Source organism: Nocardia sp. NPDC058705, assembly GCF_042749305.1.
Classification (GTDB): domain Bacteria; phylum Actinomycetota; class Actinomycetes; order Mycobacteriales; family Mycobacteriaceae; genus Nocardia.
The window spans coordinates 1-42,146 of record NZ_JBHYRN010000042.1; the positions used below are offsets into that span (position 1 = coordinate 1).

42 protein-coding genes and 2 tRNA genes are annotated in these 42,146 nt (G+C 66.2%); 29 read left to right on the forward strand and 15 right to left on the reverse strand.

Going from position 1 to position 42,146, the window contains the following annotated elements:
* Nucleotides 1-196 precede the first annotated feature (196 nt).
* Nucleotides 197-748, reverse strand: a complete 552-nt coding sequence (locus tag ACFW6D_RS30080; RefSeq protein ID WP_379333707.1) for a hypothetical protein — start codon at nt 746-748, stop codon at nt 197-199.
* A gap of 96 nt (nt 749-844) precedes the next feature.
* Between ACFW6D_RS30080 and ACFW6D_RS30085 the strand changes: the two genes are divergently transcribed.
* Nucleotides 845-1,918: an enoyl-CoA hydratase/isomerase family protein gene (locus ACFW6D_RS30085; RefSeq protein WP_379333709.1), complete on the forward strand. Its 1,074-nt coding sequence runs from the start codon at nt 845-847 to the stop codon at nt 1,916-1,918.
* Between the two features lie 97 nt (nt 1,919-2,015).
* Nucleotides 2,016-2,810: an enoyl-CoA hydratase gene (locus ACFW6D_RS30090; protein WP_379333711.1), complete on the forward strand. Its 795-nt coding sequence runs from the start codon at nt 2,016-2,018 to the stop codon at nt 2,808-2,810.
* On the opposite strand, the gene ACFW6D_RS30095 is transcribed toward ACFW6D_RS30090, so the two are convergent.
* The 8 genes from ACFW6D_RS30095 to ACFW6D_RS30130 all read right to left on the reverse strand — a co-directional run bounded on the left by ACFW6D_RS30095 (nt 2,807) and on the right by ACFW6D_RS30130 (nt 10,503).
* Nucleotides 2,807-3,856: a hypothetical protein gene (locus ACFW6D_RS30095; protein WP_379333713.1), complete on the reverse strand. Its 1,050-nt coding sequence runs from the start codon at nt 3,854-3,856 to the stop codon at nt 2,807-2,809. The genes ACFW6D_RS30090 and ACFW6D_RS30095 overlap by 4 nt on opposite strands.
* 53 nt (nt 3,857-3,909) lie before the next feature.
* Nucleotides 3,910-4,470: a MarR family winged helix-turn-helix transcriptional regulator gene (locus ACFW6D_RS30100; protein ID WP_379333715.1), complete on the reverse strand. Its 561-nt coding sequence runs from the start codon at nt 4,468-4,470 to the stop codon at nt 3,910-3,912.
* A 38-nt stretch (nt 4,471-4,508) separates the two neighbouring features.
* Nucleotides 4,509-4,580, reverse strand: a tRNA-Cys gene (locus ACFW6D_RS30105).
* 66 nt (nt 4,581-4,646) lie between these two features.
* Nucleotides 4,647-5,705, reverse strand: coding sequence for an ABC transporter ATP-binding protein (locus tag ACFW6D_RS30110; protein WP_379333717.1), 1,059 nt, complete (start codon nt 5,703-5,705; stop codon nt 4,647-4,649).
* A 130-nt stretch (nt 5,706-5,835) separates the two neighbouring features.
* Nucleotides 5,836-7,341 carry an ABC transporter permease gene (locus ACFW6D_RS30115; RefSeq protein ID WP_379333719.1) on the reverse strand — a complete coding sequence of 502 codons (1,506 nt, stop codon included), beginning with the start codon at nt 7,339-7,341 and terminating at the stop codon, nt 5,836-5,838.
* Between the two features lie 45 nt (nt 7,342-7,386).
* Entirely contained in the window at nt 7,387-8,403 is a 1,017-nt protein-coding gene (locus tag ACFW6D_RS30120) for an iron ABC transporter substrate-binding protein (RefSeq protein ID WP_379333721.1), read from the reverse strand.
* Nucleotides 8,404-8,495: 92 nt separating this feature from the next.
* Nucleotides 8,496-9,770: a metallophosphoesterase gene (locus ACFW6D_RS30125; protein ID WP_379333723.1), complete on the reverse strand. Its 1,275-nt coding sequence runs from the start codon at nt 9,768-9,770 to the stop codon at nt 8,496-8,498.
* A 115-nt stretch (nt 9,771-9,885) separates the two neighbouring features.
* Entirely contained in the window at nt 9,886-10,503 is a 618-nt protein-coding gene (locus tag ACFW6D_RS30130) for a hypothetical protein (protein ID WP_379333725.1), read from the reverse strand.
* A 215-nt stretch (nt 10,504-10,718) separates the two neighbouring features.
* Here ACFW6D_RS30130 and ACFW6D_RS30135 point away from each other — a divergent pair, with 215 nt between their 5' ends.
* Entirely contained in the window at nt 10,719-11,111 is a 393-nt protein-coding gene (locus ACFW6D_RS30135; protein ID WP_379333727.1) for an antibiotic biosynthesis monooxygenase family protein, read from the forward strand.
* A 207-nt stretch (nt 11,112-11,318) separates the two neighbouring features.
* Nucleotides 11,319-11,690 (forward strand): VOC family protein, encoded by a 372-nt coding sequence (locus ACFW6D_RS30140; protein WP_379333729.1) that lies wholly within the window; start codon nt 11,319-11,321, stop codon nt 11,688-11,690.
* 38 nt (nt 11,691-11,728) lie between these two features.
* Here ACFW6D_RS30140 and ACFW6D_RS30145 read toward each other — a convergent pair whose 3' ends face one another.
* Together ACFW6D_RS30145 and ACFW6D_RS30150 are read right to left on the reverse strand one after the other, a co-directional pair.
* The gene (locus ACFW6D_RS30145) at nt 11,729-12,049 is read right to left on the reverse strand and encodes a VOC family protein (RefSeq protein ID WP_379333775.1); all 321 of its coding nucleotides are present in this window, start codon (nt 12,047-12,049) and stop codon (nt 11,729-11,731) included.
* Nucleotides 11,976-12,128: a VOC family protein gene (locus ACFW6D_RS30150; RefSeq protein WP_379333778.1), complete on the reverse strand. Its 153-nt coding sequence runs from the start codon at nt 12,126-12,128 to the stop codon at nt 11,976-11,978. Before ACFW6D_RS30150 ends, ACFW6D_RS30145 begins: the two co-directional genes overlap by 74 nt.
* Nucleotides 12,129-12,533: 405 nt before the next feature.
* Between ACFW6D_RS30150 and ACFW6D_RS30155 the strand changes: the two genes are divergently transcribed.
* On the forward strand, nt 12,534-13,097 hold the full coding sequence (locus ACFW6D_RS30155) for a hypothetical protein (RefSeq protein ID WP_379333731.1): 564 nt from the start codon (nt 12,534-12,536) through the stop codon (nt 13,095-13,097).
* A 179-nt stretch (nt 13,098-13,276) separates the two neighbouring features.
* Here the strand turns inward: ACFW6D_RS30155 and ACFW6D_RS30160 are convergent, their stop codons facing one another.
* Entirely contained in the window at nt 13,277-13,606 is a 330-nt protein-coding gene (locus ACFW6D_RS30160) for a hypothetical protein (RefSeq protein WP_379333733.1), read from the reverse strand.
* Nucleotides 13,607-14,087: 481 nt separating this feature from the next.
* Between ACFW6D_RS30160 and ACFW6D_RS30165 the strand changes: the two genes are divergently transcribed.
* Nucleotides 14,088-14,525: a hypothetical protein gene (locus ACFW6D_RS30165; RefSeq protein ID WP_379333735.1), complete on the forward strand. Its 438-nt coding sequence runs from the start codon at nt 14,088-14,090 to the stop codon at nt 14,523-14,525.
* A 1,340-nt stretch (nt 14,526-15,865) separates the two neighbouring features.
* Here the strand turns inward: ACFW6D_RS30165 and ACFW6D_RS30170 are convergent.
* From ACFW6D_RS30170 to ACFW6D_RS30180, 3 genes are all read right to left on the reverse strand, one after another.
* Nucleotides 15,866-15,938, reverse strand: a tRNA-Arg gene (locus ACFW6D_RS30170).
* Nucleotides 15,939-16,047: 109 nt separating this feature from the next.
* Entirely contained in the window at nt 16,048-16,758 is a 711-nt protein-coding gene (locus tag ACFW6D_RS30175) for a DUF305 domain-containing protein (protein WP_379333737.1), read from the reverse strand.
* Nucleotides 16,758-17,642, reverse strand: coding sequence for a DUF3105 domain-containing protein (locus ACFW6D_RS30180; protein WP_379333739.1), 885 nt, complete (start codon nt 17,640-17,642; stop codon nt 16,758-16,760). Before ACFW6D_RS30180 ends, ACFW6D_RS30175 begins: the two co-directional genes overlap by 1 nt.
* 89 nt (nt 17,643-17,731) lie before the next feature.
* On the opposite strand from ACFW6D_RS30180, the gene argS reads away from it, so the two are divergent.
* The 23 genes from argS (at nt 17,732) to murA (ending at nt 41,873) form a co-directional block, all read left to right on the forward strand.
* Nucleotides 17,732-19,393, forward strand: coding sequence for an arginine--tRNA ligase (gene argS / locus ACFW6D_RS30185; RefSeq protein WP_379333741.1), 1,662 nt, complete (start codon nt 17,732-17,734; stop codon nt 19,391-19,393).
* Nucleotides 19,394-19,427: 34 nt separating this feature from the next.
* Nucleotides 19,428-20,852, forward strand: coding sequence for a diaminopimelate decarboxylase (gene lysA / locus ACFW6D_RS30190; RefSeq protein ID WP_379333743.1), 1,425 nt, complete (start codon nt 19,428-19,430; stop codon nt 20,850-20,852).
* Complete coding sequence (locus ACFW6D_RS30195) at nt 20,849-22,180, forward strand: homoserine dehydrogenase (RefSeq protein WP_379239348.1); 1,332 nt, start codon at nt 20,849-20,851, stop codon at nt 22,178-22,180. The genes lysA and ACFW6D_RS30195 overlap by 4 nt, the downstream gene beginning before the upstream one ends.
* On the forward strand, nt 22,177-23,271 hold the full coding sequence (thrC, locus tag ACFW6D_RS30200; RefSeq protein ID WP_379239349.1) for a threonine synthase: 1,095 nt from the start codon (nt 22,177-22,179) through the stop codon (nt 23,269-23,271). The genes ACFW6D_RS30195 and thrC overlap by 4 nt, the downstream gene beginning before the upstream one ends.
* 22 nt (nt 23,272-23,293) lie before the next feature.
* Complete coding sequence (thrB, locus tag ACFW6D_RS30205) at nt 23,294-24,220, forward strand: homoserine kinase (RefSeq protein ID WP_379333745.1); 927 nt, start codon at nt 23,294-23,296, stop codon at nt 24,218-24,220.
* A 360-nt stretch (nt 24,221-24,580) separates the two neighbouring features.
* Complete coding sequence (gene rho, locus ACFW6D_RS30210; RefSeq protein ID WP_379333747.1) at nt 24,581-26,683, forward strand: transcription termination factor Rho; 2,103 nt, start codon at nt 24,581-24,583, stop codon at nt 26,681-26,683.
* A 212-nt stretch (nt 26,684-26,895) separates the two neighbouring features.
* Nucleotides 26,896-27,132 carry a 50S ribosomal protein L31 gene (gene rpmE / locus ACFW6D_RS30215; RefSeq protein ID WP_379239352.1) on the forward strand — a complete coding sequence of 79 codons (237 nt, stop codon included), beginning with the start codon at nt 26,896-26,898 and terminating at the stop codon, nt 27,130-27,132.
* Nucleotides 27,133-27,227: 95 nt separating this feature from the next.
* On the forward strand, nt 27,228-28,298 hold the full coding sequence (prfA, locus tag ACFW6D_RS30220) for a peptide chain release factor 1 (protein ID WP_379239353.1): 1,071 nt from the start codon (nt 27,228-27,230) through the stop codon (nt 28,296-28,298).
* A 155-nt stretch (nt 28,299-28,453) separates the two neighbouring features.
* Nucleotides 28,454-29,329: a peptide chain release factor N(5)-glutamine methyltransferase gene (gene prmC, locus ACFW6D_RS30225; RefSeq protein WP_379333749.1), complete on the forward strand. Its 876-nt coding sequence runs from the start codon at nt 28,454-28,456 to the stop codon at nt 29,327-29,329.
* Nucleotides 29,330-29,514: 185 nt separating this feature from the next.
* Nucleotides 29,515-30,180, forward strand: a complete 666-nt coding sequence (locus tag ACFW6D_RS30230; protein WP_379333751.1) for an L-threonylcarbamoyladenylate synthase — start codon at nt 29,515-29,517, stop codon at nt 30,178-30,180.
* A gap of 13 nt (nt 30,181-30,193) precedes the next feature.
* A complete protein-coding gene (locus tag ACFW6D_RS30235) occupies nt 30,194-31,324 on the forward strand; it encodes an MraY family glycosyltransferase (protein WP_379239356.1) in 1,131 nt (376 codons plus the stop codon).
* A 28-nt stretch (nt 31,325-31,352) separates the two neighbouring features.
* Complete coding sequence (locus ACFW6D_RS30240; RefSeq protein ID WP_379333753.1) at nt 31,353-31,811, forward strand: hypothetical protein; 459 nt, start codon at nt 31,353-31,355, stop codon at nt 31,809-31,811.
* A gap of 383 nt (nt 31,812-32,194) precedes the next feature.
* On the forward strand, nt 32,195-32,920 hold the full coding sequence (atpB, locus tag ACFW6D_RS30245) for a F0F1 ATP synthase subunit A (protein WP_379333776.1): 726 nt from the start codon (nt 32,195-32,197) through the stop codon (nt 32,918-32,920).
* Nucleotides 32,921-32,998: 78 nt separating this feature from the next.
* Nucleotides 32,999-33,247, forward strand: coding sequence for an ATP synthase F0 subunit C (locus ACFW6D_RS30250; RefSeq protein ID WP_379333755.1), 249 nt, complete (start codon nt 32,999-33,001; stop codon nt 33,245-33,247).
* Between the two features lie 5 nt (nt 33,248-33,252).
* A complete protein-coding gene (locus ACFW6D_RS30255) occupies nt 33,253-33,810 on the forward strand; it encodes a F0F1 ATP synthase subunit B (protein WP_379333757.1) in 558 nt (185 codons plus the stop codon).
* Nucleotides 33,811-33,829: 19 nt separating this feature from the next.
* The gene (locus ACFW6D_RS30260) at nt 33,830-34,642 is read left to right on the forward strand and encodes a F0F1 ATP synthase subunit delta (protein WP_379333759.1); all 813 of its coding nucleotides are present in this window, start codon (nt 33,830-33,832) and stop codon (nt 34,640-34,642) included.
* A gap of 67 nt (nt 34,643-34,709) precedes the next feature.
* Entirely contained in the window at nt 34,710-36,350 is a 1,641-nt protein-coding gene (gene atpA / locus ACFW6D_RS30265) for a F0F1 ATP synthase subunit alpha (RefSeq protein WP_379333761.1), read from the forward strand.
* Nucleotides 36,351-36,409: 59 nt separating this feature from the next.
* Nucleotides 36,410-37,381: a F0F1 ATP synthase subunit gamma gene (locus ACFW6D_RS30270; protein ID WP_379333763.1), complete on the forward strand. Its 972-nt coding sequence runs from the start codon at nt 36,410-36,412 to the stop codon at nt 37,379-37,381.
* Between the two features lie 25 nt (nt 37,382-37,406).
* Complete coding sequence (gene atpD, locus ACFW6D_RS30275; RefSeq protein ID WP_379333765.1) at nt 37,407-38,855, forward strand: F0F1 ATP synthase subunit beta; 1,449 nt, start codon at nt 37,407-37,409, stop codon at nt 38,853-38,855.
* Between the two features lie 6 nt (nt 38,856-38,861).
* A complete protein-coding gene (locus tag ACFW6D_RS30280; RefSeq protein ID WP_379333767.1) occupies nt 38,862-39,239 on the forward strand; it encodes a F0F1 ATP synthase subunit epsilon in 378 nt (125 codons plus the stop codon).
* 184 nt (nt 39,240-39,423) lie between these two features.
* Complete coding sequence (locus tag ACFW6D_RS30285; protein WP_379333769.1) at nt 39,424-39,852, forward strand: DUF2550 domain-containing protein; 429 nt, start codon at nt 39,424-39,426, stop codon at nt 39,850-39,852.
* Nucleotides 39,853-39,922: 70 nt separating this feature from the next.
* Nucleotides 39,923-40,501 (forward strand): cob(I)yrinic acid a,c-diamide adenosyltransferase, encoded by a 579-nt coding sequence (locus ACFW6D_RS30290; RefSeq protein WP_379333771.1) that lies wholly within the window; start codon nt 39,923-39,925, stop codon nt 40,499-40,501.
* A gap of 91 nt (nt 40,502-40,592) precedes the next feature.
* On the forward strand, nt 40,593-41,873 hold the full coding sequence (murA, locus tag ACFW6D_RS30295) for a UDP-N-acetylglucosamine 1-carboxyvinyltransferase (protein WP_379333773.1): 1,281 nt from the start codon (nt 40,593-40,595) through the stop codon (nt 41,871-41,873).
* Nucleotides 41,874-42,146 lie beyond the last annotated feature (273 nt).

A 42,146-nucleotide genomic window follows, 5' to 3' on the forward strand; every position in this document is an offset into this window, starting at 1 on the left:
CGCGGTGGGGGGGGGCGGCGCCGCTTCCCACCGGGTTCAACCCGGCGACCCGGCCGCGACCGGCCACTTCGTGGCCGCTGCTCCCTAGGGGTCGCAGGTGGTGGCTGGTAGTGCGGTCATGGCGGATCAGGGGTGTGCGGTGTGGTTGGGGGTGCGGTCATGGCGGGACGGGGGTGTGCGGTGTGGTTGGGGCGGATCAGCGGATCAGGGTGGTTTCCTGGGCGCGGATGGTGCGGAAGAAGCGGGGGCCTACGTCGGCGCCGTCGTGGTTGTAGCTGTCGATGATGTCGGCTAGTTCGTCGGCGAGTCGGCGTAGGTCCTCGGTGGCTGTGATGCGGTCGAATTCGTCGGGTTCCCAGCCCCAGGATGGGGGGATGTCGGTGATCGTTACGACGATCTGGTCGGCGAAGGGGGTGGTGACTGCGACGGTGAGCTCGGGCGGGGCGGCGGCGAGGGGGCTGTGGATGGTGACCTCGCCGGGGGCGCCCTTGGCGACGAAAGTGCGGGCGAAGGCGATGTCCTCGCGGACGAATTCGACGATCGAGGCTGTGGTCGCGTGCCTGCCCGCACGGTGGTGGCGCGAGCCGTAGACGCGGTCGGCGGCGGCGTGGGAAGGGTTGTGGTCCACTGTCTTTCGCAGTAGTCGTTCGAGCATTCGCTCCGCGGTGGCGCGCTCGCCCGCACCGGTGTTCTCGTGTTCGATCAGCGCGCGCAGCCGGGTGATGCGCACGAAGTGGTCGCTGCCCATGTCTTGATTGTGCCGTACATCGGGCGCGGTGGAATGCGTCACATTCGGCGTGCCACGGTTTCAGATACTCGGACATCCAACTTTATCGTGGCGAGCATGAGTGAAGCTGAAGTGCTGTTCGAGGTACGCGACGGGCTCGGTCTGATCACGTTGAACCGGCCGCGTGCGATCAACGCGCTCAACCACTCGATGAGCCTGGCGATCACCGAGAAACTGCGTGCGTGGGCTGTCGATCCGGCGATCCGCACTGTCGCGATCGTCGGCGCCGGCGAACGTGGCCTGTGCGCGGGCGGCGACATCGTGGCCATCCACCGCGACGCGAAGGCGATCAACGACGGCGGCCCCGACGCGCCCGCACCGCTCGACACCGCCGCTGCCGCCTTCTGGCGCGACGAATACCTGCTCAACGACCTGATCGGCAGCTACCCGAAGCCGTACGTGGCGGTGATGGACGGCATCGTGATGGGTGGTGGGGTCGGCGTCTCGGCGCACGGCAGCCACCGCATCGTCACCGAGCGCTCGCAGATCGGCATGCCCGAATGCGGCATCGGCTTCGTACCCGACGTCGGCGGCACCTACCTGCTCTCACACACCCCCGGCGAGCTGGGCACCCACGTCGCCCTCACCACCGCGCGGATGGGCGCAGGCGATGCGATCGTCGCCGGTTTCGCCGACACGTTCGTCCCGTCGGCGGACCTGCCCGCCCTCCTCGACGCGCTACGCACCACCCCCGCCGACGAGGCGATCGCCCAATTCGCCACGCCCGCACCGGAATCCGAGCTCAACGCCCAACGCGACTGGATCGACACCTGCTACGCGGGCGACACCGTCGAGCAGATCGTCGAGGCCATGCGCGCGGCGGACTCACCCGAAGCGACCAAGGCCGCCGAGGACCTGCTGGCCAAATCGCCGATCGCGCTGAAAGCGACCCTGCGCGCACTGCGCAACGCCCGCGACCTGACCCTCGCCGGGGCCCTCAACACCGAATTCCGGATCACCGTAGCCGCACTGAGCACCCACGACCTGGCCGAAGGCATCCGAGCCCAGGTGATCGACAAGGACCGCACCCCGCACTGGTCGCCCGCGGCCCTCGCCGACGTCACCGATGCCCAGGTCGACGCCTACTTCGCGCCCCTCGGCGAGCACGAGTTGGGATTGCCCGTCTCCTGACCCGGGTCGGGCACCCGGCGGTAGGCATCACCGACCGGCGGCGCGGCTCGGTATCGTCACCACCAATCCGTAACCGATGATCGACAAAAGGGTGGCCGTGACCGAATTCGAGACGATTCTGCTGGAACGCAAGGGCGGCGCCGACGGTAAAGGTGGGGTCGGCTGGATCACCCTGAACCGGCCAAAGGCCCTCAACGCCCTCAATGCCCAGGTCCTCGACGACGTCATCGCCGCGCTCGACGAACTCGACCGCGACGACTCCATCGGCGCCGTCGTGATCACCGGCTCCGCGAAGGCCTTCGCGGCCGGCGCCGACATCAAGGAGATGGCGCCCAAGTCGTACATGGACATGTTCCTGGCCGATTTCTTCGCCCGCTGGGACCGCCTGGCCAGCTTCCGCAAGCCCACCATCGCCGCTGTCGCGGGCTACGCGCTCGGTGGTGGCTGTGAGCTGGCGATGCTGTGCGACATCCTGATCGCCGCCGACAATGCCAAATTCGGCCAGCCCGAGATCACCCTCGGCGTGATCCCCGGCATCGGCGGCTCACAGCGCCTCACCCGCGCGATCGGCAAGGCCAAGGCCATGGATCTGATCCTGACCGGCCGCATGATGGGTGCCGAGGAAGCCGAGCGGTCCGGGCTGGTCTCGCGGGTCGTGCCCGCCGACGAGCTCCTCGACGTCGCCCTGGAGGCCGCGCAGACCATCGCGTCGATGTCGTTGCCGGTCGCGATGATCGCCAAGGAGGCGGTGAACCGCTCGTTCGAGACCACCCTCACCGAGGGCCTACTGTTCGAACGTCGGGTGTTCCATTCGCTGTTCGCGACCGAGGATCAGAAGGAAGGCATGGCCGCGTTCGTCGAGAAGCGCAAGCCGAACTTCACCAACCGCTAACGCGGCTTCCAACTCGGCGCGCCGTCGATGAAGTGCGCGGTACTCGGCGCGGTGCCCTGTTCGGGGGACCGCGCCGAGTTGTCGTTGCTGAGCAGCCCGGCGACCGTGCCACCGAGGGTGGCCGTCACCGCTACCGCGGCGAGAAGTTTTCGACGGCCAGAGGAGGGCTCGACACCGATCACGCCCGCGCCACGCTTCGCCATGCGCAACCGCGCCGAGGGACGACGGGCGCACAGCAGCACCGCGCCGCGCGCCGAAACATATTCCGGCTCAGGGTCGTACACGATCGGCAGGCCGATCAGCTGGGCCAGATCGGCGCGCAGACTCGGGTTGCGGGTGCAGCCGCCGAGCAGTGCGAGTGCTCCCGGTTGCACGCCCGTCTCCTCGATCAGCAGGCGCACGAACGAGGCCGAATGATGCAGTCCCGCTTCGCATAACGTCGCCAGATCGCTGCGCGTGAGTACCGCGCGACCACCGGTGTCGGCATCAGTCGCGGTGACAACTCTGGTGCGGCTCAACGATTCCCGGTGTTCGCGGCTGGCGTGCGTGTCGGTGGAGACACCACTGCGCGCGAGTTGCCAGCGCAGGAGCGCGTCGTAGCCGTTGCCGCTGAGGACGGTGCTGCGTTTGCCCGCGAGGATCGTTTCGGTGCGGCAATCGGCGTGGGTGATGGTCAGGCCGGAACTGCCGAGGTCGTAGAGCATCACCGAATCGGTGGCGGGCAGCAGGCCGGAGAAACGTAGATAGCGCAGCTGGGCCAGTGGTTCGTCGACGATGGCGAAATCGGCCTGACCCGCGGCCGCTCTGATCGCGTCGGCCTGGAGTTCGCTGCGGCAGGTGACGGCGGTGCCGGAGATGTACTCGTCGCGGTCGGCCGCCGCCGCGCGCATGTGATGGATCGCGGTGAGGACCGACTCCTCGATCGAGCCGCCCGCCCGGCGCGGTACGTGGATCCGGTCGATGGGCGGCATGTGCGGCTGATCGGAATGGGTCAGCAACGCACGGGCCCCACCCGCGCCCGCCGATACCCCGAGGATCAGCACCATGGGCTACATCGTGGACCTTTTCGCGCTACCTGCCAAGGGAATCGGCCGAAGATTCATCTCCCCGGTTGCCAGGTCGCGTGGAATGCGAGGTTTTCCGGGTCGTCGGCCTCGAAATCGCCCGCGTCGTGGCGGAACTGTGCCAGCAGTCGTAGCAGGTCGCGGCCATGGTCGGGGGGTAGGCCGGGCTCGGCGAACACCTCGGCGTTCAGCGCGGCCGTGGCTTCGGCGACGGATTTCCTTCCCGCATCGGTGATTTCGATGAGGGTTGCCCGGCGGTCACTGGGGTGCGGGACGCGAACCACCAGCCCGGCCGCTTCGAGTCGATCGACAGTATTGGTCACGCTCGTCGGATGCACCTGCAGCCGCGCACTCGCCTTGGCCATCGGCAGCGCACCGGTCCGGCTGAAACTGAGCAGCTGCAACAGTTCGTACCGGGAGAACGTGAGCCCCGACGGTTTGAGCGCCTCGTCGACCCGCGCCATCACGATCTGCTGGGCCCGCACCAGCGAGGTCACCAGCGCCATCCCATCGGCCACCGACTCCCAGCCGTGCGCCACCCACTGTCGGTAGGCCTCGGCGATGGGATCCTCGGAAAGCGGTCTGGGCCGTGACATGAAAACGATCATTCCACGACCCAGCCGCTTTCCCACAGAGCGAGCGGCGGGAATTGAACCCGCGTAACCGGCTTTGCAGACCGGTGCCTCCACCACTCAGCCACGCCCGCCTCGCCATTGATAATGCCGTGCACGCGGGCTCGCGGCGAGGGTTGGGATCAGCGTGATCGCAATGGTCAGTAGGCGACGGCGGGGCCGTGGACGGTGAGGTGGACGTGGTCGCCGGTGGTGGGGGCGGCGATGCCGGTGCGGCGGACTCGGACGGTGCCCGCGCCTTCGGTGAGGTCGATGGTGAGGATGACGTCGGGGCCGCGGAAGTCGACGGCGGTGACGCGGCCGGAGTGGGGCTGGTCGGCGGTGATCACCTGGGCTGCCAGTTGTTCGGGGCGGATCATCAGGGTGACCTGGCCGGTCGGAGCCCCGGGTTGGACGGGGACGGGGCCGAGGGCGGACTTGGCGATGTCGGCTTCGCAGCGGGCGTCGAGCAGGACGCAGTCGCCGAGGAAGCGGGCGGTGAACAGGTCGGCGGGCTGGTGGTAGACCTGCTGGGGTGGGCCGACCTGGGTGAATCGGCCCTCGCGCATGACGGCGACCTGTTCGGCAAAGCTGAGGGCTTCCTCCTGGTCGTGGGTGACCAGGATGCTGGTCATGCCCGCGGCGCGCAGGGTGTCGGCGACGGCCTGGCGGGTGGTGGCGCGCAGGCCGGTGTCGAGGGCGCTGAAGGGTTCGTCGAGGAGCATGAGGTCGGGTTTGCGGGCGAGGGCGCGGGCCAGGGCGACGCGTTGTTGCTGGCCGCCGGAGAGTTGGTGGGGTGAGCGGTCGGCGTAGGCGGGGGTGAGGGAGACCATGTCCAGGAGTTCGTTGATCCGGGCGCGGTCGCGGGCGGGGCGTAGGCGGTCGACGGCGCCGCGCAGGCCGGTGTGTAGGCCGTAGGCGATATTGTCGGCGACACTCAGATGGGGGAACAGGGCGCCGTCCTGGGCCACATAGCCGATGCGCCTGCGCTGTGGTGGGATGCAAAGACCTTCGCGGACAACGGTTTCCGATCCGAGCCGCACCGAACCTGTGTTGGGTCCCTCGAACCCGGCGATGACTCGCAGCAGGGTGGTTTTGCCGCAGCCGGAAGCGCCGACCACCGCCGCGGCCGTCCCGTCTGGTACGTCGAGGTCGATGTGATCGAGCACGGTGTTCGAGCCGAAACTCTTCGAAACCCCTTCGACGACAAGCCTGCTCATGGCGCGTCCTTTCCGAATGCGCGAAATCCAGTACGCGCGACGGCATTTGGGCGTCGACCGTTGTGTCGACCAGCCCGAGGGCGGCGCGTCACTGTGTTCGAGTGATTGATCCGGCCTTCTGCCCGGCGCCTCATACCCCGGCCGCCTTTCGTGACTGAGTGAACAGCAGATACGTCACCGGGATGGCGGCGATGATCATGATCAGGGCATATGGTGCGGCGGCCGCGTAATCGAGTTCGCCCGACTTCGTCCAGAACTGCATGGCCAGCGTGCGTGTGCCGGTGGGGGCGAGCAGCAGGGTCGCGGTGAGTTCGGTTGATACCGCGACGAATACGAGTGCGGCAGCCGAGGCGGCGGCGGGCGCGGTCATGCGCAGGGTCACCCGGAAGAAGGTGGCCGAGCCGGATTCGCCCAGCGAGCGCGATGCCTCTTCGAGGCCGACCGGAACCTGCGCGAGGCCTGCGCGCACGCTCACCAGTGCGCGCGGCAGGAACATCAACACGTACGCGATCACGACCAGGGACACCGTCTGATAGAGCGGCGGTGTCCAGCGGATGGTGACCGTGACCAGGGCCAGGGCGATCACGATGCCGGGCAGTGAGCTGGTGATGTAATTGGCGCCCTCGATCAGCCGGGCGAAAGAACTGGTCGAGCGCACCGCGATCCAGGCGACGGGGAACGCGCACAGGGTGGTGACCAAGGCGGCCGCAGCGGCCAGGCCGATCGTTTGGCCCAGCGCCGCACCGATTTCCACGGTGTCCCAGACCTCGGAACCACCAAGCCACAGCCATCGCCCGATCGTCCACAGCGGCACACCGAGCGCGCCGACGATCACCGCCACGAGCACTCCGAGCATCGGCATCCGCAGTCCACCCAGCGCGATCGGTTGCCTCGCGCGCGCCGCACCGCCACCCACTCGGGCGTACCGCGCATCGCCGCGCAGCAGTGCCTCGCCACCCAGCAATGCCAAGCAGCACAGCACCAGCACGCCCGCGAGCATGCTGCCGGCCGGACCGGCGAAACTGCTCTGGTACTGCTCGAAGATCGCGGTGGTGAAGGTGTCGTACCGCAGCATCACGAACGCGCCGTACTCGGCGAGCAGATGCAAGCTGATCAACAGACCGCCGCCGAGCACCGCTAATCGCAACTGTGGCAGAACAATTCGCCAGAACACTTCGAACGGACCAGAACCGAGCGCACGCGCTGACTCCTCGATCGCCGGATCGAGCCTGCGCAGCGTGGCCGCTACCGGCAGATACACCAGCGGAAAATACGACATGGTCGCGACGATCACAGCGGCCGAAAGCCCGTGCATCGACGGGAAAACGCTCACCCACCCATAACTGTTCACGAACGCGGGCACCGCCAGCGGAGCGACCAGCACCGGCCCCCACCACGCCCGCCCCGGCACATCGGTGCGCTCCACCAGCCACGCCAGCCCGATCCCGAGCACCACACACACCGGCACCGTCCACACCACCAGCAGCGCGGTGTTCTTCAGCAGCTCACCCACGCGCGGCCGGAACACCAGCGCGGCAGCCTCACGCAATCCGGTGTCGAACAGCACCGAGACGATGTAACCCAGCGGCACGAACGTCGCCGCCGTCAGCACCAGCGCGACGACCGTGACGAACACCCCGGGCCGACCGACCCGGGGTGTTCTCGTCGCGAGGGTGCGCACTTACAGCAGCCCGGCCTCGGTCATCAGCTGGGTGACCTTCTTCGCGTCGAGCTTGCTCGGATCGATCGCGGGCGCCTGCAGGTCGGCCAGCGGCGGCAGCGCGGGGTTCGCGGCCACGTCACTGGCGACGGGGTACTCCATCGAATCGCCGTCGCGCAGCACTTCCTGGCCCTTCTTGCCGGTGATGAACGCCAGGAACTTCTGCGCCGATTCCTGCTTCTTACTCGACTTCAGCACGCCGCCGCCCGACACGCTCACGAAGGCGCCGGGGTCCTGGTTCTTGAAGTAGTGCAGCGCGGTGTTGGCGCTGCCCTCTTTGGTCTTGGCCTGGTCGCGGTACCAGTAGTAGTGGTAGATCACGCCGCCGTCGGGGTTGCCCGCGTTGACCGCCTTCATGGTCGCGACATTGTTCTGCAGGGTGGTCGCGTTGGCTTTCATGCCCTGTAGCCAGGAGCGGGTGACGTCTTCACCCTTCAGTGCGAGCAAACCTGCCACGATCGCCTGGAAATCGGCGCCCGACGTGCCAGCGGCCCAGCGGCCCTGCCACTGCGGCTGTGCGAGATCCAGCAGCGAAGCGGGCAGCCCCGCCGTCTGGAGCTTGTCTTTGTTGTAGACGAAAACCGTTGCGCGAGCGGCGACTCCGGTCCATTTGCCGGTGGACGGGCGGTACTGCGCGGGCACCTGGTCGAGCGTGGCCTTGTCGACATCGGCGAACAGGCCCGCGTTCTCCACCAGTGCCATGGCGGGGGAGTTCTCGGTGAGGAAGGCGTCGGCGGGGGAGTTGGCGCCCTCGGCGACGAGCTGGTTGCCCAGCGCGGTGTCACCACCCTGACGCAGGGTGACCTTGATGCCGGTCTCCTTCGTGAACGCCGCCACCCACTCCTTGGTGAGCGATTCGTGCTGGGCGTTGTAGACGGTGATCTCGTCGGCGCTGCCCGAGGACGAAGAGCAGGCGCTGAGACCGAGAGTCGCCACCGCGACGGCCATCAGCCCGGCCAGAGGTTTCCAACTGCGCATCGGCGTCCTTTCACCAAGAGTCCCCATCTATGATGAGGCTTACCTAAGCAAGATACTCCGCGTGACGTGCGGAGATGTGGACGACCGGCTGATCAGAGGCCGGAGAAATCCCGGGCGACGGCATGGTTGCGGTCGTCGAGGGAGCCGAGTTGATAGTCCGGTGCGGCGCCGAAATACTGGCCGCGGGTCAGACTGCTCCAGCGGCGGGCTTCGTCGGTTCGGGTCTTGTGGAAGTTGATCCGGTACCCGCCCTCGTAGATCCGCAGTAGGCAGTAGCCGCCCGGATATTCCTTCACCGCACCGACTTCCAGGAATTCCACGTCGCACGGCAGGTCCGGTCCGGTGCGTTTGGTTCGGTGGGTGTGGCCGCTGTGGTGCAGGAAAACGCCGGGTGATTTCTGGTAGAGCGTCTGCAGTTCGAGGGCGGTCGGTCGGTCGAGGATGAAGCCGGGGCCGCCGATATTGGTGAGGCCGGATTCGGTGGTGATCGGGTGGTGGCCGAAGACGAGGGTGGGGCGGTCCGGGTCGGCGCGCAGGGTTTCGGCGAGGGCGTCGAGTTGGGGACGGTCGATGATGCCTCCTGCGGCTTCCGGGGCGCTGGTGTCGAGGCCGAGGATGCGCAGCTCGCCGAGGTGGTGTTCGGTCAGGTGCTGGCGGGGGAGGAAGTGCTCGCCCCAGGAGTCGGTGCCGTGGTGGGGGCGGTCGTGGTTGCCGCGCGCTACCAGGTAGTCGGTGCCTCGGGAGTCGAGATGCGCTCGGACGGAGCGTGATTCGTCGGCGGTGGCCTCGTTGGTCAGGTCACCTGCCAGCAGCAGGAGTGAGGCGTCGCGGGTGTCGTCGAGGAGGGCGTCGAGCATGAACTGCGGATACGGCGGGTCGCTGTGGTAGCCGGGCGGGAAACCGGCGATCACGATGCCGCTCACCGTTTCGCCGTAGTGCACGTCGTTGGCCAGGGCGATGGTGTGCAGTAGGCGGCCGGGAGGCGGCGGGAGAGTGGTGAATTCGCCCCGTGCCTCGGGTGCTCCCGGCGACGCGGTGGTCAGGGTGGGAGCGGGCAGGGCGCGAATGCCGTTGGACAGGGCGAGGAATCGGTACGGGCGGCCGGGTTCGAGGTCGTTGATCTCGGCGTAGTGGTAGGGGGTCTGGGTGTCGTCGAGGTACACGGTGACCGGCTCGCGTGCCGAATCCGCAGGGGCCAGGCGCACTTCGGAGTTCGCGGGAACCGGGACCGGACGACCTGCGGCATCGAGACCGAACGTGGTCCAGGTCAGTACCACGCCACGTTCGGTCACGGTGACGATTTCCAGATCCAGTGCTATCAGCGGATTCGGCTGTGCTGCACCATAAACCGGGAGCGCCGCAGCCAACGCCGCTCCCGCAGCGGCAGCGAGTACTGTCCGGCGCGACGCTCCGCAGCAGCTCATATCGGTCGAGGCTAGTGGCGGTTCGAGGCGAAAGCGGGCGGCGTCACCAGGTGTTCGGTCAGTGTTTGTTGGCCGGTGCCGAGCAGATCTTCCAGGTGCCGTCTTCCTTGGTGAGATGCTCCTCGGTCTCGGACTCGGTATTGGGCTCCTCGCCCTCCACCGACAGCGTCAACTTCCCGGTCACCTTCGCCTTGGCGTCGTCACCGTCGATGACGATGTCCTTGACCTCGTCGATGCTCACCTGCACTGTCGCCTTGTCGAACTGTTCGCGCTGCTCGGTGGTGAGATTGTCGATCTCGGTCCGGTCGGCCTGGCACGCCAGCTGCGCGGCGGCGATGAACCCGTCGGCATCGAGGGTGTCGTAGAAATCGCGTACGGCCACATCGATCTGCTTCTCGTCCGACGACAACGGCGTGCGCCCCTGCAACGTCAGCGCAACCCCCGCGATCAGCACCCCGACCACCACCAGCGCCACCACCCCGAGCCCCACGAACAACCCGGTCCGCTTCTTCTTCGGCGGCTGCGGAGCGAAACCCTCGGCCCCACCCGGATGCCCCGCCGGTGGATAACCCGCCGGTGGCCCGTGCGGCGGAACACCCTGTGGAGGCGCCCCCTGCGGCGGAACCGGCGGCTGCTGACCGAAGGGAGGTTGCTGTCCCTCTGGTGGATTCGTCATGGCAACGCTCCTGATGTCATCGGGGGCATCAACCCCCAAAACCTGTGGAACCGTGCGAGATCAAACCTGATAATCGGAAAAAGCACTGCCCCGACCGGGCGGACTGCGACAGTCCCGGCCCGTACCAGCAAATTGTGCGCGTGCTCTCGGCGTACCGTAACCTGCCGATTCGGCCCGACCAAATCCGGGGTTGTCCCGGTGGAGAGGCAACCGTGATGCCGTCTGGGGAGGGCCTGCCGTTCGTCTGCGGAACCGCTCCGCCGTACTACGCCGCCATCTTGACCACGGCTTTGTCGACCGATGCTGCCGACTTGGCCGGCTACGTCGAGGCGGCGGCGAAAATGGCCGATCTCGCGGCGCGGATCGACGGCTACCTGGGTATGGAGTTCGCACGAGATGCGGGCTGTGGCATCACCGTGTCGTATTGGCGTGATCTGGACGCCCTGCGGAGCTGGCGTGAAAACATCGAACACGTCGCAGCCCAACACCTGGGCCGCGAACAGTTCTACCTCGGGTACCGGGCGCGGATATGTCGCGTGGAACGTGAGTACGAATGGACGCGGCCAGCAGAATGGGATTCGCCCGCACGCAACGACCGCGAGCAATGAGGAGCTGATATGTCCCAACTCTGGAAATTGTGTAGGCCAGCCGACAGGCGAGCTGAAATGCACGACGACCCCGCCGCGTCGGCAGGGTCGAAGGCTAATCGGAGTCCGTAGGACGTCCTGCAGTCAACGTATCAAATTTCGTGATGACAGATATATCGTTGGCGCGTTCCCAGGTTTGGCTGCTGTCACTGCGTTCGAGGAGCTGAGATGTCGACCCCGCCGATGGAGCTTGTCGCGATCTCCCTCGATTGTGCCGATCCGGAGGAGCTAGCCGAGTTCTACCATCGGGCAACCGGTTTCGAGCTGCATCCTGAGTCCGACAGTGAGTTCGCTGGGCTGAACCGTGCCGACGGGCTGTTTCTCGGATTCCAGCGCGTAGAGAACTATCATGCGCCGCAGTGGCCCGATCAAGCTGTGCCCCAACAGATCCACCTCGACTTCAAGGTCGAAGATCTCGATCTCGCAGAGGTCATGTTGCTGCAGTTGGGTGCGACCAAGCCTGAACATCAGCCGGTCGGCGACAAAGGGTGCGTGCTCATCGACCCCGCTGGGCACCCGTTCTGTATAACCCTCGTCTGAGGCGCGAGAAGGACCCTGACCAGTGTTCGTTCAACAGTTCACGCGAAGGGCGGGCCCAGCAAATCCCACTTGTTGCCTGCGATGTCGATGAACACAGCGACACGCCCGTATGCCTCAGTTCGTGGCTCGGTCATGAACTCGACCCCCGTCGCTGTCATTCGGTGGTATGCGGCCTCGAAGTCATCGACGCGGAGAAAGAACCCAACGCGCCCCGCTACCTGATTACCGATCGCTGGAAGTTGCTGATCACCATCTGCCTGGGCGAGCAGAATCCCCGTGGACGCGTCAGGCGGGCGAACAACAACCCAAGCGCTTCGGTCGACCGTCGTTGGTCGATGCGGGCGAATCCTCCAATAGATCGAAGCCGAGGACTTTGACGAAGAAGTCGATGGCGGGGTCGTACTTCTCGACCACGATCGTGACCAGTTCCAAGTGCATCCCGCGAGCGTAGGGAACGCAAGTCCGAAGTCCAGCGATACAGCGAAGTTCGGCAACGTCTGCGGTTGTGCCAACCTCGCACAGGCGACAACGACTGAGATCGGGAACGAGAAACGGCCCCGACCAGTTGGTCGAGGCCTTTCTCGTGTGTGCCTTCGGCAGAACTCGAACCTGCCGCCTTCTGCTCCGGAGGCAGCCTCAGCCCGTTCGGGCCGGTACTCGTCAATCTTCCGGCGTACCGTCACCTGCCGATTCTGTCCGGCCACATCCGGGGTTGTTCGGGGTACTTGTGACAACGTGGTGACACTCGGAGCGGCCGTCGACGGCTTCGTCGTAGAAGATCGGCTCATGCCGAATGCAGCCGTAGGTGTTTCGTTGCCGGTTCGGCGGGTTAGGGTTCGCCCTGTGTCACAGATCTTGCATGTGTACTTTCTTGATTTGGCCGAACTTCAGGCCGTTACCGGGTCCAAAGACGAGCAGCTCCAGGACCGGATCCTCGGAAGGGGACATGACTGCTTCTCGAGGAACTCGCCCTCCGCGGATCGCGATGGCCACGTCGTGCGGAACAGGGAAGCACTTCGGGCGATCTTCGCTGGCGGACCTTTCGAGTCGCAGCTCGCCGAGCACTACATCGACGCACTCGAATTGATCTGTGACGAGTTGAGTTCGGATGGCGGCGCCGTGGAATTCCGGTTCGGAGACAGATACCTGCCCACGGCTATCGAAGACCTGGCCACCAGCATGATGGGCGAGGATCCATTTCCCGGCATCGTGGGCCTGGCGTCGAGCATCAACGTCGCCGAGAGGAATGGGTGGGGGTACATGAGCACGGAGGATTGTGCTGCGGAGCTCGAGGAGTGGGAAGACTACGTTCCTGAAGAACCTGATGACCTCGGCAGTTTCGTCGTTGACTGGCTCCGCGAAGCGATCGCCGCCGACAAGGGCATCATCGGCTTCTGGGGCGGATAGCGTTCTTCGTTGTCTGCTTGGGAAGCAGGCGAACATGCGGGAATATCGCTCTGAACTGGGCTCGCGGTAGTGCGCGGGGTACCCCGGTTTACCCTCGTTGACCCTGGCTCGGGGCGCGAACGGGGCACGACACCGAGGTGATATCGAGCCCGTCCGTGCGGCCCAGTACTCCGAGGCGACTACGGCAGTAACGAAAAGACGGTGATTACAGTCAGACCCGCAATGAACGTGGCTCCGAAGGCGGTGGCGCTCCGAAGTGCGGCTTGGATCTTCGTGCTACCGCTCAGGCTGTGCCCGATCGCCATCACTAGCGAAGCGATCACCGCGATTGCCACCACCAGGCACAGCGACAAGGCGAACGCTGCTGTGTTATCGGTGAGCTTCGCGAGTACTTCCGGCGAGTCGGACATGGCGCAGGCATTGCGCAGGTAGGTTGGCGACGGTGAAAAACCGGCGGGTGTCTCGCCTACCAGATTGATCCAGTTGGAGCTACGGGTTATGGTCGCCATTGGCGGTTCCTCTCATGTTGCTTCTGAACAGGGCGCCACGGCGGTCCGCCGAGGATCGTGCTCCCCCCTGGGCAAGAGGGGGGAGCGCATCCCGGGCAAGGGGACACGATCGCACGAGGTGCGCACTCCGCTCGGCGGAACGCTGTGACTTGGTTGAGACTTTAACCCCGGCTCACCCAGCAATCACGAATCGGTAACGCGCAGAAAATCATTGGATGAATCGGCTCTGGGCGAATTCCTAGCAAAACTCGCTGGTCAGGAGATCGTTCACGTGGTGGCGCCCGGTAAACCTCGATGGACGCCAAGTATTCGTGTGGCAACAATCACATACGGTTGGTGGCCTGACTCACATCTTTTGCACACCTTTACGCCGATCCGACGTAGATTATCGGGCGTTATTTGGCCAAATGGGTTGGCATGGTCAACTCGGTATGTACTGAGAAACTTGACATCGGTCGCGACGTACTGGTTTTCTTGACGGGTGAGTGATGAATCGGATGATCTTCAGAGACCTGTGATCCCTGATGTGGACGAATCCAAGGTAGCTGGGGCCGTGGCCCAGTTAACTCTGTACATCCACCGCAAATGTGACGAGCTCGCTGGCCAGCTTCTGAATGACGCCGCAGAGAAGCAGGGCCTGCAGAAGCCGGTGGGCGTCGAACCTCTAGCTGGTGAACTGTGGATCGAGTTCGAATTGGTGAAGCTGCGGATCCGACACCAGGCGAAGGTGGAGCTTGAGCTCGCGGTGAAGTCGGCACGAAGCGCTGGCGCTACGTGGGAACAGATCGGCTCGGCCTGCGGGATTACAAGACAGGCGGCCCACGACCGGTGGGGGAAGCTCATGAGAAAGCCTCTCAAGCAGGTGGCCGCACAGCCAGATGTGTTGGACCAGTTCGATCCCGGTGGAAGTGCCGGATGACGTTGTCAACGTGTGCCATCGACGGTACCTAGCTGCACGGCGGATATGGCCATGCTCGGTGGTGGTCTGCGCATAGGTGGGGCTGGCTACCCGCCTGCCCGATAGGGCCTGCCCTTCTCGCGTAGAGGCTCTGGGGTCAAGGGTGGCGATAGCCATCACGGAGTGGCGCGGAGCGCCCTTGACGCTGGAGGGGCGCGGGATCACAATGCAGGCCACCCCAGAACAGGGCCACGCGGCCACCGGTCGCGATACCACCAACCTCACCGCGGATTCCGTTCAGCAATTCACTCGCACCTGGTGACCGGCCAAGGTGATCGGGAACTATGCCGGCCTTTCGGCTGGGACCGGTGACGGTTCGGTGACCACCTGCGCGGGTTCGGCAGGTCGGTCCTATGAGGCAAGCGACGAAGTCGTGCGGCAGTACGTATGCGACTTGGTGTGCTGGTGGCCGTCGATCGGGCAGGATGTCGGCCGATTCGAGCTCGGGAATTCCGTTCAGCAATTCTGACGGGCTGCTCCTGGCCCTCGTCAACGCTTGGGTGGATGCGGTCTGAGCTGTCAGGAGTCCCGGCGTCTGCCGATAGCGCGTGCTCGTCGCCGACTCGCCGCCGCGCCGGGCGGTGAGGTACGAGCAAGACCGTTGCGCGGCGTCTGCGCGGCGGCGGCGCGCACGCGCCGCCGCAGGCGCCCTTGACTCTATATAGCGAAATTCAGCAACCACCCCGTCGGAGTGACGGGCGCTCATCTACTCGGGGACGTTGACCGACTGCGCTACAGCGCGATCGAAGTGACGTTCGGCTGGGAGTCGTCGGCTCAGTGCTGATCGGGCTGGGTGGTGATTGTGCGGGAGCTGCGGATACCGACCCTGTGCCTGGTCGCGGTAGTTCGAAGATTCGTTCGCCCGCCGAGAACAAAGGTCGGGTACCGGAAGTGTTTGGGGTGCAAACGGTTCCGGTCGGTGTTGCCTCGAGTAAGCTGAGATCACCTCCACCTCAGGGGCGGTACGGGACCTGGTCACCGTGCCGTGCCGAGAAGGGAGGTGATGAGATTGGCTAAACACCGCCGGAGCAAGAAAGAAGCCCCGGTCGATTACGGTGTGCTGCTTGCGACAGCTTCCGTGATCGCCGGGGCTCTGTTCCTGGTCAGCCGAGTTCGACGGGCTAGCTAGTTTCATCGGGGTGGGCGTCGGGCCAACGGCGTCCACCCGCTCGGCATCACTCGCGTGATGGTCTCGATGGTACTTGACACAGCGGACTTCGGGAACGGTCTGGCTGACTGATTCTTGTAAACGACGAAGGCCTCCGACCGCTGAAATGCTGGTCGGAGGCCTTCTCGTTCTGTGCCCTCGGCAGGAATCGAACCTGCGGCCTTCTGCTCCGGAGGCAGACGCTCTATCCCCTGAGCTACGAGGGCGGGGTAGATGCCGGTCGCGGTGAGGCGATCGGGCGTCGACAGCGTATCGCATGTAGTGCGGTGTGCCAAAAACCGTGCCGGAGCGGGGATGCCCGGTCCGGCACGTGGGTCAGCTGAGGGGGAGGGGGGTGGCGCCTCGGGTGGCGAGCATGGTGGTCATCAGCTGGGATTCGCTGGCTTGGGTTTTGGACATGGTGGTGGCCAGGGTGCGGACGGGGGTGGTGGCGGCGTGTTCGGCGGCGTAGTCGAGCATCGGGACGCCGCCCTGGTGGTGGCGCAGCATCAGTTGCAGGAACATCGTGTCCAGGGCGGGGCCGGTGGACTGGCGCAGGGCGGTCATTTCCTCCTGGCTCGCCATGCCGGGCATCTGCTGCATCGGTCCCGACATCGCGGGCTCGCCGGTGGCGCTGCCGTGGTGGCCCGCGCTGCCGTGGTCGTCGGTCATCCAGCCCATGTAACCGTCGATGTTCTGGTTGGACTCGCCCCACAGCTGCAACCAGGCCTGCATGCGGCCGATCTGGTTCTGCTGGGTGGTGAGGATGTCGTAGGCGAGGCGGCGCACGTCGTTGTCGGTGGAGGCGATCAGCGCCACCCCGGCCATATCGACGGCCTGCGCGTGGTGCGCGGTCATGTCCTGGCTGAAGCCGATGTCGACAGCGCTCGGCTCCGGTTCGGACGCCTTCTCCAGCGGCATCCGCAACAGCACGCCCGCTACCGCGCCGAGCAGCAGCAGACCGATCGCGCCGAGCACGAGCACCGCCCCGGCCGGGCGTCGCGCGCTCGACTCGGGTGCGGTGTCGTCGATTTCTTCCGTGCTCACTACTGGCCCGAGGGCAGGCCGCCCGGCACCGGGATGCTCGGCAGGCCGGGGATGCCCGAACCGCCGGCGCCGCCGAGTTCGGACGCGTCCGGGGTCAGGCCCTTACCGTCCATCGGCACCGCTTCGGGGCCGTAGGGCGAGGAGTCGAACGGCGGCGGGTTGTTCGCGTCGAAGATCGGGTTCGAGCAGCTCGCGCCGACCTCGGGGTAGGCGTAGGGGTTCTCGCGCAGGGCGGAGATGAACTGCTTGATTCGCGCGTCGTCGGCGGAGTCCAGCTTGAGCTGGTGGCCCCACGACTGCAGCGAGATCGCCGAGTCCAGACCCGGGTACGGCGACATCAGCGAGAACTGACGGCCCTTGACGAAGTTCGACAGCTTCTCGACACCGGCCGCGTCGACCTTGTCCGGGTTGTAGGCGATCCAGACCGCGCCGTGCTCGAGCGAGTGCACCGCGTTCTCCATGCGGATCGGCTTGGCGTACACGGTGCCCGTGCAGTTGGCCCACGCGCCGTCGTGCGGGCCACCGAAGGCCGGGGCCTTGTCGTAGGCGACGCGCTGCTCGGGGGTCACGTGCAGACCGGCCGGGTACTCGGTCTTCACGACGCCGTCGATCTTCGTCGACGGGTCCTGGTTCTCCTTCGAAGGCACCCATTCCTTGAGATCGGTCTGGGCTTCCCGGATGGCGGCCTGGTCCATGTACTTGGGCACCAGGCTGTAGGCCAACAGGCCGATCAGCGCGACGATGGCAATGCCCGCGCCGAGGAGGGCCCATGGGGTTTCCCGCTTCTTGCCCGGAAGGTTGCCCTTACCGGTCTTGCGGGACGGAGACGACTTCCCCGCGGCCTTGACGGCCTTGGCTGATGTGGCGCTAGTCCTGCTCGGCATCGCTGCTGGTGCTCTTTCGACGTGTGGATCGGTCAGTTCGTGGCGGGCGGTCGTGGTTGCAAGGGGCCCAGCCAATAGGATAGAGACTCGTGACTCCAGCTGACCTTGCAGATCTCCTTCGTACCACTGCGGCGAAGGTGCTTGTCGAACGCGGACTGGACTCGTCGGTCCTGCCGGAGCAGGTCACAGTGGAGCGTCCGCGTAACCCCGAACACGGCGACTATGCCACGAATGTGGCGATGCAGGTGGCCAAGCGGGTCGGAACGAACCCGCGCGAGCTGGCCGGTTGGCTGGCCGAGGCGCTGTCGGCGGCCGAGGGAATCGATGTGGCCGAGATCGCCGGGCCCGGCTTCCTGAACATCCGTCTCGCCGCTTCGGCGCAGGGCGCGATCGTGAGCCAGATCCTGGCCGCGGGCGAGATCTACGGCACCGGGTTCACGCTTGCCGGTACCAAGATCAACCTCGAATTCGTTTCGGCGAACCCCACCGGTCCGGTGCACCTCGGTGGCACCCGCTGGGCCGCTGTCGGTGACGCGCTGGGTCGCATCCTGGCAGCTCAGGGCGCCGACGTGACCCGCGAGTACTACTTCAACGACCACGGCGCGCAGATCGACCGCTTCGCGAAGTCGCTGGTCGCGTCCGCGCTGGGCGAGCCGACCCCCGAGGACGGATACGCGGGCGAGTACATCGCCGAGATCAGCGCGAGCATCGTCGCCGCGCATCCCGACGTGCTCACCCTGCCCGCCGACGAGCGCCACGAGGTGTTCCGCAGCGAGGGCGTGCAGCAGATGTTCGCCCAGATCCGCGCGGACCTGCACGAGTTCGGCACCGACTTCGACGTGTACTTCAACGAGAGCGAACTGTTCGCCTCCGGCGCGGTCGAACGCGCCGTCGAAGAGCTCAAGAACTCCGGCAACCTGTACGAGAAGGACGGCGCCTGGTGGATCGCCAGCACCGAGTACGGCGACGACAAGGACCGCGTGGTCCTCAAGAGTGACGGCAATGCCGCTTACATCGCCGGTGACATCGCCTACTTCCAGAACAAGCGTGGCCGCGGCTTCGACCTGGCCATCTACATGCTCGGCGCCGACCACCACGGCTACATCGGCCGGTTGAAGGCCGCCGCGGCCGCGTTCGGCGACAACCCCGACACCGTCGAGGTGCTGATCGGGCAGATGGTGAACCTGGTCAAAGACGGCGTCGCGGTGAAGATGAGCAAGCGTGCCGGAACTGTCGTGACGCTCAACGACCTTGTCGAGGAGATCGGCGTCGACGCCGCGCGCTACTCGCTGGTGCGTTCGTCGGTGAACTCGAGCATCGACATCGATCTCGACCTGTGGACCAAAGCGGCCAGCGAGAACCCGGTCTACTACGTCCAGTACGCGCACGCACGGACCAACAACATCATCGGCAATGCCGCGAAGTTCACCGAATTCGCTTCGGTCGCACCGGATTTCGCGCTGATGACCTCCGCGCGCGAAGGTGATCTGATCCGCACCCTCGGCGATTTCCCGCGCGTGGTCGCCACCGCCGCCGACACCCGCGAACCGCACCGCATCGCCCGCTACCTCGAAGATCTGGCCGGGGTCTACCACCCGTTCCAGTCCGACGACGACATGCGCGTGCTCCCCAAGGGCGACGACGCCGTCACCCCGCTCAACGCCGCCCGCCTCGAACTGGTCAAGGCGACCCGACAGGTGCTGGCCAACGGCCTCGCCCTGCTCGGCGTGAGTGCACCGGAGCGCATGTGAGCTCCCACAGACTTTTCAGGAAGGACGCACAACGATGAGTGGTGCACACCCGGCCGGTCCCCGGCACGCAGAGATCCCGCACGCACCGAGTCTGGCCGAGCGCCCGACCGACCCGCGCGAGATGATCGACCTCCCGGCCAACGTGTGGCCGCGCAACGCCGCGCGCGGTGACGACGGTGTGGTCCGGCTCGCGGGCGTGCCCGTCACCGAGCTGGCCGAGCAGTACGGCACTCCGCTGTTCGTGATCGACGAGGACGACTTCCGCTCGCGCTGCCGCGACATGGTCGCCGCGTTCGGGGCGAATGCCCGCGTGCACTACGCGTCGAAGGCGTTCCTGTGCGGCGAGATCGCGCGCTGGATCCGCGACGAGGGCCTTTCGCTCGACGTGTGCTCCGGCGGTGAGCTGGCTGTCGCGTTGAACGCCGGTTTCCCGGCCGAGCGAATCGCGTTGCACGGCAACAACAAATCGGTGCCCGAGCTCGAAGCGGCCGTCACCGCCGGTGTCGGGCACGTGGTCGTCGACTCGCTCTACGAGATCGAGCGACTGGAAGCGGTCGCCGGTGCGGCGGGCGTGGTGCAGGACGTGCTGGTCCGCGTGACCGTCGGCGTCGAAGCCCACACCCACGAGTACATCTCCACCGCGCACGAGGATCAGAAGTTCGGCTTCTCGATCGCCGGTGGCGACGCCATGGAAGCCCTCGCTCGCGTTTTCGAGGCCGACAACCTGCGTCTGGTCGGTCTGCACAGCCACATCGGCTCGCAGATCTTCGAACTCGACGGCTTCGAGATCGCCGCGCGTCGCATGCTCGGCCTGCTGCGCGAGGCCATCGACAAGTTCGGCATCGACCGCACCGCGCAGATCTCGACCCTTGATCTCGGTGGCGGCCTCGGCATTTCGTACCTGCCGAGCGACAACCCGCCGCCGCTGGGCGAATTCGCCACCAACCTGCGCGCCCTGGTCGCCGCCGAAGCCGCCCGCGCCGGGCTGCCCGAGCCGACCATCGCCGTCGAGCCGGGTCGCGCCATCGCGGGCCCCGGCACCGTCACCCTCTACGAGGTCGGCACCATCAAGGATGTCGAACTCGACGGTGGCGCGCGCCGTCGCTACGTCAGCGTGGACGGTGGGATGAGCGACAATATCCGCCCCGCGCTGTACCAGGCCGACTACGATTGCCGTCTGGTCTCGCGCTCGTCGGACGCTCACGCGGTCGTCGCTCGCGTGGTCGGAAAGCATTGCGAGAGTGGCGATATCGTCATTCGCGACACCTGGATGCCCGCCGACGCGGCCCCCGGTGACCTGGTGGCCGTCGCGGCGACCGGTGCGTACTGCTATTCGATGTCGAGCCGCTACAACCTGCTCACCCGGCCCGCCGTGGTCGCGGTGCGTGACGGTGCGTCTCGACTGATTCTGCGCCGGGAAACGGTGGCGGACCTGCTCAGCCTGGAGGTGGAAGAATGAACGGCACCAATGACGCGGGACGCCCGCTGGGTGTAGCCGTACTCGGGATGGGCACTGTCGGTACCGAAGTGGTTCGTGTCCTGCGCGATCACGCCGATGACCTGCGTTCGCGCGTGGGAGCGCCGCTCGTGCTGCGCGGTGTCGCGGTGCGCGACATCAGCAAGGACCGCGGTGTGCCCGCCGAGTTGCTCACCACCGACGCCGAGGCGCTGTTGGCTCGCGACGATGTCGACCTGGTGGTCGAGGTCATGGGCGGCATCGACCCGGCCCGCAAGCTGATCGGCGACGCACTGGCCGCGGGCAAGTCCGTGGTCACCGCCAACAAGGCGCTGCTCGCCGACTACACCGGCGAACTCGCCGCCGCCGCCGAGGGCAGCCGCGCCGACCTGTACTTCGAGGCCGCCGTCGCCGGTGCGATCCCGGTGGTCCGCCCGCTCATCCAGTCGCTCTCGGGTGACCGGGTGAACAAGGTCGTCGGCATCGTCAACGGCACCACCAACTTCATCCTGTCGGCGATGGACGAGACCGGCGCCGCCTACGACGACGTGCTCGCCGAGGCCACCGCGCTCGGCTACGCCGAAGCCGACCCCACCGCCGACGTCGAGGGCTACGACGCCGCCGCCAAGGCCGCCATCCTGGCCTCGCTGGCCTTCCACACCCGCGTGACCGCGGCCGATGTCTATCGCGAGGGCATCTCCAAGATCACCGCCGAGGACCTCGAGACCGCCGACGCGGTGGGCTGCACGGTGAAGCTGCTCGCCATCTGTGAGCGCGTCCCCGGTGAGCCGAGCGCGGCCGAGGGCGGCAAGGATCGCGTCTCGGTGCGTGTGTACCCGGCGCTGATCCCGCGCAAGCACCCCCTTGCCTCGGTCAACGGCGCGTTCAACGCTGTGGTCGTCGAAGCCGACAATGCCGGTCGCCTGATGTTCTACGGGCAGGGTGCCGGTGGCGCTCCGACGGCGTCGGCCGTGCTCGGTGACCTGGTGATGGCCGCGCGCAACAAGTTCTACGGCGGTCGCGCACCCGGCGAATCGGTCTATGCTGAGCTGCCGATCGCGCCGATCGGCGACACCCCCACCCGCTACCACGTGAACCTGCAGGTGGAGGACCGTCCCGGCGTGCTCGCCGCGGTCGCCGACACCTTCGCCCAGCACGGGGTGAGCATCTCGACCGTGCGTCAGCAGGGCCACGGCGACGGCGCCCGGCTGGTCGTCGTCACCCACCATGCGGTGGAATCGTCGCTGGCAGATACTGTCGCAGTACTGGCGGACATGGAATCCGTGACCGCTGTGACCAGCGTTCTAAGACTGGAAGGCACCGAAGAATGAGCTCCACCGGCATCGCCCCCCAGACCGGCGTGCACTCGCGCTGGCCCGGTCTGATCGCTGCCTACCGCGACCGCCTGGCCGGTGCGGCCGACTGGGAGCCGGTGACCCTGTTCGAGGGCGGCACTCCGCTGGTTCCCGCGCCGTACCTGTCCGAGCTCACCGGGTGCGAGGTGTACCTCAAGGTCGAGGGCGCCAACCCGACGGGTTCGTTCAAGGACCGTGGCATGACCATGGCGATGACCGACGCCAAGTACCGCGGTCAGAAGGCCGTGCTGTGCGCGTCGACCGGCAACACCTCGGCCTCGGCCGCGGCGTACGCCACCCGCGCGGGCATGGAATGCGCGGTGCTGATCCCGCAGGGCAAGATCGCGATGGGCAAGCTGGCCCAGGCCGTGATGCTCGGCGCCAAGATCATCCAGGTCGAGGGCAACTTCGACGACTGCCTCGAGCTGGCGCGCAAGGTGACCGCGGAGTTCCCGCAGGTCGGCCTCGTGAACTCGGTGAACCCGGCCCGCATCGAAGGCCAGAAGACCGCCTCGTTCGAGATCTGTGACGTGCTCGGCAAGGCGCCCGATGTGCACGTGCTGCCGGTCGGCAACGCGGGCAACATCACCGCCTACTGGCGCGGATACCGCGAATACCACGCCGACGGCATCACCAAGGTGCTGCCGCGCATGCTCGGTGTGCAGGCCGCCGGTGCCGCGCCGCTGGTCAACGGCGCGCCGGTGAAGGACCCGGAGACCATCGCCACCGCCATCCGGATCGGCGCCCCGGCGTCGTGGAACGGTGCGATGGAGGCCAAGGAGCAGTCCGGTGGTGCCTTCCGCGCGGCCACCGACGACGAGATCCTGGCCGCCTACCGCCTCGTCGCCGCGCACGAAGGCGTCTTCGTCGAGCCCGCCTCGGCCGCGAGCGTCGCCGGTCTGCTGGCCGCGCGCAAGGAAGGCTGGCTGGATTCGGGCTTGACCGTCGTGTGCACCGTGACCGGCAACGGTCTCAAGGACCCCGACAACGCGCTGGCCGGAATGCCGGAGGTCAAGCCGATCGCCGTCGACCCGATCGCTATCGCGCGCGAACTCGAGCTGGCCTGAGTTGAGCCGCGAGCCCGCCCTGATGACAGCGACGCTGCCCGCCGGTCTCGAAGTGACCGTGCGCGTTCCCGCCTCCACGGCCAACCTCGGACCCGGATTCGATTGTCTGGGAATGGCATTGGGCATCTACGACGAAATCGTGGTGCGCACTACCGAATCCGGACTCGAGATCCGGGTCGAGGGTGAAGGCGCCGACGACGTGCCATGGGGCCCAACACATCTGGTGGTCCGCGCGATCGAGCGCGGACTGGAATCGCTGGGTGTGTGGGCCGACGGCCTCGACGTGGTGTGTCGCAACGTGATTCCGCACTCGCGCGGACTGGGTTCCAGCGCGTCAGCCGTGGTCGGTGGCCTGGCCGCCGGTGCGGGGCTGGCCGCGAAGTTCGATCCCGCGCTGCGCATGGACGACGACCGGCTCGTGCAGCTGGCCTCGGAATTCGAAGGCCACCCCGACAACGCCGCGGCCAGCGTGCTCGGCGCGATCGTCGTCTCGTGGACCGAAACCGATTCCACGCAGGCTCGCGCCTACCGGGCCGTGCGGCTCGACCCGGCGGCCGCGCTGCGCCCGGTGGTGCTCATCCCGCAGGAGCGCTCCTCCACCGCGCACACCCGCGGGCTGCTGCCCGAGCAGGTGCCCCACGGTGACGCGGCGTTCAACGTGAGCAGGGCGGCGCTGGCCGTCGTCGCGCTCACCGAACGCCCCGATCTGCTCATGGCGGCCACCGCCGACCGGCTGCACCAGACCCAGCGTGCCCCCGCGCTACCGCTCACCACGAAGTGGATCGAGCTTCTTCGCGCGGCGGGAATCGCGGCGACGGTCTCGGGCGCCGGTCCGACAATTCTTGCCTTGACTACCGAAGAATTCCCCGATGACCTGCGCAAACAGGCCGAATCGGACGGTCTGCGCGTGGTCGAGCCGGGGATTGCCGACGGGGTATCGATCGCTTGACGGCGTGCCTGCCTTGCCGTTGTTCGCAATAGGCAGCTATTCTGGGCAAGTCCGTACATCGTGCGCATCCGACGCCGGTGCTTCATCAGGGCAATCGCTCCCCTCACCACTGTCTTCTGGTGGCGAAGCCTCCGGTCCTCGCGCGACGGGTAGTACGGCACAGGCGTCGAACATGGACGCATAATCCGAGCTCGGCATATGTTGCCGGGTCTACGGAACGGAACCCTCGAATCAGCACACGGCATTCGAGGGAAGGAAAGGACTTCCGTGACAGAAACGGACCTGCTCGCGACACCCGGGGTGGATTCCAACCCTACGAACTCGGGCAGCCGCGAAAGTGAATCCGGACAGATTTCGAAAATGAGCGAACAAACCGACGTCGCACGATCGGGGCTGACTGGAATGCTGTTGCCGCAGTTGCGCGCACTGGCGGGGGAGCTCGGTATCCGAGGTACCTCCGGAATGCGTAAGGGCGATCTCATCGCCGCTATCAAGGAAAATCAATCCGGGGCGCCCGCCAAGAACGACGCGCCTGCCAAGGGCGACAAGCCCGCTGCAGCGCCGGTCGTGAACGCGCCGGTCGTGAACAAGGCGCCCGTCGAGAACGACGCGCCTGCCAAGAACGACGCTCCCGCCAAGAACGACGCTCCCGCCAAGAACGAAGCGCCCGTCAAGAACGACGCGCCCGCGAAGGTGGACCGGTCCGCCAAGGCCGAGAAGCAGGCCGCGCCCGCCGAGAAGCAGGCGCCCGCCGAGGTCAAGGCCCCCGAGGCCAAGACCGCGCAGGCTCCGACCGAGCAGGTCAAGACCGACACCCCCGCCGACGCAGGCGAGGACACCGGTCGCGAGAGCGGCCAGCGTGGTCGTGGCAGGCAGCGCCGTGGTCGTGACCAGGCCCGCTCCGGTGGCGGCGACAACGCCCCCGCCGAGAACCGTGCCCCCGCCGAGGAGCCCAAGCAGGCCGACAAGGCCGAGGGCGGCGACTCCGGCGATCGTCGACGCGAGCGCAACGACCGCAACGGTGCCGACCGTGGCGAGCGCAACGAGCGCAACAACAACGACCGCAACGGCAACGACCGTGGCGAGCGTGTCGGCGGCGAGCGTAATCAGAACGAGCGCAACCAGAATCAGAGCCAGAACGGCAACAGCGGCGGCAATCGCGGTCCCCGCGACGACCGCGGTGGGGACGACGAGGAAGGCGGCCGCGGTCGCCGGGGTCGTCGATTCCGTGAGCGTCGTCGTGGTCGTGACCGCGACGGTGGTCCCGTCGGCGGCGGTGGTCAGTCCGAGGCGCGCGATTACGACATCCGCGAAGACGACGTCCTGCAGCCGGTCGCGGGCATCCTCGATGTCCTCGACAACTACGCGTTCGTGCGGACCTCCGGCTACCTCGCCGGCCCCAACGACGTGTACGTGTCGATGAACCTGGTCCGCAAGAACGGCCTGCGCCGCGGTGACGCGATCACCGGTGCGGTGCGCGCCCCGCGCGACGGCGAGCAGAACAACCAGCGCCAGAAGTTCGACCCGCTGGTTCGCCTGGACACGGTGAACGGTGGCGAGCTGGAAGCGGCGCGTCGTCGCCCGGACTTCCAGAAGCTCACCCCGCTGTACCCGAACGAGCGACTGCGTCTGGAAACCACCCAGAACAAGCTCACCACGCGTGTGATCGACCTGATCATGCCGATCGGTAAGGGCCAGCGTGCGCTGATCGTGTCCCCGCCCAAGGCGGGTAAGACCACGATCATGCAGGACATCGCCAACGCGATCGCGATCAACAACCCCGAGTGCTACCTCATGGTTGTCCTGGTCGACGAACGTCCCGAAGAGGTCACCGACATGCAGCGTTCGGTGAAGGGTGAGGTCATCGCCTCCACCTTCGACCGCCCGCCGGGTGACCACACCTCCGTCGCCGAGCTCGCCATCGAGCGCGCCAAGCGTCTGGTGGAGATGGGCAAAGACGTTGTGGTGCTGCTCGATTCGATCACCCGATTGGGTCGTGCGTACAACAACTCCTCGCCTGCCTCGGGCCGCATCCTGTCCGGTGGCGTCGACTCGACCGCGCTGTACCCGCCGAAGCGTTTCCTCGGCGCGGCACGCAACATCGAGAACGGCGGCTCGCTCACCATCATCGCCACGGCGATGGTGGAGACCGGTTCCACCGGCGACACGGTGATCTTCGAGGAGTTCAAGGGCACCGGCAACGCCGAGCTCAAGCTCGATCGCAAGATCGCCGAGCGGCGCGTGTTCCCCGCGGTGGACATCAACCCGTCGAGCACCCGCCACGACGAGCTGCTGCTCTCGCCCGACGAGATGGCCGTGGTGCACAAGCTGCGTCGCGTGCTGTCGGGTCTGGACTCGCACCAGGCGATCGATCTGCTGATGGATCGCCTGCGCAAGTCGAAGAACAACCTCGAGTTCTTGATGACGGTCTCCAAGACCGCACCGAGCGCTCTCGACGAGTGATCGTCTAGATACGCGACAAGGGCCTCGCTTCGGCGGGGCCCTTGCTGTTTTCCCAGGGAACAAAGGGCGGGCAGCGGGTGTTCAAGAGGGGTCTGGCATACTGGACAACTGTGTGTCTGCGAGATCTCGCGGACATCCCGCCTAGTCGGTTCCGGTTCACGTACTCCACTCCATGGGGATACGACCCGGCGACCATTATCGAGAGGACGCCCATGAAGGCAGGAATCCACCCCACGTATGTCGAGACCACCGTTGTGTGTGGTTGCGGCAACTCGTTCCAGACTCGCTCCACCAAGGAGTCCGGCCAGATCTCCGTCGAGGTCTGCTCGCAGTGCCACCCGTTCTACACGGGCAAGCAGAAGATCCTCGACACCGGCGGCCGCGTGGCCCGCTTCGAGGCTCGCTACGGCAAGCGTCCCGGTGCCAAGAAGACCGAAGACGCCTCCTAGTTGTCTCCCCCGACGCCCGGTACTGCTTTCGCAGGCCGGGCGTCGGTGGTTTCTGTACCCGAGGTCATCGCTTTCGCACACATAAGGAACTTCACGTGACGCAGCCGTCCGCAATCGACGACATCCTGGCCGAGTACGCGGGCCTCGAGATGCAGCTCGCCGATCCGTCGTTGCACAACGACGCGGGTGCGGCGCGACGGGTGGGGAAGCGGTTCGCCGAATTGGCGCCGGTGATGAGCACCTATCGCAAGCTCGAGGCTGTGCGCGATGATCTCGAGGCCGCCCGTGAGCTGGCCTCCGATGACGCGTCGTTCGCGGCGGAGGTGCCCGGGCTGGAATCGCAGCTGGTGGAGTTGGAGCAGGCCCTCGCGGATCTGCTCGCCCCCCGCGACCCGCACGACGGCGACGATGTGGTGCTCGAGGTGAAGTCCGGCGAAGGCGGCGAGGAATCGGCGCTGTTCGCGGCCGATCTGGCGCGCATGTACATCCGCTACGCCGAGCGGCACGGCTGGAAGGTGGAGACGCTCGACGTCACCTATTCCGACCTGGGCGGATACAAGGACGCGACGCTGTCGATCAAGAGCAAGGACGCCGCGCGCGACGGCGTGTGGTCGCGATTCAAGTTCGAGGGCGGGGTGCACCGGGTGCAGCGCGTGCCGGTGACCGAATCGCAGGGCCGCATCCATACCTCCGCCGCCGGCGTGCTGATCTACCCGGAGCCCGACGAGGTCGAGCAGGTGCAGATCGACGAGACCGACCTGCGCATCGACGTCTACCGGTCCTCCGGCAAGGGCGGCCAGGGCGTCAACACCACCGACTCCGCCGTCCGCATCACCCACCTGCCGTCGGGCATCGTGGTGACCTGCCAGAACGAACGCTCCCAGCTCCAGAACAAGGCCCGCGCCATGCAGGTCCTGGCAGCCCGGCTGCAGGCACTGGCCGAGGAACAGGCCGACCAGGAAGCCGCCGCCGGTCGCGCGAGCCAGATCCGCACGGTCGACCGCTCCGAACGCATTCGCACCTACAACTTCCCGGAGAACCGGATCGCCGACCACCGCATCGGCTTCAAATCCCACAACCTCGACGCCGTCCTCGACGGCGACCTCGACCCCCTCCTCGACGCCCTCGGCAAGGCCGACCGCGACGCCCGCATGGCAGCGGAGTAGCCGCCAGCCACTGGTCAGTTGATCACCATGCACTGGTGCATTTCCCTTCTCGGGCGATGCTTGCCTCAGTGCATGGTGATCAACTGACCAGGACGGCCACGACGCTGCGGGCGGGTGCTCGCCGCGAGACGTTCGACGATGATGAGGAGGGTTACGTGACCGAGCGCATTCGGCTCCGTCCGTTGATCATCGAGGCCGCTGAGGTGTTGGCCGAGGCCGGAGTGGGTTCGCCGATGCCCGATGCGGAGAACCTGGCCGCCTACGTGCTCGGCACCGAGCGCATGCGGTTGGCGCTGATCCCGATGGTCGAGCCCGAGATCGCCGACCGGTACCGGGCGCTGATCGAACAGCGGGCCGCGCGAATTCCCTTGCAGCACTTGACCGGAACGGCCGCGATGGGCGAGATCGACCTCGCCGTCGGCCCCGGCGTTTTCGTCCCGCGTCCGGAGACGGAACTGTTGTTCGCGTGGGCGCTGGCCTACCTCGAGACCCTCCTGCACGACCACGCCCCGGTCGTCGTCGACCTGTGCACCGGCTCGGGCGCACTGGCACTGGCCATCGCCCACGCCCGCCCCGACGCCGAGGTCCACGCCGTCGAACTCGACCCCGACGCCCTCACCTGGGCCCGCCGCAATGCCGACACTCGCATCGCCGACGGCGACACCCCCATCACCCTGCACGCCGACGACGTCACCGACCCGACCCTGCTCACCCCCCTGAACGGCCGCGTCGACCTCGTCGTCTCCAACCCGCCCTACATCCCCGAAGCCGCGACCCTCGACCCCGAGGTAGCCGACCACGACCCCCACCGCGCCCTCTTCAGCGGTCCGGACGGCCTCGACGTCATCCGTGGCATGGTCCCGACCATCGTCCGCCTGCTCCGCCCGGCCGGCGCCACCGCCATCGAACACGACGACACCAACGGCGGGGGAGTAGCGGCCCTGCTCGCGGCAGCCGATTTCACCGACATCGTCGAACACGTCGACCTCGCCGACAAACCCCGCTTCGTCGTCGCACGCCGACCCGGCTAACTCCGACCAACCATCGAATCGCAGGGTCGATGCCCACGCTCGCCCCGCACGCGGTCACCCAGCACACTTTGAGCACCGAATAGTCGGGAACACCCAAAAGTCCCCCGACACTCCGCCCTCATCCTGGGAGTTAGACTCTTGCGCGCACCAACGACCGGAATATTTCGCGGAGAGGCGGAGACGCTGTGAGTACCGTCTATGACTGTGCCGAGGCCGACTCGCGTGCCGCTGGGATCACGGCGGCGACGAGCGCGTTGAAATCCGGTCGTCTGGTCGTCATGCCGACCGACACGCTCTACGGCATCGCTGCCGACGCGTTCGATTCCAGCGCGGTGAGCGATCTGCTGGCCGCCAAGCGGCGCGGACGCGATATGCCCGTCCCGGTGCTCGTCGGTTCGTGGCACACCATCGATGGCCTGGTGTTCTCGGTGCGGCCGCAGGCGCGGGATCTGATTCGCGCGTTCTGGCCCGGTGCGCTGAGTCTTGTTGTGCAGGCGGCACCTTCGCTGGCGTGGGATCTCGGCGATACCCGCGGCACGGTGATGTTGCGGATGCCGTTGCATCCGGTGGCGCTGGAACTGTTGCGTGAGGTCGGGCCGCTGGCGGTGTCGAGTGCCAATGTGTCGGGGCAGCCGCCCGCGACCACGGCGGCCGAGGCGCGCGAGCAATTGGGATCGCTGGCGAGTGTGTATCTCGACGGCGGGCCCGCCGAACACGCGGTGGCCTCGACGATCGTCGATCTCACCGCGGATCAGCCGCGGGTGTTGCGGGAGGGTGCTGTGCCGGTGGCCGATATCGCGGAGGTGCTCGGGATGGTGCCGGAAGCCCTGATCAGCTCCGCGCAGCGGTGATCGCACGCCACTGATGAGCTCAGTCGTCCCCCTGCGCGAGCTACTGCTCGTGCTGCTCGTCTCGGCCACGGTGACCTTTCTGGCCACCGGTGGTGTGCGGGTGCTCGCCATCGCGTTCGGCGCGGTGGCGGTGCCTCGTGAGCGCGATGTGCACGTGAAGCCGGTACCGCGCATGGGCGGTGTCGGCATGTATGTCGGCGTCGTCGCCGCGGTGTTGTTCGCACATCAATTGCCCGCGCTGCGAAGAGGTTTCGACTACGCCCCGGATATTCCGGCGGTGTTGGTCGCTGCGACGATCATCGTGCTGGTCGGCATCGTCGACGACCGCTGGGGTCTGGACGCGCTCACCAAATTCGTCGGCCAGATCACCGCGGCGGGCGTGATGGCCGTGATGGGCCTGAGCTGGTACGTGATCTACAACCCGTTCAACGACACCACTGTCGTGCTCGACGCGCTGCAGGGCGGGCTGGTCACCGTCGCGATCACCGTCACCCTGGTGAATGCGATGAACTTCGTCGACGGTTTGGACGGCCTTGCCGCGGGCCTCGGTTTGATCTGCGCGGGCGCGGTTTTCGTGTTCTCCATCGGTTTGCTCTACGACCAGGGCGGCTCGGTGGACACCTATCCGCCCGCGTTGCTGGCCGCCGCGCTGGCGGGCGCCTGCCTCGGATTTCTGCCGCACAATTTCTCGCCCGCGAGAATATTCATGGGCGATACCGGCTCGATGATGATCGGTTTGATCTTGGCCGCGGTATCCACTGGCGCTTCTGGGCGAATTCCGCTGCAGGGTTACGGCCCGCGCGACATTGTGGGTTTGCTGTCGCCGCTGTTGCTGGTCGGTGCGGTGATGTTCATTCCGGTGCTCGATCTGTTGCTGGCGATCGTGCGCCGGGTGCGTGCGGGCGTGAGCTTCTCCACACCGGACAAAATGCATCTGCACCACCGATTGCTGCAGATCGGACATTCACACCGGCGCGTGGTCCTGCTGATCTATTTATGGGTCGGCGTACTCGCCTTCGGCGCCGTGGGAACGTCGCTGATGGACCGGCGACTCGTTGTGCTGCTGGTGGCGGGCGGATTGGTGTTCGCACTGCTGGTGACCGCGATCCCGTCGGTGCGCAGGTCCGAGTCGGCAAAGAGTTGAGTTCGGCGCGCAAGGTAAAGTTCGGCGCGTGAGCTTTACACCCGAAACCGTGCCCGGCCCCGACGCCCCCCTGCGCGCGGCGCTGCGCTACGGCCTGATCGGCCTCGGCGTGCTCGTCGTCGCCTCGATTGCCATCGCCGGCGCGGTAGCGGGCACGCCCGGTATGTGGGGTGCGCTGCTCGGTTCGGCGATCGGCGGCGGGTTCATTCTGACGACAGCCGTGGTCGTGCTGCTCGGCGCGAAGCTGCCGCCGACCACCGCGGGCATGGTGATGTTGGGCGGCTGGGTCGGCAAAATGTTCGTCGGACTGCTGGTCATCGCCCTGTTGCGGCAGTTCGATTTCTACAGCAGGCCCGCGCTGTTCTTCACCGTCGTCGGTGCGTTGGTCATCGTGCTCGGCGCCGAGACGTATGGAGTTGTGAGCCAGCGGGTTCCGTACGTGACGACACGCGCGGGGGACGGCGAAACGGCTTCCGAACAGGAATAATCCCACCCAGCTACACACTGTCGTAGATAGCTTGGTAAAGTGTTGGTAAGCAAGCAGCCAAGTCGGGGCCGAATCCCGCAACTTGGGGGGATCGGCGAGATCCCGCCTGGTGCCGCTATGCTTACTGCCGAGTCCGGGCTGATTGCCCGGCTGAGGCATATCGACGATGTCGCCGACACCGCGCAGGTGCTATGCGGACTTTTGCCGCGGAGCCCGTTGTGGCCACGTTCGAGCGTTTGAGTTGATAGCACCTGATCGTCAATGTCCGATCGAACCGACGGGATGATGTTCCCGCGGCCCGAACACGGGAGAGAACGCTGAGCGCCACAACATGGGCGGGCGAGTTCCACACGCCATCACTAATCGACTTCTTCCCTCCAGCGATCTTGTTCGAGGGCACGTTCATCGAGATCGACCGCCTGGTGCTCGTCCGCGTCTTGATGACCGCGGTGCTGATCGGATTCATGCTCGCAGCATTTCGGAGCCCGCGGATCATTCCCGGCCGTCTGCAGAACATCGCCGAGTTCGGTCTGGTGTTCGTCAAGGAGCAGATTTGTGACGAGGTACTGGGTAAGGAATCCGGGCGGAAGTTCTTCCCGCTGATCGCGACGATCTTCTTCACGGTCCTTTTCCTGAACTTTTCGGGCATCGTTCCCGGCTTGAACATCTCCACCAATGGCCGCATCGCCATGCCGCTGGTCCTGGCCGTGATCGCATACATCGCGTTCAACTACGTCGGCATCAAGAAGTACGGCTTCATCAAGTACATGCGCAGCAGCATCGTGGTGCCGGGCGTCCCGCCCGCACTTCACGTGCTGCTGATCCCGATCGAGTTCATGTCGACGTTCCTGCTGCGCCCCTTCACTCTGACTGTCCGACTCATGGCCAACATGCTGGCCGGTCACATCCTGTTGGTCATGTTCTTCGCCGCGACGCAGTTCTTCCTGTTCGACGCGGACAACTGGATGAAGGTCTTCGCACCGTTCTCGCTGCTCGCCGGCATCGCGTTCACGCTGTTCGAACTGCTCGTCATCCTGCTGCAGGCCTACGTTTTCGCGCTGCTGGTTGCGATCTACATCGGACAAGCCGAGCACGTCGATTCACACTGATCCGACTAGCTACTTACACGAAACCCCTGCTGCACCACGCCGTCCGGCGGGTGAGCAACAGAAAGGAATGGAAGACTCATGAGCCTCTCGTACTTGGCCCAGGAAGCCGTCAACACCACCTCCACCTCCAAGGGCTTCGGTGCCATCGGCTATGGTCTGGCCGCGATCGGCCCCGGCGTCGGCATCGGCATTCTCGTGGGTAAGACGATCGAGGGCATCGCCCGTCAGCCCGAGCTGGCCGGCCAGCTCCGGACCACCATGTTCCTCGGCATCGCGCTGACCGAGGCCCTGGCCCTGCTCGGCCTTGTCGCCGGCTTCATTTTCTGATTCCCATGCCTCAGTACACACTGCTGGCTGCAGAGGAAGCAGAGAACGTCAATCCTCTGATCCCAGCCACATACGACATCGTGTGGTCGGCGGTCTGCGTCGCCATCATCGCCGTCCTGTTCTACAAGTTCGTGGCACCGCGTTTGACGAAGGTGCTCGATGAGCGTGCTGAAAAGATCCAGGGCGGTATCGCCAGGGCCGAAGCAGCTCAGGAAGAGGCACAGCACACGCTGCAGCAGTACCAGCAGCAGCTTGCTGAAGCCCGGCTCGAGGCCGCGCGCATCCGTGAGGAAGCACGCACCCAGGGTCAGCAGATCCTCGCGCAGATGCGCACGGATGCCCAGGCCGAAGGCGACCGTATCGTCGCCGCCGGTCACTCCCAGCTGGAAGCCCAGCGCCAGCAGATCCTGACGGAGCTGCGTTCCGAGGTCGGCCGTACGGCCGTCGACCTGGCCGAGAAGATCATCGGTCAGTCTGTTTCGGACGAAGCCAAGCAGGCGGCGTCGATCGACAAGTTCCTGAGCGAACTCGACGACACCGACGCCATCGGGGTCGGAAGGTAGCGACGCGAAAGTGAGAAGCATGTACGCAGCGAGCCGCGAGGCCAGTACCCGGTCTCGCGAGGCGCTTCGGGTCGCTCTGACCGGAAGCGAAACTGTTGCGGCCACAACGGGGTCGGAACTGTTCGCCGTTGTCGCCGTGCTGGACGACCAGCGTTCGCTGCGTGTGGCGCTCGCGGACGCCTCGGTGCCGGGTTCGGCGCGCGCTGAACTCAGTGAGCGGATCTTCGGCGGCAAGGTCAGCGCTGCCACACAGGCAGTGCTGACCACCGCGGTGGCGCAGAACTGGTCACGCACCCGCGACCTGGTCGACACCCTGGTGCTGCTCGGGCAGGAGGCTCTGCTGGAGTCCGCTGCCGTCGGCGGTCGGCAGGATGCGGTGGAGGACGAGCTGTTCCGGCTCGGACGCATCGTGGCCGACAATCCGAAGCTGGAGCAGGCACTGTCCGATCAGGGAAAGCCCGCCCCGGCGCGGCGCGAACTGATCGTGCGGCTGCTCAACGGCAAGGTCGAGCCGGTCACCCTGGCGCTGGCCGAGCAGGCGGTGACCCGCCTGCGGACCAACAACATCGGCGTCGCCTTCGACGCCCTGTCCGATCTGGCGGCGGCCCGTCGTGACCAGATCGTCGCCCACGTGCACTCGGCGGTCGAGCTGAACGATCAGCAGAAGGAGAAGCTGTCGGCTTCCCTGCGGCGGATCTACGGCAAGGCGGTCACCGTGCACGTGCAGGTCGACCCGACGCTGCTGAGCGGCGTCGTCGTCCGCGTCGGAGACGACGTGATCGACGGCAGCGCCACCGGCCGACTGGAGAAGCTGCGTCGCGCGCTGTCCTGAAAAGGGCACGCGCACAGCAACTTCCCCCATCCCCGACATTCGAGACCACAGCGAGAGCAGGAACAACATGGCGGAGCTGACGATCTCCTCCGACGAGATCCGTAGCGCGATCGAGAGCTACACCCAGAGCTACACCCCGGAAACCTCCATCGAAGAAGTCGGCCTCGTGACCGATACCGGCGACGGTATCGCGCACGTCAGCGGTCTGCCTTCGGCGATGGCCAACGAGCTGCTCGAGTTCCCCGGCGGGGTCCTCGGCGTCGCGCTGAACCTCGAGGACACCGAAATCGGTGCCGTCATCCTCGGCGAGTACGCCTCGCTGGAAGAGGGCCAGCAGGTCCGTCGCACCGGCGACGTGCTCTCCGTCCCCGTGGGTGACAAGTTCCTCGGTCGCGTCGTCAACCCGCTCGGCCAGGCCATCGACGGCCTGGGCGAGATCGAGTCCGACGAGCGCCGCGTGCTGGAGCTGCAGGCCGCGTCCGTGCTGGAACGTCAGCCGGTCGAAGAGCCGCTCGCCACCGGTATCACCGCGATCGACGCGCTGACCGCCATCGGTCGCGGCCAGCGTCAGCTGATCATCGGCGACCGCAAGACGGGCAAGACCGCCGTCGCGATCGACGCGATCCTGAACCAGAAGGCCAACTGGGAAACCGGCGACCCCGACAAGCAGGTTCGCTGCATCTACGTCGCGATCGGCCAGAAGGGCTCCACCATCGCGGGCGTCAAGACCGCGCTCGAGGAGCACGGCGCGATGGAGTACACCACCATCGTCGCGGCCCCGGCCTCCGACTCGGCCGGCTTCAAGTGGCTGGCTCCGTACACCGGTTCGGCCATCGGCCAGCACTGGATGTACCAGGGCAAGCACGTCCTCATCGTGTTCGACGACCTGACCAAGCAGGCCGAGGCGTACCGCGCCATCTCGCTGCTGCTGCGTCGTCCGCCGGGCCGCGAGGCGTACCCCGGTGACGTCTTCTACCTGCACTCCCGTCTGCTGGAGCGTTGCGCGAAGCTCTCCGACGCCATGGGCGGCGGCTCGATGACCGGTCTGCCGATCATCGAGACCAAGGCCAACGACGTCTCGGCGTTCATCCCGACCAACGTCATCTCCATCACCGACGGCCAGGTCTTCCTCGAGTCCGACCTGTTCAACAAGGGCGTCCGCCCGGCGATCAACGTCGGTACCTCGGTCTCCCGTGTCGGTGGCGCCGCCCAGACCAAGGCCATGAAGAAGGTCGCCGGTTCGCTGCGTCTGGAAATGGCGCAGTACCGCGAGCTGGAGGCGTTCTCCGCCTTCGCCTCCGACCTCGATGCCGCATCGCTGGCGCAGCTCGAGCGTGGCGCCCGCTGGGTCGAGCTGCTCAAGCAGGACCAGTACTCGCCGGTCTCGGTCGAGGATCAGGTCGTCTCGATCTACCTGGTCGACGCCGGCTACTACGAGTCGGTGCCCGTCGCCGACGTGCGTCGCTTCACCGCCGAGCTGCTCGAGTACCTGCACGGTGCGACCCAGAGCTCGTTCGACGCGCTCGAGGGTGGCAAGAAGCCCCTCGCCGGCGATGCCGCCGACGCGATCAAGGCCGAGACCGAGAAGTTCAAGCAGGGCTTCCTGGATTCCAACGGCAACCGCATCGTGAACGAGGCCGCCGCGGGCGAGCTCGACCACGAAGAGGTCGAGTCGCTGTCGGTCACTCGCAAGCACGTCGACAAGTAAGCCGGGTTCATGATGTCGGCAATTTCCGATCTGGCGAATGAAGGGAGTGTGAACCGCTAGTGGCAAGTTTGCGCGAATTGCGCTCCCGCATTCGTGGTGTGAATTCGATCAAGAAGATCACCAAGGCTCAGGAACTGATCGCGACCTCGCGAATTTCCAAGGCCCAGGCCAGGGTTGCGGCTGCCAAGCCGTACGCCGAGGAGATCACCAAGGTCCTCGGCGAACTGGCGAGCGCTTCGAAGAACCTGTCGCACCCGCTGCTGACCGAGCGTCCCCACGCTCGTCGGGCCGCTGTCCTGGTGATCACCAGTGACAGCGGTATGTGCGGTGGCTACAACTCGAACGTGCTCAAGCGCGCCGAGGAGCTCATGACCTCGCTGCGTGGCGACGGCAAGGAACCCGTTCTGTACGTGATGGGCAGCAAGGGCATCACGTACTACAAGTTCCGCAACCGTCCGTTCCAGGCGTCGTGGTTCGGCTTCTCCCAGCAGCCCAAGTACACCGACGCGTCGGCTGCGTGCCAGCACTTGGTCGAGGCCTTCATGGCCGGCTCCGGCAGCGAGGTCCCCTCGCTCGACGGCACCGAAACCATCGAAGGTGTCGACGAGCTGCACATCGTCTACACCAAGTTCGTGTCGATGCTGACCCAGACTCCGGAGGTGCGCCGCCTGGCGCCGATCCAGGTCAGCTTCGTCGACGAGAACTACGAGCTCGGCGACGACATCATGTCGGACTCGCCGAACGTGGTGGTGTCGGCACAGTACGAGTTCGAGCCGGACGCCGATGTGCTACTCGGGGCTCTGCTGCCCAAGTACATCAACACGCGTATCTACGCATCGTTGCTCGAGGCAGCGGCATCCGAGTCCGCGGCTCGGCGCACCGCAATGAAGGCGGCGACCGATAACGCCAACGAGCTGGCCAATGTGCTCCAGCGCGAGGCGAACTCGGTACGTCAGGCCCAGATCACGCAGGAAATCAGCGAAATCGTCGGCGGCGTCAATGCGCTGGCGTCGAGCTCGGACCGCGACTAAACGCGCAGGAAGTGAATCCAAACCAATGACCGCAGCTGTCACTAAGGACAACGCGAGCCAGGTGGGCGAAACCGCCGGCCGCGTCGTCCGTGTCATCGGCCCCGTCGTGGACGTCGAGTTCCCGCGTGGCGCCATCCCCGAGCTCTTCAACGCTCTGCACGCCGACATCAAGCTCGCGTCGGTGGCCAAGACCCTGACCCTCGAGGTCGCTCAGCACCTCGGCGACAACATCGTGCGCACCATCTCGATGCAGCCGACCGATGGTCTGGTCCGTGGCGCGAGTGTCTCCGACACCGGCAAGCCGATCTCGGTGCCGGTCGGCGACGTCGTCAAGGGCCACGTGTTCAACGCCCTCGGTGACTGCCTCGACACTCCCGGCCTCGGCCGTGACGGCGAGCAGTGGGGCATCCACCGTCAGCCGCCGAGCTTCGACCAGCTCGAGGGCAAGACCGAGATCCTCGAGACCGGCGTCAAGGTCATCGACCTGCTGACCCCGTACGTCAAGGGCGGCAAGATCGGTCTGTTCGGTGGTGCCGGTGTCGGCAAGACCGTGCTGATCCAGGAGATGATCACCCGTATCGCTCGCGAGTTCTCGGGCACCTCGGTGTTCGCGGGCGTCGGTGAGCGTACTCGTGAGGGCACCGACCTCCACCTGGAAATGGAAGAGATGGGCGTCCTCCAGGACACCGCCCTTGTCTTCGGCCAGATGGACGAGCCGCCGGGCACGCGTATGCGTGTCGCCCTGTCCGCGCTGACGATGGCGGAGTACTTCCGCGACGTCAAGGGCCAGGACGTGCTGCTCTTCATCGACAACATCTTCCGTTTCACCCAGGCCGGTTCCGAGGTCTCGACCCTGCTGGGTCGCATGCCTTCGGCCGTGGGTTACCAGCCGACGCTGGCGGACGAGATGGGTCAGCTCCAGGAGCGCATCACCTCGACCAAGGGTCGCTCGATCACCTCGCTGCAGGCGATCTACGTCCCCGCCGACGACTACACCGACCCGGCACCGGCGACCACCTTCGCCCACCTGGATGCGACGACCGAGCTTTCGCGCCCGATCTCGCAGAAGGGCATCTACCCGGCCGTCGACCCGCTGACCTCGACCTCTCGTATTCTCGAGGCTTCGATCGTCGGCGAGCGCCACTTCCGGGTCGCCAACGAGGTCAAGCGGATCCTGCAGAAGTACAAGGAACTGCAGGACATCATCGCCATCCTCGGCATGGACGAGCTCTCCGAGGAGGACAAGGTCCTCGTCGGTCGCGCCCGTCGCCTGGAGAAGTTCCTTGGTCAGAACTTCATCGTCGCCGAGAAGTTCACCGGCCAGGTCGGCTCGGTCGTTCCGCTGGAACAGACCATCGACGACTTCGACCGGGTCTGCAAGGGCGAGTTCGATCACTACCCGGAGCAGGCGTTCAACTCCTGCGGTGGTCTCGACGACGTCGAGGCAGCCGCGAAGAAGATCCTCGGGAAGTAGTCCACTATGGCGGAGATGACAGTTGATCTCGTAGCGGTCGAACGCAAGCTCTGGTCCGGCCAGGCTACGTTCGTCAGCGCGCAGACCACCGAGGGTGGAATCGGCATCATGGCGGGCCATGAGCCGCTACTGGGTCAGCTCGTCGAGGGCGGCACGGTTTCGATCGTGACCACCGGCGGCGAGCGGATCGTCGCCGCGGTGCACGGTGGCTTCTTCTCGGTCACCGCCGACACCGTGCGGGTGCTGGCCGAGTCCGCGGATCTCGCGGGCGAGGTCGACGTCGACGCGGCGCGCAAGGTGCTGTCCGACGAGAGCGCCACCGAGGTCCAGCTGCGTGCGGCCAAGGGCCAGGTGCGCGCGGTCGAAGCGACCGTGACCGACTGATCGCAGTACCACAACGCCTGCCGGCGAGGAACTTCGGTTCCTCGCCGGCAGAGTTGTTTACCGGGCCTTTTCGGGGGAAAGACGGTCCGCCCGGTTTGTGCCGGAGCGCGCGTGATTGAATGGGACAGCGGGGGTGTCTTGGACACCGGCAAGAACGAAAGGGCGTACGGCATTGCAAACCGGGATGGTTCTCCTGATCATTCTGGTGCTGACGCTCGTGTTCGTAGCCGGTGCGTCGACCTACCGCCTGGTGATGTTGCGCCGCGGGGGCACGGCCGCCCTACTACGCACGCTGCCCGCACGCGGTGGCCAGGGCTGGCGGCACGGGCTCATTCGCTACGACGAGGATCGCCTCGTCTTCTTCAAACTGACCAGCCTGAAATTCGGTCCTGATTCCACCGTGCATCGCCAGGGCCTCGAGATCGTCGAGCGCCGAGCGCCGCAGGGCGATGAATTCGACATCATGAGCGATGACATCGTGGTGGTAGCCGTCACCGATCCGCAGAGCAGTTTCGAGCTTGCGCTCGACCGCGGTTCGATGGCGGCTTTTCTGTCCTGGGTGGAGTCGCGGCCTTCCGACCGCGCCCGCCGTACTCGCGGAGGCCCGGCATGAGCGGTCAGCGCCCGGAGGCGGCAGCTCGCGTAACCACGCAGGGCGCCCGATCCTGCCGATTGGACACAGCATGAGCGTGCATTTGACCCGGATCTATACCCGTACCGGTGACGACGGCACGACCGGTCTGAGCGATTTCTCCCGCGTCGACAAGAACGATCCTCGGCTGATCGCCTACGCCGACTGCGATGAGGCCAATGCGGCCCTCGGCGTTGCTGTTGCCCTCGGTGCGCCCGAACCCGCGGTGCTGACGGTGCTGCGCCAGATCCAGAACGATCTGTTCGACGCGGGCGCCGACCTGTCCACCCCGGTTGTCGCCGAGCCGAAGTACCCCCCGCTGCGCATCACCCAGCCCTATATCGACCGGCTCGAGCAGTGGTGCGACGAGTTCAACGACGGTCTGGCACCGCTGAATTCGTTCATTCTGCCCGGCGGCACGCCGTTGGCTGCGTTGTTGCACACAGCCCGCACCGTGGTGCGCCGCGCCGAGCGATCCGCGTGGGCGGCCGTGGAAACTCACCCCGACGACACCAGCGTGTTGCCCGCGAAATATCTGAATCGGCTCTCGGACCTGCTGTTCATCCTCAGCCGGGCCACCAATCCCGCCGGTGATGTCCTGTGGCAGCCCGGTGGCGGGCTGCCGCGCTGAAAGTGACCCTCCGACGGTGAGAATCGGTCGGTTTCTTGTTGTTTCGTCGGCAGGGGGCGTGTCGTCGCGTGACGGTCGATAAGGTGGCGTGGTGAGCGAACGGTTTCTGGTCTCCGGCGGTAATCGACTCGTCGGCGAGGTCGCGGTCGGCGGCGCGAAGAACAGCGTGCTGAAGCTGATGGCTGCCTCGTTGCTGGCCGAGGGCACGACCACCATCACCAACTGTCCAGACATCCTCGATGTCCCCCTGATGGCGGAGGTGCTGCGCGGCCTCGGCTGCGATGTGACGATCTCCGACGACGTCAGCGGCGACAACTCGGTGGTGACGATAAATACCCCCGCCGAGCCCAAGTACCACGCGGACTTCCCCGCGGTGACCCAGTTCCGCGCCTCGGTGTGTGTGCTCGGTCCGCTGATGGCCCGCTGCAAACGTGCCGTGGTCGCACTGCCCGGTGGCGACGCGATCGGTTCGCGACCACTGGATATGCACCAGGCCGGGCTGCGGCTGCTCGGTGCGACCAGCTCGATCGAGCACGGTTGCGTGGTGGCGTCGGCCGAGCAGCTGCAGGGTGCCCGGATCCGCCTCGACTTCCCGTCGGTGGGCGCGACCGAGAACATCCTGATGGCGGCGGTGCTGGCCGAGGGGGAGACGGTCATCGACAACGCGGCGCGCGAGCCCGACATCGTCGACCTGTGCACCATGCTCGTCCAGATGGGTGCGCGGATCGAGGGGGCCGGTTCCTCGGTGCTCACCGTGCAGGGCGTGAAGAGCCTCTCGCCCACCACGCACCGGGTGATCGGCGACCGCATCGTCGCCGCCACCTGGGGGATCGCCGCGGCGATGACCACCGGCGATGTCCGGGTCACCGGCGTGAACCCCAAGCACCTGGCCCTGGTGCTGGACAAGCTGCGCTCCGCAGGCGCGCGAATCTCCTATGAGCCCAACGGTTTCCGCGTTGTGCAGGCCGAGCGTCCGCGTGCGGTGAACTTCGCGACGCTGCCGTTCCCCGGTTTCCCGACCGACCTGCAGCCGATGGCCATCGGCCTGGCCGCCATCGCCGACGGCACCTCGATGATCACCGAGAACGTCTTCGAGGCGCGGTTCCGTTTCGTGGAGGAGATGATCCGGCTCGGCTCCGACGCCAGGACCGACGGTCACCATGCCGTTGTGCGCGGGATCCCGCGGTTGTCGAGTGCGCCGGTCTGGTCTTCCGACATCCGCGCGGGTGCGGGCCTGGTGCTGGCCGGCCTGGTCGCCGATGGCGTCACCGAAGTCCACGACGTCTATCACATCGACCGTGGCTACCCCCGGTTCGTCGAGCAGATGCAGGCGCTCGGAGGACAGGTCGAACGGGTCGATGCGCCGAAATAGGGCCTCTGACCAGCCGATTTGACTTCGCGTTGGTCGGCACGTAACTTTATTCGAGTCAGAGCGACACGGACACCGACTCAGCCGCCCAGCGGTTCGAGACACGAGGTAGTACGTTGAGCGCCTGACTGATCATGTGTTCAGGGTTACATGCTTCGCGACTTGCTTCCGGGGTTGGCCGTGAGCTAAGTTTGAACTCTTGCCTCACCGAAACCCCTTCGAGAAGATGTCGGGTAGAAGTGTGTGCGTGTGTTCTTTGAGAACTCAATAGTGTGT

Bases quoted from the DNA above. Each gene is read 5' to 3' on its own strand.
- ACFW6D_RS30080 (WP_379333707.1), bottom strand. From the start codon at position 748: ATGGGCAGCGACCACTTCGTGCGCATCACCCGGCTGCGCGCGCTGATC.
- ACFW6D_RS30085 (WP_379333709.1), top strand. From the start codon at position 845: ATGAGTGAAGCTGAAGTGCTGTTCGAGGTACGCGACGGGCTCGGTCTG.
- ACFW6D_RS30095 (WP_379333713.1), bottom strand. From the start codon at position 3,856: ATGGTGCTGATCCTCGGGGTATCGGCGGGCGCGGGTGGGGCCCGTGCG.
- ACFW6D_RS30100 (WP_379333715.1), bottom strand. From the start codon at position 4,470: ATGTCACGGCCCAGACCGCTTTCCGAGGATCCCATCGCCGAGGCCTAC.
- ACFW6D_RS30110 (WP_379333717.1), bottom strand. From the start codon at position 5,705: ATGAGCAGGCTTGTCGTCGAAGGGGTTTCGAAGAGTTTCGGCTCGAAC.
- ACFW6D_RS30120 (WP_379333721.1), bottom strand. From the start codon at position 8,403: ATGCGCAGTTGGAAACCTCTGGCCGGGCTGATGGCCGTCGCGGTGGCG.
- ACFW6D_RS30130 (WP_379333725.1), bottom strand. From the start codon at position 10,503: ATGACGAATCCACCAGAGGGACAGCAACCTCCCTTCGGTCAGCAGCCG.
- ACFW6D_RS30135 (WP_379333727.1), top strand. From the start codon at position 10,719: ATGCCGTCTGGGGAGGGCCTGCCGTTCGTCTGCGGAACCGCTCCGCCG.
- ACFW6D_RS30140 (WP_379333729.1), top strand. From the start codon at position 11,319: ATGTCGACCCCGCCGATGGAGCTTGTCGCGATCTCCCTCGATTGTGCC.
- ACFW6D_RS30150 (WP_379333778.1), bottom strand. From the start codon at position 12,128: ATGCACTTGGAACTGGTCACGATCGTGGTCGAGAAGTACGACCCCGCC.
- ACFW6D_RS30160 (WP_379333733.1), bottom strand. From the start codon at position 13,606: ATGGCGACCATAACCCGTAGCTCCAACTGGATCAATCTGGTAGGCGAG.
- ACFW6D_RS30180 (WP_379333739.1), bottom strand. From the start codon at position 17,642: ATGCCGAGCAGGACTAGCGCCACATCAGCCAAGGCCGTCAAGGCCGCG.
- lysA (WP_379333743.1), top strand. From the start codon at position 19,428: ATGAGTGGTGCACACCCGGCCGGTCCCCGGCACGCAGAGATCCCGCAC.
- ACFW6D_RS30195 (WP_379239348.1), top strand. From the start codon at position 20,849: ATGAACGGCACCAATGACGCGGGACGCCCGCTGGGTGTAGCCGTACTC.
- thrC (WP_379239349.1), top strand. From the start codon at position 22,177: ATGAGCTCCACCGGCATCGCCCCCCAGACCGGCGTGCACTCGCGCTGG.
- thrB (WP_379333745.1), top strand. From the start codon at position 23,294: ATGACAGCGACGCTGCCCGCCGGTCTCGAAGTGACCGTGCGCGTTCCC.
- rho (WP_379333747.1), top strand. From the start codon at position 24,581: ATGAGCGAACAAACCGACGTCGCACGATCGGGGCTGACTGGAATGCTG.
- rpmE (WP_379239352.1), top strand. From the start codon at position 26,896: ATGAAGGCAGGAATCCACCCCACGTATGTCGAGACCACCGTTGTGTGT.
- ACFW6D_RS30235 (WP_379239356.1), top strand. From the start codon at position 30,194: ATGAGCTCAGTCGTCCCCCTGCGCGAGCTACTGCTCGTGCTGCTCGTC.
- ACFW6D_RS30250 (WP_379333755.1), top strand. From the start codon at position 32,999: ATGAGCCTCTCGTACTTGGCCCAGGAAGCCGTCAACACCACCTCCACC.
- ACFW6D_RS30255 (WP_379333757.1), top strand. From the start codon at position 33,253: ATGCCTCAGTACACACTGCTGGCTGCAGAGGAAGCAGAGAACGTCAAT.
- ACFW6D_RS30260 (WP_379333759.1), top strand. From the start codon at position 33,830: ATGTACGCAGCGAGCCGCGAGGCCAGTACCCGGTCTCGCGAGGCGCTT.
- atpA (WP_379333761.1), top strand. From the start codon at position 34,710: ATGGCGGAGCTGACGATCTCCTCCGACGAGATCCGTAGCGCGATCGAG.
- atpD (WP_379333765.1), top strand. From the start codon at position 37,407: ATGACCGCAGCTGTCACTAAGGACAACGCGAGCCAGGTGGGCGAAACC.
- ACFW6D_RS30280 (WP_379333767.1), top strand. From the start codon at position 38,862: ATGGCGGAGATGACAGTTGATCTCGTAGCGGTCGAACGCAAGCTCTGG.
- ACFW6D_RS30285 (WP_379333769.1), top strand. From the start codon at position 39,424: ATGGTTCTCCTGATCATTCTGGTGCTGACGCTCGTGTTCGTAGCCGGT.
- ACFW6D_RS30290 (WP_379333771.1), top strand. From the start codon at position 39,923: ATGAGCGTGCATTTGACCCGGATCTATACCCGTACCGGTGACGACGGC.